Consider the following 55,967-nt stretch of genomic DNA (forward strand, 5'->3'; position numbering starts at 1 on the left):
CCTGCACGCCGTTGAGCTGGTGGTTGCGGCGGCCGGTGGCCAGCGGGCCGCGGGCCATGTCGTAGTTCTCCGCGGCGGCGGCGCCGGCGTGCAGCGCGGCGACCGAGAACGCGCAGGTGTAGGCGAAGAGGTTCAGCACCCGGCCGCCGGGGTGCGCCTGGGCCCAGCGTCGGACCCATCGGCGGCCCTCGGCCATGTCGAGGAAGAAGCCGTGGTTCTGGCCGTGCGGCAGGTTGACGAGGAAGCGCAGGCCGTCCTCCTCGACGATGTGCTCGTCGGGGATCGCGCCGGCCATCAGGCGGTTGGCGGGGCGGTTCTCGTCGCGGTGCTGGAAGAGCCAGTTCAGCGGCTCGCCCGGGGCGATGGCGGCCCAGCGCGCGGCGAGCGCGTCGCCGACGCGGACGAGGTCCTCGTCGGGCACCGGCGCGAAGCTGGTGAGCAGCCAGACCGGCGGGTAGAAGTCGAGCGCCCAGTGCTCGCAACCGGGGAAACGACCGCCCCGGCCGTGGAAGACACGACAGGCGTCGGTGGGCCGGGACAGGGTGGCGATGGCGTCGAGGAGGGCTTGCATGCGGGAGGCTCGGGGAGGGGCGCAAGTGTAGACAGCGCCTGACTCGCATGAGCCGGCTCCCTTTCGCTATTTTCGAGATCATGGTGATCGCGCTAAGCTGACGGCCATGAGTTCGTCCAAGCACATCGCCGCTGTTCCCGTGTCGCGACGCCGCCGCGGGACGGCCCTTCCGCCAGTCGCGATGGAGCCCGAGGCGCCGCGCCGCAGATCGAAGCCCATGCGTCTCACGCCTGGCGCGGACAGCGGCGCGCCGGAGTCCGTCAGCGCCGCCATCCAGCGTGCGCTGGCGATCTGCGCGCATCTCAGCGAAGGCGATGCCTATCCCGAGCCAGAGGCCCTGGCCGACGTGCACCGGATGCTGGAGAAGTCCTTGAATGAGCTGGAGGTGTTGGCGCAGTCGGTGATGCGCGTGCGAGACCAGGAGTTCGGCGATCGCCGCGTCCAGTTGGAGTACTTGGCCGATCCCCGGCGCCCGGGCGCGGTGCTGATCAGCCTGGTTCCGTTGTCGCCGCCCGCGGCGTCGGACCACGGGACCGACCGGATCCGGACTTCCGAAGCCGCGCGCATCCTTGGGCTGAGCCGCCCCCATGTCGCGATGCTCAGTGACCTGGGACTGCTGGGTCCCGTCGCGATGACCGAAGGCGGGCAACGGCGGCTCACGCGAGAAGGCGTGCTCGCCTATCAGGCGCAGCAGACACGGGAGCGCGCGGCCCTGGACGCGATCGAGGACGCGACGCAGGAGTTGCGCGCACGGGAACACGAGGAACTCCTGGGTCTCGCGCCGGCGGCGAAGGCACCTCGGCCCCCGGCCTCGAAGCGCGAGCGCCGAGCGCCAAAACGTGGTCAAGGCGGTCGATGAAGCGATCGGTGGTGTGCCCGGGCGGATCCTCATCCAGGTATTGAGCAACTCTGGCTGCCGAGGTACGGCGAAGGCGCTGGCCTCGCTGTGGCGTTTCAACTGACGCAACCCCTGCCGGAGGGATGTCCCAATTGTCACCGACTGCTTACAGTTCGCGCCGATCACAACAACGACGGTTTCAGGGAGGGCGCCATGGCAGTGTGGGCGCGAGCAAACAAGGGACGGAACGCCGTCCGGGCGGGTCTGCGGTCGGCCGCGATGGCGATCGTCCTGAGCGTGCCGGCGATGGCCGCGCAGGCGCAGCAGGTCTACAAGTGGGTCGACGCGGACGGCCGCGTCCAGTACTCCGAGCGCAAACCGACCGACGCCGGCACCCGCCACACCGAGATCAAGCCGCCTCCGCCGGCCCAGCCGGTCCCGCCGCCACCGCCGCCGAGACCGAAACCCACGCCCTCGAAACCGCTTCATCCGCCCGTCGCCACGCCTGAGGCCCCGAAAGGCCCGCCGGTGCTGTCCAAGGGCCTCAACCGCGAGACCGACGCCTACCGCTGCGCGCTCGCCCGCGACATCCTGAGCGGCTCGATGGTGCATTCGAACGGCAAGCCGACCGACGACTACGACCGCCGCACCGCGCAAGGCGATATCTCCTCGTTCTGCAAATAAAGCGGGCGACTGCGGCACCTGTCATGTCGCCAAAAGTCGCTTTTCGCGACACGTTCCGGCGACGTGTCGCTGGCGACGACATGACCGGTCTCTCATGTCGCCAAAACTCGATTTCTGCGACACGTTCCGGCGATATGTCGCCGGCGACGACATGAGCGATCTCTCATGTCGTCGAAAGTCGATTTCTGCGACACGTTCCAGCGATATGTCGCCGGCGACGACATGACGGGTCTCTCATGTCGCCAAAACTCGATTTCTGCGACACGTTCTGTCGACGTGTCGTCGGCAGCGACAGACCGCGAACGGTGGATGCCCCGTTGACGTAGCTTTACCCACGCCTCATCAACCCTGCGCATCCCGCTGCGACGCTGTGGGCTCCACTTCAGCGGAGTTCCCATGAAAGCAGTCCTGACCGCCATGGCCGGCGCCTTGATCGCCACCCTGGCCCTCATCGCCCTGCCCGCGCAGGCCCAGAGCGGCAAGGCCGCCCAGAAGCTCGAGGAACGCTTCGCCGCCGCGGACAAGGACCACGACGGCAAGCTGACCAAGGCCGAAGCCGAGGCCGGCATGCCCCGCCTGGCCAAGCACTTCGACGAAGTCGACACGCAGAAGACCGGCTCGGTCACCCTCGACCAGGTCCGCCAGTACGCCGCCAGCCAGCGCAAGGACCGCAAGAAGTAACTCGGCCATCGCTCGCGGCTCGCGGTTCGCGGGCATCCAGGCCCGAGTTCGCTCCCCCACGCGGCGCCCCGCCCTCCCCGGCGTGGGCGCCGCGCCACATTCAGACGCGATTCACCGACATCGCCTTCGATCCGAAGGGTTGCTCGCTGACAGACATCCATCAACCAGCTTGTGGAGTCTCGCGACACGCCGCGCCATTCCCTCCGCTCCAGCCCACCCGCATTGACTGTCGGGCTCCTCACATCGAATGCAACGCTGACTCGATGAGGGCGGCGGCGTTCACAAACGGGCGGGGCAGCACGATTCCCTGGCCGGATCAATCCTCATTCGGAGCCCCCTCCGCGCCCTCGCCGCGACCGCCGCCAACGGCAAAAGAATCCGCTCCATCGCAACCCAACAGCGCCGACGGCGACCAGCGGATCATGTTTCGAGCGGCAGTCACGCAATCCCAGCAAGCCTCCTGGATGGGCACCATCCGGGTCGCGCAACGGCCGGCCTTCGGTGTCGTCGCCGGCATCGCGCTGGTGCTGGCGCTCGCGCTGATCGCCTTCGCGCTGCTCGGGCAGGTGTCGCGCAAGTCCCGCGTGCCGGGCCTCTTGATGCCGGTCGGCGGCCTGCTGCAGGTCGCGTCGCCGTTGGCCGGACAGGTCCAGGCGGTGCTCGTCGGCGAAGGCGACGCGGTCCGCCGCGGACAGCCGCTGTTGCGGGTCCACAGCGAACGGCAGGTCGACGGCGGCGACATGACCGCGCTGACCCTGCGCGCGATCCAGGCCCGCCGGGACAGCCTCGCGACCGAACGCCGCCTGCAGGCCCGGCAATCGGAGGAGCGCCGCCAGACGATCGACGACCGGCTCGCCAGCCTGCGCGCGGAGACGTCCCAGGCGCGCGAGGAACTGGAGATGGTTCGCCAACGCGTCGAGCTCGCCCGGCGCAGCCGCCAGCGCTACGTGGAGCTGGCCTCGCGCGGCTTCGTGCCGGAGACGCAGGCGCAGCAACGGGACGAGGAGCTGCTCGACCTGCAGGCCCGCGAGCGGGGCGCGCAGCGATCGATCGAGACGCTGACGCGGGAGGCGAAGACGCTGGAGGCGGAGCTGGTCGCCCTGCCGACGACGCTGGCGACCACGATGGCGCAGCTCGACCGCGGGGTCGCGCAGCTCGAGCAGGAACGCGCGGAACTCGAGGCCCGCACCGGCGTCACCGTCACCGCGCCGCGCGACGGCCACGTCAGCGCGCTACCGCTGCACGCGGGGCAGGCGGTCCTCGCCGGACAGACGCTGGCGACGCTGACGCCCGGGGCCGAAACCCTCTTGCCCAGCGCCGGGCCGCGCCTCGTCGCCCAGCTCTACGCCCCCAGCCGCACGGTCGGTTTCATCCAGCCCGGCCAGCCGGTATGGCTGCGCTACGCCGCCTACCCGTACCAGAAGTTCGGCATGGCCAAGGGCGAGGTCGCCCATGTGAGCGCCACGCCGATCGCGCCGCAGGACCTGCCCGCCGGCCAGGGCCAGGCGCTGGTCAGCGCGGCGCAGGCCAACGAGCCGCTGTACCGGATCGACGTGCGGCTGGACCGCCAGGACATCGCCGCCTACGGGCGCCCGGTCCCGCTGCGCGCCGGCATGGCGCTGGACGCGGACGTGAGCCTGGAGCACCGGCGCATCTGGGAATGGCTGCTGGAGCCGCTGCTGGCGACGACCCAGCGGCTCTAGCGACGCAACCCCTTTTCCGGCGGCGAGCGATCGACGCCGGGGAAACGGCGGCCGACCGATTTCGGCCTTTCACCTGAGGATGTTTGACATGCAAGAACTGACCCAAGACGAGATCGACCAGGTCCACGGCGGCATCTCTCCCTTCTTCGGCTACCTGCTGTACTGCGTGGCCGCCTATGTCCTGGACAAGATGGGCGACTTCTTCGAGCCCGATCCGCGCGCCGAATGATCGGCAGACGCCGGCCGGGGCCCCCGCCCGGCACCCCTGGCGCGGCCCGGCGGCCGACGGACCGTGCCTTGATCCTTGATCCGCGGGCGCTTCACCTCTCGGTGCGGCGCCCGCCTCTTCCCACCGCCGTCCCGATGCCCTGCCTGCCGCCGCCCGGCTTCCCGCCGCCTCGCCTTTCCCCGCCACGACGTCCATGAAACGCACCCTGCTGACCGCCCTGCTGGCGCTCCTGTCGATCGCCGTCCTGCAGGCGTTCGCCACCTGGCCCGACCGATGAGCCGCCTCGCCCCCCTCCTCCAGGCGGAGGCCGCCGAATGCGGCCTGGCCTGCCTGGCGATGGTCGCCGCCGCGCACGGCACCTCGGCGACGCTGCCGGAGCTGCGGCGCCGCTTCCCCGCCGCGCTGAAGGGCATGCGGCTGCAGGATCTGCTCGACGTCGCCGCCGGGCTGGGTTTCTCCGGCCGGCCGTTGAAGCTGGAACTGACCCAGCTGCGCCAGCTGACGCTGCCCTGCATCCTCCACTGGGACATGAACCACTTCGTCGTGCTGACGAAGGTCCGCGGCGACACCGTCACCCTGCTCGACCCGGCCGTCGGCGAGCGCCGGCTGAGCCTGGACGAGGTCTCCCCGCATTTCACCGGCGTCGCCCTCGAGCTGACGCCGAATGCCGAGTTCAAGCCCGCCACCCCGCCGCCGCGCGTGTCGTTGCGCGCGCTGACCGGCCGGGTGCTCGGGCTGCGCGGCGCGCTGCTCCAGATCCTGCTGGTGGCGCTGGTGCTGGAGCTCTTCGCCATCGTCGCGCCGCTGTGCAACCAACTGATCGTCGACGACGTCCTCACCTCCGGCGACCGCGACCTGCTGAAGGTCCTGGTGATCGGCTTCGGCCTGCTGCTGCTCACGCAGACGGCGCTGGGCCTGGCGCGCTCCTGGATGCTGATCCTGCTGACACAGACCTTGTCGCTGCAGTGGCGGGGCAACGCCTTCGCCCACCTGCTGCGGCTGCCGGTGGCGTTCTTCGAGAAACGCCACCTCGGCGACATCACCTCGCGCTTCGGCGCCGTGGACGCGATCCAGAAGACGCTGACCACCGCCGCGATCGAGGCGGTGCTGGACGGCGTCATGGGCGTCGCCGCGCTGGTCATGATGCTGGTCTATGCGTGGCAACTGGCGCTGGTGGTGATCGTCGCCTGCGCGCTGTACGCGCTGCTGCGCTGGGCCGCCTACCGGCCGCTGCGCGACGCGTCGGCCGAGCGCCTGGTCGTCGCCGCGCGCGAAAGCACGCACTTCCTCGAGACGCTGCGCGCGATGACGCCGCTCAAGCTCTTCGGCCGCGACCAGGAGCGGCGCAGCCAATGGCAGAACCTGATCGTCGAGGTGCAGAACCGCGACGTCCGCACCGCGAAGCTGACGATGGCGATGGGGGTGGCCAACACCTTCGTCTTCGGCATCGAGAACCTGCTGGTGCTGTACCTGGGCGCGTCGCTGATCCTGGACGGCCAGCACGGCGGCGCCGGCGCGGCGGCGAGCGTCATGACGGTCGGCATGCTGTTCGCCTTCCTCAGCTACAAGACCCAGTTCACCGGCCGCGTGTCGGCGCTGATCAATTACGTGGTCGAGCTGCGGATGCTGGGCCTGCACGCCGAGCGCCTGGCCGACATCGCGCTGGAGCCGCCGGAGCCCGACGAGGCGGTGGCCTGCGACCTCGCGCACCTGGATGCCAGCCTGGAGCTGCGCGACGTCGGGTTCCGCCACGGCGACCGGGAGCCGTGGCTGCTGCGGCACGCGAATTTGGTGGTGCCGGCGGGCGAGAGCCTGGCGATCACCGGGCCGAGCGGCTCGGGCAAGACGACGTTGATGAAGCTGCTGCTGGGCCTGCTGGAGCCGGTCGAGGGCGAGGTGCTCTACGGCGGCATCCCGATGCGGCAACTCGGGCTGCGCAACGTGCGCCGGCGGATCGGCACGGTGATGCAGGAGGACGTGCTGCTGACGGGCTCGCTGGCGGACAACATCGCGTTCTTCGACGCGCGGCCGGATGCCGAGCGGGTGCAGGCCTGCGCGGCGCTGGCCGAGGTGCACGAGGACATCCGCCGGATGCCGATGGGCTACCAGACGCTGGTGGGGGACCTGGGGAGCGGGCTGTCGGGCGGCCAGAAGCAGCGGGTGCTGCTGGCGCGGGCGCTGTACTGCGGGCCGCGGATCCTGGCGCTGGACGAGGCGACCAGCCACCTGGACGTGCCCTGCGAGCGGGCGGTGACGGCGAACCTGGCGCGCTTGCCGGTGACGCGGCTGGTGATCGCGCACCGGCCGGACACGATCGCCGGCGCGGAGCGCGTGGTGACGCTGGCGGGCGGCCGGCTCGACGAGAGACCGCGGATCGCCGCGGGCTGAGGTCGGGCGGCCGGGCCGGCGCCGGGGCTTACTTGTTGTCGATCGGCTTGCTGACGTCGCGCTCGAACCACTTGGTCGAGATCTTGGCGTAGGTGCCGTCGGCCTGCAGGTCGGCCAGGGCCTTGTCGATGGCGGCCTGGAACTTCGGGCTGCCCTTGCGGAAGGGGATGGCGTTGGTGGCGGGGTCGCCGATGGCGGCGCCGGCCTTCACCGGGAGCTTGGTCTTCTCCTTGAGGTAGGGGATGAGCAGGCTGTCGTTGAGGGCGGCGTCGATGCGGCCGGTGGCCAGGTCCTGGAGGTACTCGGTGGCACCGGGATAGGTGCGCACTTCGACACCGTCCCAGCGCTTGGCGAGGTCGGCGAAGTTGCTGCCCTGGCCGACGCCGATCTTCTTGCCCTTGAGGTCGGCCGGCGTCTGGAGCTTGCGGGTCTCGTTGGCGCGGACGATCAGCTGGGGGTAGGAGGTGACGTAGGGGGCGGAGAAGTCGAAGGTCTTGCGGCGCTCGTCGGTGGCGGCGACCTGGTTGACGATGACGTCGTACTTGCCGGCCTGCAGCCCGGCGAGGATGCCGCTCCACTCGGTGGTGGTGAATTCGGGCTTGACGCCGAGCTTGGCGGCGATGGCCTTGGCGATGTCGACGTCGAAGCCGTCGAGCTGGCCCTTGGGGTCCTTGAAGTTGAACGGGGGATAGGTGCCCTCGACGGCGACGCGCAGGGTGCCGCGGGCCTTGATGTCGTCGAGCAGGTCGGCGGCGTGGGCCGCGAGGGAAGCGCCGGCGAGCAGCGCGGCTGCAATCAGGGAAATGCGGAGAGCTTTCATGGGACCCCTCGTTGTTCGTAGGAAGGGGCGATGTTGCCACCGTCCTTCAGAACTCTGGTGATATGCATATGCATCGGGCACAAAGGAAAACGGCCGCTTTCGCGGCCGCCTCCTCATTTGCGTCTTGGGACCTGACGTCCGTCCGAGGAGGGAACTGTCAGCTCATGAGGTCCAAGCGCGTACCGGCGGAGCGTAACACGCATGCTCGACACGGCAGCGAACATCCCTCTTGCGACCCATGCAGGCGCGCGGGTCCAAGCGCTGTCGCAAGCGCGCTTGAGCAACTACCGCACCTTCTTCGGGGCCGCTGACGACGACCAGGTCCTGGGGCTCTACCAATGGAACGAAGAACTCGGCGCCTGCCTGATGCGCGTCGTCGCCAAGGTCGAAGTGGTGTTGCGCAACCAGTTTCACGGCGCCTTCAGCAAGCGCCATGGCGCGACTGGAAGCTCGGGATCGAAGGACTGGTATGCACGCGTGGATCTGAGCGTCCTGTCCAAGGCAAAGATCAGGGACATCACCCATTTCCGCCAAGGGCAGCAACACCTGCCGCGTGCGCCGGCGCCATCTCCCGACGATGTCGTTTCCCGCCTCACGTTCGGGTTCTGGTCTCATCTGCTCGACCTGAAGCGTGACATCCGAGGAAGGCCCATCGATTGGGGTCAGATCCTGCTGGAGGTGCTTCCCGGGCACCGCCAGCGACAGGTGACGCATTGGTCCAAGCAGAAGCATCAGGACGCGCTGTTCGCGCGCCTGGACCTCTGCAATGAGCTGTGCAACCGGATCGCCCACCATGAGCCGATTTGGAAGCTGGGGCCGTTGCTGAGCGAAGACCGGGCACGCCATGGCAGTCCACGCCGGCAGATCGCGCCCGCGCCGGCCAGGCCCGACGAGGCATTGACTCGCTTGCGGCTGCTCTATGGGCGGCTCACGGAGCTCCTGGGCTGGCTCGCTCCGGACGTGGCGAGCCACCATGCAACGAGCGAATTGCACGTGCGTTGCCAGGCGCTGCTGCGACCCGACATGCTCAAGGCTTACCGGCATGGGCTTGGCCCCGCGACGATCGACATCGGCAAGGCTCCCAGCCTGCGGGTGCTTCGCAAGGCGTTGCGGCTTGCCGCGCGTCGCCAGCAGCCGATCCTGCTCAAGGATGGTCATCGCACGATCGGCCACCTCACGGCGCTGATCCCGTGAAGCGCGGACGGGCGACACCCCTTCGCCACGCGGAGGTCGACCAGGTGGAAACCGGGGGGAGCTGTCCTCAATTCATGGGATGACGCCGGACCGCGCAAGGTCTAACTTGTCCGCCGGACGGGCGGTCCAGGCCCTTCTGGAGCGGACATGAACGCAACGGTGGCGAGATGGCTCGGGCGCGGGGTCGCCTGCGGGATGGCGATCGCCTGCTCGGCAGCGATCGCGGGCATCCAGCCATCGGAAGACCGGCTGAAGGGGTACCCGTCGGCATCCGCATCGCCCCTCCCGTTTGCGCTGCCCGCCTCGTCCGTCGCGACGCCGGCGACCGAGCCGACGGCCCGCCGCCCGACGGCGGAGCTGCCGGACTTCGTCGTGAACGCGCGGATCGCGAGTGTCTCCCCGGCCCCCGCCGCCGGCAACGTGATCGTCGTGACGGCCGATGTCATCACCTCGACGCCGACCACGTTGCGCACCTTGGCGCAGCAGCTGCAGGTGACCGTCGACGGCGAGCTCGCCGAATCGGTGCTGCCGCCCTCGCCGGCACCGGCCACCAGCGCGGAAGGTTCCTACGCCGCGAAGGCGCAGTCGGCGGGACGCGCCCAGTCCTCCAGAAGCACGGATCAGGTCCTGCCGGTCTCCCAGGTGATGCTGTCGGTGCGGACGCCCAAGACCTTCGCCCCTCGCCTCGACGAGGCGACGGTGTCGCTTTACAGCCGCCTCGATGGCCGCATGGTCGCCAGCACCGCGGTCAAGATCGCCGCGCCCATCGCCCTGCCCATCGACGACACCTCTCCCTTTGAGGCCTGGACGAAGGACCCGAGAACCGTCGTGACCGCTCTCAGCGCCTTCGCAGCCATGGGCGCCGTCCTCTGGACGCTGCTGCGACGCAGGTCCGATGCGCAGGTGTTGCAGAACGCCACGCTCAGCAACCATCGAGCGCTCGAGGAAGCCAAGCGCACCGTCTCCGCCCTGCAGGGTTTCAAGCCGCCCCCCGAGGAACAGAAACCCGCCGCGCTGCTCCTGCCCAAGAGCCTCGAGGAAGCCGCCATCGAGGAACGGCTGGCCATCGTGCTCGGTTCCGGCGCCTCGGCGCAGGCGGGCCTGCCGACGACCTACAGCATCGCGGACCAGGTGCTGACCAAGCTCCAGCAGCGGGGTTTCATCAACGCCGACGACGCGGACGGCCTGCGCGTGCTGGCGACCCGCGCCGGCGCGCACGCGCTGTTCGACGCGCTGGTCGCCCGTGTCCCGCCGCCGCAGATCGTCGAGCTGATCGCGGCGGACCTCCCCTCGCCGCGCACGGTGAGCGTGCTGCACGAGCAGCTGATGCGCCTGCACGTGAACGTGTTCATCGACCTCACCTGGGACGACGCGGCCCCGGAGGCCCTGAGGCGCCTCGGCGCCCAGGTGTTCACGCCCAACGAGTCCGACAAGCTCACACAGGCCCTGCGCGAGCGCCGCGTATGCCTGCTCAAGCCCTTCGGCCGGATCGGCGACCCGGACTCGGTCTGCCTGACGATGACCGACCTGCGCCGGCGCCTGGACCGCAACCCGGAGTACGCGCGCCTGCTGTCCTCCTTCCTGTCGACGCACAGCGTGCTGTTCGTCGGCGCGGACATCCGCACCATCGGCGCCTTCCTGGGCGTGCTGCCGCCGGTGGAGGCGCCGTCGCGCCGCGAGAACATCGCGGTGGTGCCGCGGCATCCGGACGACCACCTGTGGGAGCTCAGCGTCGGCGCCGCCTACGGCATCAAGCTCGCCAGCTTCGTGCCCGACCCGACCTTCGCCGCGATCCCCGCGGCGGTGCACGCGCTCGCGAACACCGTCGACGCGGCGCTGCGCGAACGCAAGAAGGAGAGCTTCATCCAGCCGGTGCTCAAGCGCATCCACCTGGTCAACATCGGCGTGTACGAGAAGGTGTCCATCGAGGTGCACGAGGACTGGACGGTGTTCCTGGGCATGAACGGCGGCGGCAAGTCGACGATCCTGCGGGCGGTGGCGCTGGCGATGTCCGGCACCGACGACCGCGCCAACGCGCCCGCGCAGCGGCTGCTGAGGCGGTCGGCGCAGGCGGGCCAGGTCACGCTGGAGTTCAACGACAAGGACGTCGTCACCACGGAACTGGTCCGGACCTCGGACGGGGTGGAGGTGCGGGGGTCGCGGAACTCGCCGCTGCTGTTGCGGCGGATGCTGGTGCTGGGCTTCCCGGTGCTGCGCGGCGTGACGACGAAGAACCCCTCCGGGGCGCAGGCGCTGGCGATCTCCGACCCGTCGGTGAGCGACGTGGAGCCGCTGCTCGCCGGCGCGGCCGACAGCCGGCTGGACGACATGAAGCAATGGCTGGTCAACGTGACGGTCGCGGCCGAGCGCGGCGCGGCGCGCGAGAAGCGCATGCTCGCGACCGCCGAGCGCATCGTGCAGGCGATGCTGCCGGGCGAGGACGTGACGCTGGCCGGCTATGACTCGAAGAGCTACGCGGTGCTGGTGAAGACGCGGGACGGCGTGGTGGAGTTCGACGCGCTGAGCCAGGGGATGGGGTCGATCTTCAACTGGGTGGGCGTGCTGGTGCGCCGGCTCTACGACATCTATCCGAACTCCAAGCAGCCGGAGCGCGAGCATGCGCTGGTGCTGATCGACGAGCTGGACGCCCACCTGCATCCGCAATGGCAGCGGCAACTGGTCTCGCTGGCGCGGCAGGAGTTCCCGAACGTGCAGATCGTGGCGACGACGCATTCGGCGCTGCTGGTGGGCGCGCTGAAGCCGGACGAGATCCGGGTGGTGGAGCGGGACGAGGCGACCGGGCAGATGGTGGTGCGATGCCCGGACATCGACCTGCAGGGTGGGAGCGTCGAGCAGATCCTGACGAGCCCGTTGTTCGACCTGGGCTCCACGCGCGAGCCGGATGCGGAGGTCATCATCAAGCGCTACCTGGAGCTGTACGAGCGGGAACTGCTGCTCAACGAGACGGAGCGCGCCGAACTGGAGGCGCTGCGGCCGCAGTTCGAGCGGCTGAGGTTCGGCGTGGTCGCGAAGCCCGCGCCGATGCCGGTGCTGGAACCCGGCAACCCGGTGGCGGAGGCGCTCGCCCAACTGCTGTCCGGCAAGCCGTTGATGCCGGTCGCGGACAGCGGCGCGCGGCGCGGCGACGCGTCGGTCTCCGAAGCACCCTGAAGGGGGAAGGCATGACCTACCAGTGTCGGAACGAGACCCATCAGGCCCCCGGCTGGAGCGAATGGCGCGAGACCTGCGCCGCGGCGCTGAAGGTGCTGGCCAACACGCCGCCCGGTGAGCGCAGCGATCGGATCCGCCAGGACATCTACAAGGGCGGTATCGATTTCCTGATGTCGCTGACGGGCAACCACTGCGCGTATTGCGAAACGCTGATCTCGTCGTCGCCGCCGGAGCTGGAGCACTTCCGCCCGAAGGCACGCGTCGCGGACGCGAAGGCCCGCAAGGAGGGCGAGGTCCATCCTGGCTATTGGTGGCTGGCCTACACCTGGACCAACATGCTGCCGGCCTGCATCGACTGCAACCGGCAACGCCGTCATGGCGAGGAGAAGGAACTCGCGGGCAAGGGCGACCGGTTTCCGCTGGCGGACGAACGACACCGCGCCTGGGCGCCGGAGGACGACCTGCGCAGCGAGCATCCGCTGCTGCTGGACCCTTTGGCGCCTGGATTCGATTGGGACGATCACGTCGTCTGCAACGAGGACGGCTTCTTCCAGGCCCGCAGCGAGGAAGGTGCGCGGACCATCGCGCTGCTGGGGCTCAACCAGCGCGAACTCCTGCTGGAGCAGCGCGGCATCGCCCTCCACAACGCGAGGGTGTGGATGGAGAACTACGTGTTGGCGCTGGCGGGCGGCCGACGGATGTCGTCCTTCGAGATGAACCAGCTGACCCGGATGTGGTTCGGCACGTCCGATTTCGGCAGCTTCACGCAGCGCGTGTTGAAGCAGAAGCTTCAGGACTACGAACGCGTCGGCCTGAAGGTGGTGTTCCCGCCGCCGCCTCCCGTCGATGCCGCGCAGACCGCGGCGAACGACGCTTCGGCGCCCCCCTGACGGTGTCAGAAGGCGTCAGAAGGCGTGCCGCGAGCCCACCGCGAAGACGGTGGGCTTCTCCCCTGCCCCCACCCCAATCGGATTGATCGCGAAGTCGTACGCCGCGCGGGCCTGGTTGTCGATGCGCGAGACGTAGGCGTAGAGCCCGGTGCGCTTGGACAGCGTGTAGTCCGCGCCCAGCGTCCACTGCCTCGCGCCGGTGTCGTCGCCAGCGATGATGAAGCCGACGCGCGCGCCGGTGGGGCCCTTGCCGTCGCCGGCGTGGGTGAAGCTCGCGCGCAGGTTGACGGCGGGGAGCGCCTGCCAGGTCGCGGCGACGAAGAACGCGTCGCGCCGAAGCGCGCCTGTCGGCGTCTCGTAGCGCAGCCGTTCCGCGGCGGCGGCGAGTCGCCAGGCGCCGACGCGATACGCGACGCCGAGCTTGGTCGCGGCATCGGTGAGCCCCGGGCCCTGGTAGTCGCGATGGCGCTCATGCGCGAGCGCGACGTTCCACGGCCCGTCGTCCCAGCTGAGCGACGCGGACGCCAGGTCCGGGCGGGAGCCGTTGGGGCCGATGTCGCCGTCGTTGAAGGCGTAGGCGACGCGGCCGGTGAGGCCGTGGACGGTGGGGGTCCAGTACTGGACGACGTTCTGCTGCCGGCGGTCGAAGGAGGCGGTGTTGGCGGTGTGGCTCGTCGTCGGCGCGGAGCCGTTGGCCATCAGCGCCATGTAGCCGGCGGTGGTGGGATACCAGGGATCGAAGCCGCTGGTCGAAAGCAGGTACGGCGTGCCCCAGTGGCCGGCGAACACCAATCCCCAAGGCGTCTGCAGCCCGACGCGGGTGTCGCGGTTCGCGAGCGACGGCCCCACGCCGGTGTCGACGGCGAGCGAGCCTTCGATCTGGAACAGCGCCTGGAGGCCGGCGCCGAGCTCCTCGGTGCCGCGGAAGCCGATGACGGATCGGTTGTTGGACTCGCGGGAGACGGCGCGGTCGCGGGGCGAGTGGCCGGCATCGGCGCGCTCGAGCGAGACGTTGAGACGGCCGTAGACGGTGACGGTGGACTGGGCGCGCGCGGATGCGGCGGTCAGCGCCAGCGCGGCCAGCGCGAACGGGAGGAGGTCGCGGTACTGCATCGGATCGACGGAGGTGGAGTCGGGGTGATGTTGTCGCGCGGACGCGGATCGTGGCTCTCTCCTTCGGGGGATGGGTGGGGGTGGCGGAAGGTGCGGTGGAGCAGGTCGAACACAAGCGCGAGCATCAGCATCGAAGCGGCTTGAAGCAGCCCGACAGGCTCGGACGGCGTCCGTGGAATGAATGCCGCGTGTGTCAGCGTGGCACCGGTCAGCAGCTTGAGCGAAGCGGACATGGCGAAGCTCAGGGCGCTGGTGCAGACGATCGACTGCGTGCGGAGGAACACGAGCCCGAGCAGCAATGCCGTCGGCAAGGCAGACCAGAAATCGGCTTGTCCAAGAGCGACGAACAACGCGCATCCGATCCAGCCCAGCCAAGGCCCGAACAGCGACGCGCCCAGCGACTGCCAGACGGCGCGATGAAGCACCTCCGCTTGAATGGCGCCGAGCAGTAGCGGCAGCCATCCGCCGAACGCGTGCGCCGGAGTCGCCGCGGCCGGGTTGATGACCGCCAACGACGGACGAAGCGACGTCATGAGGCTGGCACCGAAGGCCCAGAGCGTCGTCACCACGATCGCACCGACGCAGAGCAATAGCGTGACCAGCGGGCGCGGGGCCAGCAACGTCGACGCGGGTGGCACGCGTTTCATTGCCGCCAGGAACGCCCAACCCGCGAGCGCTTGTGCAAGCAGATCGAACGAAACGGTCAGCGGTGCCATCGGTTCATGGTGGTCACCCCAGAGCGCCGCTCGCACTGCCCGGATCACGACCGACACCGAGAGCCCGAGCACGTTCACCACGAACAGCAGGCCGATGAGCAGGATCAACTTTTTGAGGATGGAGGGCATGGAGATGTCGCCGGAAGGCCGTGAGGGAACCCGCCGCAGGGTGCGCAACGGGGTCTCGGTCATGAAGTGACTTCGATGAGCTAGCAGCCGTCAGCGATTTGCCGCGTGCTGGCGGGCATCTCGGCGATGCCAATCTGGCGAGTTTTCGCCTTGACTGTCACTCGCCAACAACACTCGAACCCCACGACAAGCGCCAGGACCAGGACCCCGAGGAGCGGCTGGGCGGGAACGTAGTCCGCAAGCGGAATGAACACCTCGTGCGTGAACTGCGTTCCCGTGACCATCCGGACGGAGAGGTTCATCGCCACATGCAAGAGGGTCGTGCAGAGGATCGACCGCGTTCGCATGAAGACGATGGCGAAGAGCAGGCCACCCGGGAACACGAACACGGCGCCTTCGAACGGGTGGAAGACCGTGAAGAACAAGGCGCTCAGGATCGCTGCGGCCCATTGGCTGCGCAGCAACCGGCCGAGCAGGGACTGGACAAGCGCCCGGTGGAACACCTCCTCATGCAGCGCGGCGACGGCGAGCGGCAGCACGGCGCCGAGCCAGTACGACGCGCCGGCATTCAAGGGGTTGATCGGCGAGAAATGGCCGGGTCGGAATGCCTCCGGGATCGCGATCGCCGCGGCCAGGACCGGCAGGCACGCGCCCAAGGCCATCAGGCTCACGGTCGTCTTCGAGTGCAGGGCGAGGATCTCGCGCAATGACGGCGCGCGCGCCCACCAGGCCAGAGCGATCAGCGGCACCGCGGCTCGGACCAGGAGGTCCATCTGGGTCACCAGCATCGGCGTCATCCATTCGTTGGCGCCCATCAGCGCATCCCACAAGGGGGCACCCCACCTGCTGGTGACCTGATAAAGCCCATAGACAAGCGCGATAACCAACAGGTCCTTCGCAAAAGTCCTGATCGATTGAATCAGGCGCGGTGAGCGTCGATGCCACAGCTCGACGGCGACAGCCAATAGCAGCAGACCCAGGCACGTCCACGCCAGGACCGCCCAAAACTCCCGGGGCTCCAGGTAACTCGCGACCATGAACGTGCCGCCTTGCAGCACGCCGAGCCCCAGCTTCAGGACGAAGTGCAGCGCGGTCGTGCAGACCACGGAATGCGTGCGGATGAACACGACGCCGAGCAACACCGACGTGCAGAAGGCCTCGACGCGGTGGCCTGGCTGCGCGGCGGCAAGCAGCACCCCCGCGACGCCCAATGCGACCCACCTGTTCCCGAACATCCGCTTCAGGCAGGTTTGCAGGATCGCCCGGCCCCAGATCTCTTGCTGGAAAGCGCCCAGCGCGAGTGACGCCAATGAAATCGACCAGGCCTCCGGATGGGCGAACGGATCGAGCGGGCGGAATTGATGGAGCCTGGTTTCTGGAGGAAGCGCCCATATCGCACCGACAAGCAAGGCCGACAGCGCTGCAATCAATATCAGGCTGACCTGGAATCTGGGGAGCAGCAGAGTCGCCCAGCCAGGACTTATTCCCCGCCATACAAGAACACCTAGCAAGGCCAGTCCGGATAACGCCAATTCAATATTGAGGAACAGGCGATATTCGCCTCGATATCCAAAATCGAAGATCGTCCACAAATGCGGACCATCTATTGAATTTGGCCAATCCATCAATACCCACACCAAAACCGGCAAGGGGGCCCATCGTGCAATTCGGAACAGCTTTCGCCGGAGGAAGGAAACCTGAGGAAAACGGCTGAGGATGCCAAGCATGACTGTGAACAAGAGCCACTGGAACCAAGCATCCTAGGCACGACGAATGGGCGCCTTCATGTGCAACTTTGAGCCGGTGTCTATGAGGAATATGCAAGCACCGGGAAACTGGTCTACCTCTCCGACGTAGCCATTCCGGAACCACTCGCTCCAAGTAAAAGTCGGAAATTCAGGAGGCGCGTCGGCGCCCTTTTTCACGCCGCTCGCACCGCCGGCGAGCCCTTTCACCAAGCCTTCAACTCCGCCCCCTAGGCTGCGCAGCGCCGGTGAGCACCATCGGCCAAGAAGAAAGAGATTCGGGCCATGCAGCGCGTCGAGGCAGTCGGGGTGGAAGGGGACGTCCGGGAGGACGGGCATGGGCGTTCGCGCCTCATGGGTACGCATGCGAGTGCGGGGGCCGTTGCGACCGCCGGCATGCGCCGCCGCGCCGTCGTGCTCGCGCCGCTGCTGGGCCTCCTGACGCGCGCGAAAGCCGCGCCCTCCTCCTACCCGCTCGCCTTGCCCGAAGGCATCAACCTGCCGCGCATCAAGCCGGTGCTCGACCTGATCGGCAAGCAGGCGGAGCTCACCTGGGATTACCAGCTCGTCCCCGTGACCCGCATGCTGGCGATGGTCGAGAACGGCTGGACGCTCGGCTTCGGCGCGGGCCGCTCCTCCGTCCGCTCCTCGCGGCTGCTGTTCTCCGACGAGGTCTTCACCAGCGGCCTGTGGCCGATCGCCCGTACCGAGCTCGACCGCGAGTTGCGCTCGGTGGACGACCTCAAGGACCTGCGGGTGTGCCTGGTCCGCGGGCTCGACTACGGCCGCGTGCTCGAGGACGCCAAGGGCGCGGTCTACGCCGCGGAGTACGTCTCCGGCGACTTCCGCACCCGCGTGCGGCAGCTGATGGCCGGCCGCTGCGACGTGCTGCTCGCCAACCACTTCAACGCCGACGCCGGCGCGCTGCGCCAGCGGATCGCGGAATCGGGCGGCAGCCTGGACCGGCTCAAGGTCAGCGCCGCGCCGCTCGGCAACCTGGCCGAGCGCTTCGTGACGGCGAAGGCGAGCAGCTTCTCGACGCTGCTGCCGGTGATCGACCAGGTGCTCAAGGGCAGCCGCAAGGAGATCGCGCAGTTGCTTGCTTCGCGGGAGTGAGCGCTGGTCGCGCCACGCCCGCCTTTCGGCGCCACATCTGGTCGAAGCCGATGGCCGGCGCGAGCGGTTGATTGGGAGGTCATCAATGCCAGCTGGCATTGCAGACCTCCAATCACAAAAGTCCGAGAACGAGACGCTCAGACCGGCCCGATCACCCCGCGCGCCAACCCTTCCCTGGGGGGATCGCCCGCGTCCGAATCGATGTAGTCGACGACGTTCCTCTGCGCCTCGTCCAGCTTGTCGTATGCCTTGCCATAGAGCTTGTCGGCGATGTAGGGCTTGCCCATGCCGGTCTTGAGGTTCACGGTGTTCAGCCGCTTGGTATCGCGCGTGCGGATGTATTCGCACAGGATGTCGAGGTCGGGATCCTTGTTCTTCATGAGGTAGCCATGGAGATGCTCCGGCGCCCGGAAGTCGCGGCGCTTGGCCACGTCCCCTGCGGGGAACGGGTTGCCCGAGTCGCCACCGCCGTTGCGGTCGCAAAGGCAGTCCCACAAGCCGCGGCTGGCATCGGGCTGGCAGGCGACCAGCCCGGTGTCGGAGAACACGTCCGCCGGCGCGGCGACCACCTGGGCCTCGCAGATGCAGTACCACTGAATGCGGTGGGTGAGTTCGCCGTGCCCGCCGCCGACAGCGGGGTCCTTCCAGTGCCGCTTGAGCACCAGCTGGCGCCGGAACACCTCCGGGGCGACGAACTTGGCGTAGATCTGCGCCTGCGAGCGCTGGTTGATGGAGACGAGCTCGAACTCGTACATCGTCTCCACGTCCTCGAAGGCCTTGCTGATCGCGTGCTTGAGCGCCTCCGGCTTCGGCGGATGCTTCGGCGGGGGCTTGGCGGTGCCGCCGTACTTGGCCTTCTTCGCCACTTCGGCGCCGTGCCTGGCCACGGCCTGCCAGTGGCTCGCCATCGACCGGTAGTAGTCCAGCGCGTCAACGGCGCTCTCGCCCATCTTGAGCCGGGCTGCGGCATTCAAGCGAACCAGCATCGGGCGGACGCGGTCGAAGTCGGTCAGGAAATGCGCCACGGTGGCGAAGGCGTCCAGCCGGCCCAACATCGTGCCTGAGCCTGGGGCGAACTGGGTCGGAAACGCCGTGCGCATCTCCTGCTTGATGTCCTCGATCGGAATCATGTTGTCTCCCTGGGTGATCGTGGCACCCGGCCCCTCGACGGCGTCGCGTCGGGGCGGCCGGATGTGCCGACGACTCTTGCACCGACGGCCGCCGCCGGCCAGATGACCAAGGTCACCGATCGCGGGAACGCCGATGAACAGGGGACAGGCCCGCCGTCACGCCATCGCCGCGCGCTGGATCTCCGGCCGCAGCGCGGCGAGGAACTCGTCCATCGTCCGCTCGCGCAGGTCGACGGCCTTGGCGCCGCCGCCGGCGACGACCGCGACGTCGGTGATGCCGATCACCTCGAGCACCAGCCGCAGGTAGCGCGGCGCGATGTCACGCTCGCGGATCGGCGAGCCTTCGGTGTAGACGCCGCCCGAGGCGATCAGCACCGTCGCCTGCTTGCCGGTCGCCAGGCCCTGCCCGTCGACTCCCAGCGTCAGGCCCTTGCGCACGATGTGATCGACCCAGGCCTTGAGCGACGCCGGCACGTTGTAGTTGTAGACCGGGGTCGCGATGGCGACGTGGTCCGCGGCCAGCAGCTCCGCGACGAGCTCGTCGGACAGCCGCAAGGCGTCCCGCATCGCGGGCGTCTGCTGCGGGGGCGGCGTGAAGTAGGCCTGCAGCCATGGGGCGTCGACGAAGGGCAGCGTGATCGCGGCGAGGTCGCGGCGCGTGACCTCGCCGCCGGGATGGGCGGTGAGCCAGTCGTCGACGAACTGGCGGGTCATGCGGCGGGAGATGGAGTGGTCGCCGCGGGGGCTGGCTTCCACGACAAGGAGTCGGGTCATCGAGGGATTCCGGTGGATGGGGACGATCGGATTGGAGCGAACGCGATCCAGCGGCGGAAGAGATAATTTTTAGATCGAATCCATCGGCGGGACTGATAGAGATGATTGGCAGCTTCACCCTGGACCAACTGCGCGTGCTGGTCACGATCGCGGACGTGGGCAGTTTCTCGGCGGCGGGGCGCCGGCTGTTGCGGGCGCAATCGGCGATCAGCCAGGCGATCGCGACGCTGGAGGCGACGCAGGGCGTGGGCCTGTTCGACCGGAGCGGGCACCGGCCGGTGCTGACCGACGCGGGTCGGGTGCTGGTGGACCACGCGCGGCTGGTGCTGGCCAGCGCCGCGCGCTTCGAGGCGGTGGCGGCGAGCACGCGCGGCGGGGTGGAGCCGGAGCTGGCGCTGGCGATCGATCCGCTGGTGCCGACGGCGCCGCTGATCGACAGCCTGCAGGCGCTGCGCGAGCGCTTCCCGGACCTGCCGGTGAGCTTCTCGACCGAGGGCCTGGGCGGCGCGCTGAGGCGGCTGCGCGGGGGCTCGGCGGCGCTGGCGATCTGCCTGCTGCTGCCGGCGGTGCCGGAGGACGTGGTGGCGTACCCGCTGCTGAAGGTGGGAATGCGGCCGGTGGCGGCGCCGGGGCATCCGCTGGCGGGGCTCAAGCGCGCGGCCCGGCCGAGCGATCTCGAGCATCACGTGCAGCTGGTGCTGTCGGATCCGGTGGCGCCGGAGGGCGAGAACTTCGGGCTGGCGAGCGCGCGCTTGTGGCGCTTCGTGGACCTGGGGCGGCGGATGGATTTCCTGCTCGCGGGGATGGGGTGGTGCCGGATGCCGGAGCACCTGATCGCCGGGCCGATCGCCGAGGGGCGGCTGAAGGCGTTCCGGATCCATGAGGATCCGACGCCGCGGGACGGGATCACGATCTACGCGGCGCACGCGCGGGATCGGGAGCCGGGGGTGGCGGGGCGCTGGCTGCTGGAGGCGCTCAAGCAGCGCTTGAGCGCGTGAGCGGGGCGGGCGGGACGCTCGCCACGGCGTCCGTGTTCATCGGCCTTCGCTGCCCTTGCGCAGCATCTCGCCGAAGTCCTCGCCACGCTTGTCCATGAGGGCGTCGAACGCCTTGGCCCCGTCGACCATCTGCTGGCGCTGGGCGGAGATGCGCGCCAGATGGGCCTGGTAGGCGGCCTGAAGCCCCTTGTCGCGGAAGACCATCGAGAACGGCTCCCACTTCATGAGCGTGAAGGCTTTCGGGTTGGCGCTGACGAAGTCGATGAGCTCGCGGGCGAGCTTGTGTTGCTCGCGACGCTGGCGCGCGACGGAGAGGTAGTGGCCTCGCATCGGAGCGAGTCCCCGCGCGAAGTCGGCCTCCTTGGGCCGCGGCCCCGGGACACCCTTCATGGCGAGCACGGCCTGCTGGGGGTAGCCGTCGAAGAGCGCGGCGATGTCCTTCTCGAACTCGCCGTGGATCGCGACCGCTTCATCGAGCCAGCCGCCGGACTCGGCGCGGGATTTCGGATCGGCCAGCACCTCGGGGTCGAGCATGCTCTCGATGTCCAGGGCGTTCCACCCGCTGTCGTAGTCCTCGAGGACATCGTGGAACTGTCGGCGGAAGGCGTTGCCGACCAGCAGGGAGGGCTCCAAGGGGCCGACCTTGGCGGCGCGGATCTCGTCGTCGGAGGGGGACTCGCCGCGGCGAAAGGCTTCGAGGATCGGGGCGGCTTTCTGGATGGCCTCGGCGTCGCGCTTGCGCTCGGAGGCGCCGTTGAAGACGCCGAGGTTGAGCGCGAGCGCGAAGACCAACGCGGCGCGGACAGGCGCCTGGCTCGGGCGATGGCGGCGGCCGATCAGCCAGAAGACGGGCAAGGCGAGGAACGCGACGAGCAGCGCCTGGAAGGCCTTGCCGCTCACGAGGCCGGAGGTGGAGACCGGGTGGACGCGGTAGCACTGGAGGAAGGCCAGGGCGAAGGCGATCAGGGCGATGAGGGCGATGCGTTTGGCGCGCGGGCGGCCGGCGGACGCGCGGTCCGGCGACGCGAAGGTGGAAATCAGCATGGGGCCCCTCCCGAAGGGCGTGCGCGGTGGGCGCTGTTGTTTTGGAGGCGGGGCGGATTCTCGCAAAGGCGACGGCGGGGAAATGAGCAGTCGATAACGCTCCGCCAGGTCTCGCGCGAAAGCACGGTGGTCGGTGCGGGCGGCGATCGCGATACTCGCCGCTGACCTTCAGAGGGAGAGAGCCAAATGGCCAGAACAAGAAGGAAGTCTTCGGGAGAAGGCTTGTTGCGTGGATTGGCGGCGATGCCGTGGTGGCTTTGCCTGGCGCTGGCGGTGGCGGCGTACTTCGGGCTGCATGCGTTGGCGATTCAGCCGTTGCCGAAACCGAAGGTGGTTCATGGCGTGGCGCAGATCGATTGGCTGGCCATCGTTGCGATGGTGAAAGGCGTCGCGCCGATTGGGCAGTACGCACTGCCGCTGCTACTGGTCGCGGCTTCGCTGATTTCGGCGGTCCAAGGATCTCGACGGAAGCAGGCGCTCGATCAATCGGCACAGATGAAAGATGCCGCGGCGATCGATGGCATGACCTGGCATCAGTTCGAACTGCTGATCGGCGAGGCGTTTCGCCAGAAGGGATACACCGTCGCTGAGATTGGCGGAGACGGGCCGGATGGCGGCGTGGACCTGGTGCTGCGGAAGCCCTCGTCCAATGGGAGCGAGATGTTCCTCGTCCAGTGCAAACACTGGAAGGCCTACAAGGTCAGCGTCAACGTGGTGCGGGAGCTCTACGGCGTGATGGCGGCGCGCGGCGCGGCCGGCGGGTTCGTGGTGACGTCAGGGAGATTCACCAAAGAGGCTGAAGCGTTCGCCGAGGGGAGGAACGTGCAGTTGATCGATGGGGAGGGGTTGAAGGAGTTGCTGGCAACGCCTCGGCCGAAGGAGCGAGTTGAGCCGCACCTGGAGCGACAGCCCGATCCTCAAGACATCACGATGGTGGTGTGCCCGCTTTGTTCGCATCCGATGGTGCGGCGGGTGGCGAGGCGTGGGCCTAATCCTGGGGATGAGTTCTGGGGGTGTTCGACGTATCCGGCTTGCAAGGGGATTCGAAAGATCTGAGGAGTCGCCGCGTTTTATGTAGGCCGCGCGCGATACGTCGTCGGCGTCAGCTCCAACACGTTGGTGACATCGCCCTTGAGCACGTAGAACCCAACGCGTTCGGGGTCCTGACCTGCCCCAAAGATTCGATAGAGACGGAACGCATCGCCGTGGCGAATGGAGGCCCTCAGCTCATTCGCTGAGATGAAGAACGCCGACGTCTTCGGCCCTGCCGTCGTCTTCACCTCGATGAAGATCTCAGTGCCGTCGACTTCAAATGAGCGGATGTCGTAGCCGGCACGTGAATCGACGAGCGCGACGTGCTCGACCCGATCAGCGAGATCCTGACGCCCGGCCTTCGCGAGTCGATCTTTCTCGTGCCGAATGACGAGAGCCTCCCCGTACTCGCCCAACTCGCGATTCCGTTTGTCGCGCAAAGCCCAGTCGATCTCGTCCGCGCCTTGGGTATCGGAGAGCACCGCTTGGGTGCGCACGCCCTTCGGCGCTTGCAGCTTTGGCGGAGACGACTTCACCAGTTCAGCGTCGGTGCTTGGTAGCGCTGCATGCACAGCGACCGGCATCAGCGGAGGCTCGAATGGCAGACCCATTCGGGTGAGATCCGCGGCGGTCAGGCTCCAGCGCATCACGCGCCATACGAACTCGCAAGGGTTCTGCTGCTTCAGATCGTGTTCGACGTACTCGAGCAGGCCGAGGTAGGCGTACTCGCGCTGCTTGGACGAACGGATGAAGAGGCGAATGTTGTTGCGATCGGCGTCGTGGGCGATGAATCGCTGAATCGCTGGCATATCCAAGCGCTGCTGGTCTTGGGACTTCCAGCGAAGGTAGCCGTCCTCGTAGAGGACATCGTCGTAGCGTCCGCCATCTAGGGTGACAAGGAGAACGTAATCGCCGCTGCCCTTTGGCGTTTGAACGATGCCACTTTGCCAGGGTCCTCCCAAACTACCAGTTGCGCTAGGACTAAAGAGCTTTCTGATACTTATGCGGTCATAGCTCGCATTCAGCACAAGGGCCTTGGGATCAATTCCTATCACGTCGTCTTTCAACTCCCCCCCTACTGATCCAGATGTAGAAACAACTACGATCTCATTCGAATTTTCCGGCGAATCAGCGCCCCCCTGCACCACAGAATAAACACCTCTGGCGACTCGCTCGAACTTCTCGCCATGCCGCAATGGGTCAAATCCTTTCGCCTGCGGACAATAATCCTCGATCTTTCTCTGGACTGTCTGCCGAAATGTCCTCTCGCTTGCATAATTTTCAGGAACTGAACCGTGGCAATGGCTCAAGAGCACTCTATTCTGTATATCAAGAACGGCTGCCTGGCCGCCCAACTGAATCAACACGGAATAGATATCGTCAACATTTATTTTGTATTTCAAAGCCCCCCCCAATCGACTTTAATACCACCCAGAATAGCAAATAGCCATAAGTATCTCAACCCCGCTCGCATCGCAATTCGCACAACCTAGGGCGACCACCTATGACAGGGAGCCCAGACCTATTAGGGTGACGTGCTATGATTCAAGGCCCCTTCTCGGGGCCTTTCCGCTGGCTGCGTACCCCACGAGCGATCGCAAAGACTTTTAGGGAGAAACAATGACAAAACGTACCACGAAACCGCTGTTGCGAGTAAACCAGTGGTTGACTTCATGGAATCAGGCCCAATGGGGTGACGAACGGCCACGCCCGCCAACTCACTTCTTTGTCGGATCAATATCCCTGAAAGCCCTGCGACAATTGAGTGGAGTGCGAACGCGCACCGTAGAGGATAGGCGAGAAAATTCATCGGGAACAGGGTACCAACGATCACATGATCAGGAACGTCTGAACAAGATTGGACGTTACGTGGAATACGGATTCCCCCTTTCCACGCAAGTCCGCCTCAATCCTGAAGAGCATCGAGAGCTCATTAATCCGGGCTGGCTTCCAACAGCAATTCTAGTAAATGTAATTGGACACGGAGAATCTCGCCCTCGGAGGGGTAAGGATCGCTTTGTCGATGCAAAACATCTCGTCACCATCGCGGAGGCCAACAATCAATTTTCGTTGGAATTTCCGGAAAGTCTCGAGATCGATCAGGACAATGATCTCGCGCCGCTAGAAATTATCGACGGCCAGCATCGCCTACTGGCATCGGATGAGGTTCAAGCACTTCCAGCAGATTATGAGGTTCCAATTGTTATTTTCAATAGATTACCGCTAAATTGGCAAGCATATCTCTTTTGGGTTATAAATGTAGAGCCTAAACGCATCAATACTAGCCTCGCTTTCGACCTATATCCCGATCTTCGGGATCAAGAATGGCTTCAGCGAGGAGAGTCCGTAAAGATCTATCAAGAACATCGCTCTCAAGAACTCGCAGAGATCTTGTGGAAGCATCCGCAGAGTCCTTGGCGAGACCGCGTGGAGCTGTTTGGCAAACGCGTAGACGGGCATGTTTCAAATGCAGCCGTGATCCGCTCATTGATGGCGACATTCGTTCGTCCGTTTGCTAAAACAGACTCCGAAACGGATGAAGTAACAAAAGTCGGAGGTCTGTTTGGATCCATTGATCGGCTCGGAAAATCATATGTAATCAAATGGCGCCGCCCCGAGCAAGCCGCATTCTTAATCTTGGCATGGACTGCCGTGAAGGAGGCCGTCGGTGTGACCTCCGCGGCGTGGAAGAAGGCGCTTGCGGATGAACTATCTAAGCGCGATGGTGGGACCTCGGGGGATTTTGCCTTCTCCGGAACGTATACGCTACTAGGCACGGATCAAGGTTTTAGGGCCATTTGTTTCGCCTTTAATTCTCTAGCTCAAATGCAGTTAGAGCACACCGGCCTTCTCGACATTGAATCTCAGCATGGCGAATCCGAACCATCGGAGGAAAATATCGCCCGAGCGATCTCAGATCTATCAAAGAATCGTCCCTTGGCGGCATTTCTGCGCGATATTGCGAAAGCGTTGGTGGACGGTGTTGACTGGCGAACAAGCGCAGCCCCAGGTTTATTGGAAGTCAATCGAGTTCAGCAAGCGCAGTACCGAGGTAGCAGCGGGTACACCGCCTTGAATCGGGCCGCTATCAATGCAGCCGCCCAATCAAAATCAGACGTTGTGCGCGCCGCTGCAAATGACGTCCGCCGCCTACAAGGTTGGCAGTCATGAGTAGTCATCGCAATTCCGCAAGTCGGCGAGGCAAACGATCCGGCTCAAGCTCCACTCCACGTCGCCCCCCAATCACTCCACTTTCCCCTAACGCTTCGTGGATCCCGACGGATCTCTGCCGGCCTTATGTCATACAGCAGGGCTTCATGGATTTCAGCTCAACTCGAGCGCGCAACGAAGCTCTGATCACGATGGCGGAGGCCAATACAGCCTCCCCCAAGACGCTTGCTGCGGAGTCACTGGTGCACGCCGTCGAGGGATGGCGCTTTCTTGCCGCCGCGATCTCGTCTCTGATATCACACGGACAAAAGCAGTCCATCCATTTCGCATATTACGCAGAACTTAGAGCAGCGGTATCGATTCTGGCTGGAAATGGATTGCGAGTTAAATACCCGACGTCAAGCTATGTCGAACAAGGTGGAAGCGAACAAGCTCCAACTTGGAAAAGGGAGGGAACTCACAAGCTGGTATGGCGGCTCTGGAAGGATTGGACCGCGGGGACAGATGCGGATTCTCTGTTTTTGGATGGCTTAAAAGTTCACCCGGCTATTCCGCTACGCTTGTTCAAGGACGCAATTGCACATGTATCGGCAGCATCGAATCTCGCTGCCTGGGGACGTGATCTTCAGCTTGAACACGAACATAACGCGCGAAACGCGGCAAGCTATGAGGCAATCGACGCATGGACGAATCTTTCCCCCATGGTTGATGCAGACTTTAGTTTCCCGCAAGAGCTTTGGGCTCTAGCTGAACCGACCACAGCTGGTCTCCAATTCGAGGCGCAATTAGTTCACTGGCTCTTGAAAACGGAGGCAGCGAAACTTGACGCCTTACAAGCAGATTCTGGCAAGCCCTGGTTGATTCGAGTACTTGGCGAAGTTGAACGTCTATCTGGTGTTTCAGAAAATGAGATCCGCTTGGCGCTTTCATTGGATTCTGACCCCTCGCCGGTATTTGATCATGCGTTCTCTCCGGCCGTAGAAGCAAAGAATGTAATCGCACGCGCATTCTTCCTTCTAAGAATTGCGTGTTTACCGCTTAGAGCATCTCTCTCACCCGCAGGAGCAGCACCAGCTCAGGCTTGGCTGCACGACTGGCTTCACGAGGCCGGCGTATTACCCAATCCTTCTCAGATGAACATCTCCGATGCATGGGCAGATTATGAGCCGCTCATTTCCGTTGATTCGCCTGCACATCCCTTGGCTTCCAACACTTTGAACGATCGCACTATTTCCTCTGAGATTCTTCGTCTTGCCCGGCCGGAGGCCATACTGGTCTGGAGTGTGTGCCAATGAAGTATATGGGCTCCAAGCGGGCTATGCTTGGAAACGGATTGGGGGAAATAATCTCCGCTGAAGCGCCACGACACGCTCGATTCATTGACCTATTCTCCGGGTCCGGCGCCGTGGCGTCACATGTAGCGCAGCGCTTCTCTATCGAAACACTGGCATACGATCTTCAGGAGTATGCTGCAGCCGTCGCTCGCGCAACTTTAAAGCGCACAGCTCCAATTGATGCGAGCAGTTGTTGGAAGCTATGGAAGGCACGAGCCAGGCGGCGATTTGATGCAATCAGTCCGCCGACATATGACACGGTGACACCTGAGGTCGTCGCCAATTCGCGAGCTTGGGCTGCTAACGCTAATGGCTCATTAATTCAGGCGTATGGTGGCCACTATTTTAGCCCGACCCAGGCCACCTGGATCGAATCATTTCGCGCCACCCTGCCTGCGACCTCAGAAGAACGAGACGTTTGCCTCGCCGCATTATTGAGCGCTTGCAGCAAATGCGCCGCAGCTCCGGGACATACAGCACAGCCGTTCCAGCCAACGCCTACTGCAACCAAGTTTCTTCAGGGAAGTTGGCAATTAGATATCTCGAATCAGATCTATTTTGCACTTGCTACGCTAGCGGGCCAGCATTCGCTAGTCCCTGGAGACGCTCAGGTCGGCGATGCCAATGTAGTCTCGCACGGTTTGGCCGAGGGAGATTTGGCTTTCATTGATCCGCCATACTCAGCCGTGCAATATAGTCGCTTTTATCACGTACTTGAAGCAGTAGCTGTGGGATCAATTGGTCCGGTGGAGGGCATCGGCCGTTACCCTCCTCCTGCAGACCGTCCTCGTTCAGCATATAGCTTTAAGCGTCATTCATTGACAGCGCTCTCCGATTTACTCCACACGCTTTCAGAGAACGGAGTCACTGCAATTTTGACTTTCCCCGATCATCTTTGCTCCAACGGCATATCTGGGGATGACGTCCGGGACATTGCCGCTACGCATTTTAATGTAGTGGAGAGCAGGGTTAGCTCGATTTTTAGCACCTTAGGCGGAACGTCAAGCAAAGGCAAAAACAGAGCCGCTCGCAAGGAAGCCAAGGAGCTAATATTACTAATGAAAGCAAAATGAATAAATGGTAGGCCGTACAGGACTTGAACCTGTGACCAAAGGATTATGAGTCCTCTGCTCTAACCAACTGAGCTAACGGCCCCCGGGGGGTAATGCGTATATAGGAATCCTGGCGGATTCCCCGGTTCCGGCGTTGCACCGGAGCGGCGGATTGTAAGCACGCTTGGCGCGGCTCTCGCCCCACCTACTTCTGCGACAGCGCGTTGCTCACCATCCTCGACGTGATGTCGACGATCTCGATCATCCGGTCGTAGGCCATCCGCGTCGGCCCGATGACGCCGAGCGTGCCCACCACCTCGCCGTCCACCTCGTACGGCGCCGACACGATGGAGAGCTCCTCCACCGGCACCACCTGGCTCTCCCCGCCGATGTAGATCCGGACCCCCTCCGCCCGCTCCGACACGTCCAGCAGCCGCATCAACTGCGTCTTCTGCTCGAAGAGGTCGAACATCCTTCGCAGGCTGCCCATGTCGTGGCTGAAGTCCTGCACCGTCAGCAGGTTCCGCTCCCCGGAGATGACCATCGGCTCATGCTCCTGGATCCCCAGCTGCCCCACATCCACCGCCGCGCTCATCAGCCGCGCGATCTCCCCGCGCAGCTGGTCCACCTCCGACCTCAACCGATCCCGCACCACATCCAGGCTCAGCCCCGAGTAATGCGCGTTCAGCCGGTTGCTCGCCTCCGTCAGGTCGGACTGCGACAGGTCCTGCGCCGTGAACACCAGCCGGTTCTGCACATCCCCGTCCGGCGACACCATGATCACCAGCACCCGCCGCTCCCCCAACCGGAGGAACTCGATGTGGTGGAACACCGCCGTCTTGCGCGGCGACGTCACCACACCCACGAAACTCGACAGGCTGCTCAGCAGCTGCGCCGCGTTCGCGATCACCCGTTGCGGTTGATCGGGCAGCAACTGGCTCTCGAACGTGCCGTGCGGCATCCCCGGCTTGGCCGTCAGCAAGGTGTCCACGAACAGCCGGTACCCCCGCGCCGTCGGGATCCGCCCCGCGCTGGTGTGCGGGCTCGCGATCAGACCCAGCTCCTCCAGGTCCGCCATCACGTTGCGGATCGTCGCCGGGCTCAGCTCCAGCCCCGACGCCTTCGACAGCGTGCGCGAGCCCACCGGCTGGCCGTCGGCGATATACCGCTCCACCAGAGCCTTCAGCAGTGTTTTCGCGCGGTCGTCGAGCATGTTTTTCATTCTAGTGAACCCGGTGCCGGCCCCTCGCCACACCCCCGGTCCCGTCACATCGCTGTGATCTAATTCCCGGCTATGTCCAAGCGCTTCCGTCACGTGGCGATCGTCGGGAAACCCCAGTCCCGGGGCATCCGCCCCATCCTGGAAGAGATTGCCGATTTTGTCGCCTCCCAGGGATTGGATGTTTCCCTCGAACAGGAAACCGCCGACTCCACCGGAATCACCGCCCTCCCCGCCCTCACCCACGCCGAACTCGGCACCCAGTGCGACCTGGCCATCGTCGTCGGCGGCGACGGCACCATGCTCGGCTTCGCCCGCCAGGTCGCCCGCTACGGCCTCCCCCTCGTGGGCATCAACCAGGGCCGCCTGGGCTTCATCACCGACATCTCCGCCGACCAGTTCAAGGACGCCCTCGCGCCCATCCTGAACGGCGACTTCGAGATCGAACACCGCGCCCTGCTCGAAGGCGCCGTCATCCGCGACGGCGAACGCATCTTCACCGGCGTCGCCCTCAACGACGTCGTCGTCTCCCGCGGCGCCACCGCCGGCATGGTCGAGCTGCGCGTCGACGTCGGCGACGAGTTCGTCGCCAACATGCGCGCCGACGGCGTCATCGTCGGCACCCCCACCGGCTCCACCGCCTACGCGCTGTCCGCCGGCGGCCCCATCCTCCACCCCGGCATCGCCGGCTGGGTCCTGCTGCCCATCGCGCCGCACGCCCTGTCCAACCGCCCCATCGTGCTGCCCGACTCCGGCGAGGTCCGCCTCACCATCGTCGCCGGCCGCGACGCGTCGGTGAACTTCGACATGCAAGCCCTCGCCTCCCTCCTGCACGGCGACTGCATCACCGTGCGCCGCTCCCAGCACCGCGCCCCCTTCCTCCACCCCCGCGGCTGGAGCTACTACGCCACCCTGCGCCGCAAGCTCCGCTGGAACGAGGGCACCACCTGATGCTGCGCCGCCTGTCGCTCAAGGACTTCGTCATCGTCCCGGCGCTCGAACTCGACTTCGCCGCCGGCTTCTCCGCCCTCACCGGTGAAACCGGCGCCGGCAAGTCCATCCTCATCGACGCCCTCCAACTCGCCCTCGGCTCCCGCGGCGACGCCGCCGTCGTGCGCGAAGGCGCCGCCCGCGCCGAGATCTCCGCCGAGTTCGACCGCCCCGCCGCCCTCGCCGCCTGGCTCGAGGAAGCCGGCTTCGAATCGGCCGAGGACGCGCTCCTGCTTCGCCGCGTCATCGACGCGCAAGGTAAGAGCCGCGCATGGATCAACGGCGGCACCGCCACCGTCGCCCAGCTGCGCGAACTGGCCGAACACCTGCTCGACATCCACGGCCAGCACGCCTGGCAAGGCCTGACCCGCCCGGCCAGCGTGCGCGAGCTGCTCGACAACTTCGCCCAGATCGAGACCCGCGCGATGGCCGCCGCCTTCGCCGACTGGCGCCAGGCCACCGAGGCGCTGGCCTCCGCCCAGTCGAAGCAGGCCGACCTCGCCCGCGAGCACGAACGCCTGAGCTGGCAGATCGGCGAGCTCGACCGCCTCGCGCCCGCCGCCGACGAGTGGGACGAGCTCAACGCCGAACACCAGCGGCTGTCGCATGCGCAGTCGCTGATGGACGCCGCCCGCGGCGCGCTCGAGCGCATCGCCGAGGCCGAGATCAACGCCGAGTCGCTGACCGACGACGCGCTGTCCGCGCTGCAGGACGTGCTCGAGTACGACACCCGGCTCCAGGACACCGTCAACGCGCTGCTCGGCGCGCAGGCGCAGCTGCAGGACGCGGCGCACAGCCTGGGCTCCTACCTGAACGCCGCCGACCTCGACCCCGACCGGCTGCAGCAGCTCGACGAACGCGTCTCCGCCTGGGTCACGCTCGCGCGCCGCTATCGCCGCCAGCCGGCCGAGCTGCCGGCGCTGCTCGGCGAATGGAAGGCGGAACTCGCCCAGCTCGACGCCGCCAGCGACCTCGACGCGTTGCAGGCCACGCAGGCCGCGGCGCTCAAGCGCTACCAGAAGGAAGCCAAGGCCGTCGGCACGGCGCGCGCGAAGGCGGCGCCGTCGCTGTCCAACGCGGTGTCGCAGGCGATGCAGCAGCTGGGCATGACCGGCGGCCGCTTCGAGGTCGCGCTGCAGCCGCAGGACGAGCCGCAGAGCTTCGGCCTGGAGTCCGCCGAATTCCTCGTCGCCGGCCACGCCGGCAGCACGCCGCGTCCGCTGGCCAAGGTCGCCTCCGGCGGCGAGCTGTCGCGCATCGCGCTGGCCATCGCCGTCACGACCAGCCAGCAGAACAGCGGCGCCGGCACGCTGATCTTCGATGAGATCGACGCCGGCGTCGGCGGCGCGGTCGCCGAGACCGTCGGCCGCCTGATGAAGCAGCTCGGTCAGCGCGCCCAGGTGCTCGCGGTCACGCACCTGCCGCAGGTCGCCGCCTGCGCCGATCACCACTTCCTCGTGGCCAAGGCGCTCAAGGACGGCAAGACCAACTCCGACGTCCGCCCGATCGCCGGCGAGGCCCGCACCGCCGAGATCGCCCGCATGCTCGGCGGCGAACGGCTGTCGTCGACCTCGCTCGCGCATGCGCAGGAGATGCTGGAGCTGTCGGCCCGCGCCGTCCCCGCCACGCCGTCGGCGCCGTCCGGCAAGAAGGTGAAGCCATGAGCGCCGCGCCTTGCCGCCCCAAGCAAGCTCGCGTCCCCTCGGGGGACCGGCCGCGGCTGGCCGCGGACGAGGGGCACCGATGAGCGCGCCGAATACCGCCCCGGTGCCCGCGCCGCAGGCCACGCCCACCGCCACCTCGCCGCGCGGCGAGGTCGTGCTGGTCACCGGCATGTCCGGCGGCGGCAAGTCGATCGCGATGCATGCGCTCGAGGACGCCGGCTTCTTCTGCGTCGACAACCTGCCGCCCGAACTGCTGCCGCAGTTCCTCGAACTCGAACGCCAGCGCGGCTGGCGCAAGGTCGCGATCGCGGTGGACGTGCGCAGCGCCGGTTCGCTGCCGCAGCTGCTGCAGCACATCAAGACGATGCGCCAGGAAGGCGTCTCGCTGCGCGCCATCTTCCTGGACGCCGACGACGACACGCTGCTGCGCCGCTTCTCCGAGACCCGCCGCCCGCACCCGCTGCGCGCCGGCGGCATCGACGACGGCGACACGCATCGCGCGCTGCAGGAGGCGATCGCGCTGGAGCGCGAGCTGCTGACGCCGCTGCGCATGGAATCCACCGTCATCGACAGCAGCCAGCTGCGCCCGGCGCAACTGCGCGGCTGGTTGCGCGACCTGGTGCATGTCAGCGGGTCGTCGCTGACGCTGGTGTTCGAGTCCTTCGCCTTCAAGCACGGCGTGCCCAGCGACGCGGATTTCGTCTTCGACGTGCGCGTGCTGCCCAACCCGTACTACGACCGCGAACTGCGTCCGCTCACCGGCCGCGACGAGGCGGTCGCGACCTACCTGGAAGTCCAGCCCGAGGTGCGGCTGATGCTCAGCCAGATCGGCGCCTTCATCGCGCAATGGCTGCCGAACTTCGCGCAGGACCAGCGCAGCTACCTCACCGTGGCCATCGGCTGCACCGGCGGGCAGCACCGCTCGGTCTACCTGGTCGAGACGCTGGCCAGGCAGTTCGCCTTCCATGGCCAGGTGCTGAAGCGGCATCGGGAACTCGACGCGCGCTGAGCGCGGCCGGCTCCGCTGAAACGACGACGCCCGCTGATCGCGGGCGTCTTGCCTTGTGGAGCGAACTCCGGGTGGGTCGCTCAGGCGGCGGGACGGGCGTCGCCCTGTTCGCGCGCCTGCTGCTCCATCTCCTGCACCTGGTTGAACAGCAGGATCCCCAGCACGACCGAGGCGAACGGCAGCAGGCAGATCAACGCGATCATCCAGATCACCACGCCGCGTCCCGCGCGCTTGAGCGCGATGCCCAGATACACGAGGTGCGCGCACAGCCCGATGGCCAGCCCGATGGAGAACATCGTCAGCCGGGCCGGGTCGCCCTCGCCGGGCACCTGCGATTCGCTGATCAGGAACCACAGGCAGACGCCGCTGGCCAGCACGGCGATGAAGGCGGATTCCAAGGCGCTCTTGATGGCCGCGGCGCGGCCCGGCGTGACGACGTTCGACATGGTGTCCCTGACGGCGGTGGAGGTGCTGGAGGGGCTCTGAACGACCCCGTGCGGCGATCGCGCGAGCATACCGGAGGGCGCCCCGTTCGCGATGCTCCGGATGCGAACCCGGCCTCCCGCGCGGGGGCGGAAGAACCCGGATCGACAGCGGGCGACTGATCCGGCCTTGCCACCCGACCCCCGAGGTTTCCTTGCCGACCGAACCCACGACCAACGCCCGATTCGCGAGCCTCTGCACCTTCGCGCCATCCTTCAAGGAGATCACCGACCAGGATCTCGCCGCGTACGACCCCGTGCGCCATCCCGACCTCAAGGCCACCCTGCGCGACCAGGCCTCGCGCCTGCATGCCGTCGCGGCCCGCTGGAACGGCGGCACGCCGGTCGAGCGCCGCGACACGCGCGATGGCACGCGCCAGCTCCTTGCCTGGGCCAATCAGCTGTCCCTGGATCCCCAGGCGCGCGCGTCGCACCTCGCCCAGCTCGACCACGCCCTCTCGCGACAGCGCGACGACCTGCGCCAGATGGCCGACCATCAGCGGGACTGCGAAATCGAACGGCGCGAATGCGACCGGCTGGACCCGTTGCTCGCCGCGCTGCCTGTCACCGGCGGCCGTCGCCCCGACGGCTACACGCTGGACGCGATGCGCCAGAAACTCGACGCGGCGCGAGACCGACTCGACGTCGCCGACCAGGATGTCGCGGAGTGCCGGCTGCACGGCATGCCCGACCACCTGGCCACGGTCCGCGGTCGCCTCGGCGACGTGCGCGAGTTCCTGATCCGCGAGGGCGCGCTGGCGCGCACCGAAGCGAACGCGCAGGAGGCGCCCGCCCGGCCCCTGTACCGCCCGCCGGCGCCGTTGCCCGCGCGCCGGCCGCGCGCCGCCAAGCCCGCGCCGCTCGCCGCCCTGCGCCGGCAGATCGCCCGCGCCGTCAACACCTGCGCGGCGCGGCTCGACAGCGCCACCCGCTCGCTGAAGCGCCGCCTCACCCCGACCGGGCTCCAGCAAGCCAAGGGACCGCAGTCGCCCCCCGGGCCCGCGGCGCTCGCGCCGCAGCCGGCCCCGAGCAAGGTGATCGCCCCACCGCCATCGCCTCGGAACGACGAGGCGCTCGCGCCGGTGCGCCAGGAGGTGGCCGCCTTGCGCGAGGACATGAACCGGGCGGAGTGGCGGCAGCTCTCCCTCCTGGGCGGCACCCAGCAGCGCCCGGGCGGCGCCCACGCGGTGGTCAAGCACACCGCGGGACCGCTGCTCGACGCCGCGCGCGGCGCGCTCGCCAGCGCCGAGAACCTCATCGCGCGTCACCGCCCGGCCGCCGACATCGAGCGCGAGATCGCCACGATCAGGAGCAAGCTCCGGACCTACCAGGAGGTGCTGTCCGTGGCGGACCTGCCGACGGCCGCCCTCCGTTTCGAGCAGCGCGCCTGGGCGCCGGGCGCGGCGCCGGCCCGCTAGTCGAGGAACCGCGCAGATGACCCGCGGACTGAGCGCGCCTGCTTCACCCGACCTCCGGTCCGCATGTCCCTGCTTTCCCGACTTCTCTCTCCCTGCCTGCCCATGGCGCTCCCCGCCGAGCCGCCTCCCTGCGACGCCCCCGGGCCGCAGGGCGCGGTGACGCGCGCCCGGCGCGAATGGATCGACGCGCTGCAGCGCACCGTGCGGCGCGACCTGCCGGACCTGCCGCGCAACAGCCGGCTCTGGCAGTCGCTGCAGGCGCTCTTCGACGGCAAGGACCACTTCCGTCCGACCTCGATGGCGGACCTCGGACGCCCCTATGGCGACATCGTCGACCTGGTCCGGCGCGTGGACGACTGCCATCGCCGGCGCCAGCACTGGGAGGGCCAACGCGAGACCGCGCTCGCGCACGCGGACCGGCAGGCCTTTCCCCGGCATGTCATCGAGGAACTGAAGCTGCGCTTCGGCGAGGGCGACCTCGCGCTCCGCCACGAGTGGCCCGACCGCCTCGAGCCGGTGATGGCCTCGATCCGCCGCACGCTCGGCACCATCGGCGAGGGCGACTGGGCCCGCGCGCTCCGCGCGACGCCGCATCCGCCGGACCCGGCTTACCTGCGCCAGGTGACCGGCCGCCTGCGCGACGTGGCGGCGTTGGCGGAAGCCATGACCCCGGACGATGGGGATGTGCTGCTGGCCAGGCTCGAGCGGATCCACGACGTGGTCACGATGCTCGACCGGCTCCAGCCGCCGGACTACGAGCGCCGCATCGAGGAGCTGTCGATGGATGTCCGCGAAACCGGCCTGGAGGCCATCGAGCGGTCCCCGATCCAGATGCGACCCCGCCGCAGCCCCGCTGGTTTCCCGCCGTGCCCGGACACGGGCGCGCCGGCCGAGCCACGCACCTCGATCCGCGCCGGCTGACCTGCGCCGGCTGACCTGCGCGGGCTGACCCGCGCGGCCCGATCCGCCTCAGTCCAGCAGCTTCTTCAGCGGCGCCGGCAGCGCATAGGCGGCGAGCCGCTCGCGCGCCACCCACACGCCGTCGCCGGCCGGGCGGACCTCCGCCGCCAGCACCGCGCGGCGCGGATGCAGCAGCCAGTCGAAATGCGTCAGCACGTGCTTCACGCGCGGCAGCGTCTCCGGCGCCGCCACGCCCAGCGCGGCGCTCTGCGCCGTCAACGCGGCCTCGTCGTCGAACAGCGGCAGCGTCCACAAGCCGCCCCACACGCCCTCGGCCGGCCGCTGCTGCAGCCAGACGCGGCCCTCGTGCTCGAGCCACAGCCACCAGCTCTCGCGCTGGCCGCGCTTGAGCTTCTTCGTCTTGACGGGGTAGCGCGCGGGGTCGCCCTCGGCCAGGCCGGCGCACAGCGCGCTCACCGGGCACAGCAGGCATTGCGGGCCGCGCGTCGCGCACAGGCTCGCCCCCAGGTCCATCAGCCCCTGCGTGTAGGCCGGCATGTCGTCCGGCGATGTGGGCAGCAGCGCCTCGGCCTGGCGCCACAGGCGTTTCTCCTGCGCCGCGGAGGCCAGGTCGCCGTCGAAGGCCAGCAGCCGGCCGAGCACGCGCTTCACGTTGCCGTCCAGGATCGCCACCCGCTCGCCGAAGCAGAACGACGCGATCGCCGCCGCCGTCGAGCGGCCGATGCCGGGCAGCTCCGCCAGTTCGGCCGCGCTGCGCGGGAAGGCGCCGCCGTGGCGCTCGACCACCGCCTGCGCGCACTTGTGCAGGTTGCGCGCGCGGCTGTAGTAACCCAGCCCGGCCCAGGCGGCCATCACCTCGTCGTTGGGCGCCGCGGCCAGCGCCGCCACGTCGGGGAAGCGCTCCAGGAAGCGCTTGTAGTAGCCCAGCACCGTGGTCACCTGCGTCTGCTGCAGCATGATCTCCGACAGCCACACGCGGTACGGGTCGCGGGTGTTCTGCCACGGCAGGTCGTGCCGCCCCTCGCGGCGCTGCCACGCCAGCAGCCGCGGCGCGAAATCGCCGCGCACCGCGTCCACGCGGTCTCTCAGATCGTCGTCGGTCATCGGAAGGATCGGTCGGTGGGGCGGGCCTGGCTCGCGGACGCGCTCATCGTTTCTGGCATGTCGGGCAGAAGAAGGTCGAGCGCTGCCCCTGCACGATGCGGCGGATCTTGGTGCCGCACTGCCGGCAGGGTTCGCCCTCGCGGCCATAGACCCGCGCCTGCATCTGGAAGCTGCCGGCCACGCCGTGCGCGTCCTTGAAGTCGCGCAACGTGCTGCCGCCGGCCTCCAGCGCCTCGCCCAGCACGCGCCGCAGCGCCGCCGCCAGCTTCTCGGCCCGCGGCCGGCTCAGCTTGCCCGCGGCCACGCGCGGATTGACGCCGGCGAGGAACAGCGCCTCGCACGCATAGATGTTGCCCGCGCCGACGACCACGTCGCCGGCCAGGATCGCCTGCTTCACCGCGACGCGCCGGCCGCGGAAGCCCTCGTGCAGGTAGGGGCCGTGGAATTCGATGTCGAACGGCTCCAGCCCGATGCGCGCCAGCAGCTTGGCCGCGGGTTCCACCGCCAGCCCGTCCGACCACACCACCGCGCCGAAGCGCCGCGGATCGGTCAGCCGCAGCACGCCGCGGTCGGTCACCAGGTCGAAGTGGTCGTGCGGGCCGGCCATCGGCGGCGACTCCCGGAACGCCAGCGACCCCGACATGCCCAGGTGCAGCAGCAGGCCGCCCTCGTCCTCGCCGGCATGGCCGGGGGCCTCGGCGGTCGGCGCCAGCGGCAGCCACAGGTATTTGCCGCGCCGGGTCGCCTCGCCCACCCGCCGGCCGATCAGCCGTTCCGCGGCGACGCCCAGCGGCCATCGCAGCGGCTTTCCCAGCCGCACGTCGAGCACGCGAGCCCCCGCGATCGCCGGGGCAAAACTTCGTCGTGTAACTTCAACTTCCGGTAACTCGGGCATCCTCGAATCATAGGCGCGACGCTTTTCAAGCGTCCCTAGAATGGTCCGCGGCTTGCCCGGCAAGCCTTCCCGCCCAGTTCAGGAGTTCCTCCATGCCCGCCCTCGTGCGCCACCCCCGGTGGCTCGTTGCCGCCCTCGCCCTGAGCTGCGCCGCCCACGCCCAGTCTCCCGCTCCCACCCCCGCCCAGGCCCCCGCCGAGGCCGCCTCCGCGCCGGCGTCCGCCGCTTCCGAGCCGGTGGTCAATTCCGACCTCGACGCGCCGATGTTCTATCAGCTGCTGATCGGCGAGATGGAGCTGCAGGGCGGCCAACCCGGCACCGCGTACCAGGTGCTGCTCGACGCCGCGCGCCGCAGCGGCGACGAGGAGCTGTTCCGCCGCGTCGTCCAGATCGCGCTGCAGGCGCGCGCGGGCGACCAGGCCGTCATCGCCGCCCGCGCCTGGCGCGACGCGGTGCCCACCTCGCTCGAGGCGCACCGCACGCTGATCCAGCTGCTGGCGCTGCTGAACCGCCCGGCCGAGGTGCCGCCGATCCTGCGCTCGCTGCTGGCGCTGACGCCGGCCGACGGCCGCGGCCCGGTGATCGCGTCGCTGCCGGGGCTGTTCCAGCGCAATCCGGAACCGGCGCGCATCCAGGAGGCCTTCGAGCCGCTGCTGCGCGAGACCGCCGCCCGGCCCGAGACCCGGTTCGCCTCGCTGCTGGTGCTGGCGCAGTTCGCCAAGAACGCCGACCACGCGGAGACCGCGCTGATCCACGTCCGCGCCGCGGCCAAGGACTTCCCGGACCGCGAGGAACCGCTGCTGATGGCGCTGGAGCTGCTGCCGCGCCGCCCCGAGGCCGAGGCGCTGATCACCGCCGAGCTGCAGGCCAAGCCCGACAAGCAGGCGCTGCGGCTGGCGTACGCCCGGGCGCTCGCCCGCGCCCAGCGGCCCGGCGACGCGGCGCGCGAGTTCCGCATCCTGACCCAGGAGTCGCCCGACGAACCCGGCCACTGGCTGGCGCTGGGCTCGCTGGAACTGGACCTGCAGCATCCCGACGCCGCCGAGGACGCGCTGCAGCGCTACCTGAAGCTGGTGGACAAGCCGGCCTCGTCGTCGCTGGCCGAGCGCGCGATCGCCGCCGCCGGCCTGGACCGCGCCGACAAGGAAGCCAAGCTGCAGGGCCAGCTGCTGCTGGCGCAGGCGGCCGAGATGCGCGGCGACTACAAGACCGCCGAGAAGCGCCTGAGCGGCCTGGAGGCCACGCCGGGCAACCTGGACATCACCTTCCGCCGCGCGTCGCTGCTGGCCCGCCAGGGCAAGCTCGACGAAGGCCGCAAGCTGCTGCAGCAACTGCCCGAGACCCGCGAGCAGGACCGCCGCGCCCGCGTGCTGGCCGAGTCGCAGCTGCTGCGCGAGAACAAGCAGTGGCAGGCCGCCTACGACCTGCTGGGCACCGCGATCAAGCAGTCGCCCGAGGACGCCGACCTGATCTACGAGCAATCGATGATGGCCGAGAAGCTGGGCCGCGCGACCGAGATGGAAGCGCTGCTGCAGAAGGTGATCCAGCTCAAGCCGCAGCATTACCACGCGTACAACGCCCTGGGTTACTCGCTGGCCGATCGCAACGAGCGGCTGCAGGAGGCGCGCGACCTGATCTCCAAGGCGCTGAGCTTCGCCCCGGGCGAGCCCTTCATCGTCGACAGCATGGGCTGGGTGGAGTTCCGCCTGGGCCGGCTGGGCGAGGCGGAGCGGCTGCTGCGCCAGGCCTACGGCTCGCGCCCGGATCCGGAGATCGCCGCCCACCTGGGCGAGGTGCTCTGGGCCGCCGGCCAGCAGGACGAGGCGCGCCGCATCCTCGCCGACGCGGCCCGGCGCGATCCGCGCAACGAGGCGCTGCAGGCCGCGATGCAACGCCTGCAGGTCCGCCCCTGATGCGGCGGCGGCGATTCGGCGCCGGCGCGCTCGCGCTGGCGGTGCTGGGGCCGGCGGTGCTCGCCGGATGCAGTTCGGTGCCGAAGGCGGACGGCGCGGCAGCGGCGGCGCTCAAGGACGCGCCGCGGCTGACCGGCAAGTTCGGGTTGATCGTCCCGCCGTCCGGCAGCCAGCGCGGCCAGAACGTCACCGCCAGCTTCGAGCTGGTCGGCGACCCGCGCCGCGGCCAGCTGGAGATGAGCGGCCCGACGGGCAGCCTGGTCGCGCGCGTGTCCTGGCAACCGGGGTCGGCCTGGCTCAAGACGCCCGACGGCGACCGCGCCTACGACGACATCGACGCGCTGACGCAGGAGCTGCTCGGCGAGGCGCTGCCGCTGCAGGCGCTGTTCGACTGGCTGCGCGGCCGCCCCTGGCCGCAGGCGCCCTCGCGTGCCGCCGGCGACCAGGCCTTCCAGCAGCTCGGCTGGCAGGTCGACCTGCGCCGCTTCGGCGACCAGTTGATCTCCGCCCAGCGGCTCAATCCGAACGGCCCGGAACCGTTGGCGACGCTGCGGCTGAAACTCGATTCGCCCGCCGCGCCCTGATATCCCCAAACTGCCCTCAGGTATTTTTCGAGCAGTTTTCACGGGGGAAACACGGGCCGCTCGTTAATCGCACGGGCGGCGCTCCCAAATTCCAGGGAAGGCGGCGGCATACTGCGCCGCCATGTCGACGTCCATGACCTCCACCCCCACTCCCGCGGCGCCGCTGAAGGCGCTGTACGACGTGCCGGCGCCGGCCAAGCTCAACCTGTTCCTGCACGTCGTGGGCAAGCGGCCGGACGGCTATCACCTGCTGCAGTCGCTGTTCGTGCTGATCGACTGGGCGGACACGCTGCACTTCGAGCGCCGCGAGGACGGGGCGCTGCATCGCCATGACCGCGGCGACGCGCTGCCGCCGGACGACCTCTGCCTGCGCGCCGCGCGCGCGCTGCGCCAGGCCAGCGGCTGCGCCTTCGGGGCGGACATCCATGTCGAGAAGCGCCTGCCCTCGGGCGCGGGGATGGGCGGGGGCTCGTCGGACGCGGCCAGCACGCTGCTGGCGCTGAACCGGCTGTGGGGGCTGAACTGGTCGCGCCGGCGGCTGCTGCCGATCGCGCTCCAGCTGGGCGCGGACGTGCCGTTCTTCGTCGGCGGGCGCAATGCCTTCGTCGAGGGCATCGGCGAGGTGCTGACCCCGCTGGAGGTGCCGGAACTGCGCCTGGCGGTCGTGAAACCGGCGGCCAGCATCGGCACCAAGGAAATTTTTTCCAGCCCCCTGTTGCAAAGGTCAAAAAGCGTGGCTATAGTAGCGGGCTTTCCTGCAGCGAACGGCCGACGCAGCGAAGACAACCTGGGAACCCTTTCGGGGGCAGGTTTTCAGAGCGACGAAGCCAATAGCTCGGGTGAACGCGAAGACAGTATGTCGAGCGATCACCAAACGCCGGAAATACTCGTGCAGCAGTTGTACGAAGGTTGGGGCAGAAATGATCTGCAACCACCCGCGGAAGCTGCGAGTCGCGAAGTATCTTCAGCGCTTGAATGGTTGCAAGCCCGCTACGAAAATTCTCGGATGACGGGTTCAGGCAGTGCGGTTTTTGCTATAGTTCAGCCCTCGCGAATTGCTCTGCAAAACGCGACGCAGGAAATAGACAAGGTCACCGGCCTGGAGAGCAATCTCAAGGCGACACCGGAAGGCGGGTTCCAGGAACTCCCGGACGGTTGGGTCGGAAGGATGTGTCGCAGTCTGTCGGTTCACCCCTTGCGGGGCTGGGCGGAAGATTGAAAGTTGTAGGGTGTTGTTCTACGAACAATGTCCTGTGTAGGGGAGTCGCCAAGTTGGTCAAGGCATCGGATTTTGATTCCGACATGCGAGGGTTCGAGTCCTTCCTCCCCTGCCAAATTCTCAGTTAGTTCAATCCGGGACCCGCTGGGTTGGCCACCGGGCCATAAATCTAAGGATGGCCCGTCGTGCTGCTCAATACCGTCCTCTTCACGGGTAACGCTAACCCGTCCCTCTCCAAAGAAATCGCCACGCACCTGGGCCTCGAGCTCGGCAAGGCCGTGGTCGGTCGGTTTTCCGACGGCGAGGTGGCTGTCGAGATCCAGCAGAACGTCCGCGCCCGCGACGTCTTCGTGATCCAGCCCACCTGCGCGCCGACGAACGAGAACCTGATGGAGCTGCTCATCATGGCCGATGCGTTGAAGCGCGCCAGCGCGCGCCGCATCACCGCCGTGATCCCCTACTTCGGTTACGCGCGCCAGGACCGCCGTCCGCGTTCGACGCGGGTGCCGATCTCGGCCAAGGTCGTGGCCAACCTGCTGGAGACCGTCGGCGTCGAGCGCGTGCTGACGATGGACCTGCACGCGGACCAGATCCAGGGCTTCTTCGACATCCCGGTGGACAACATCTACGCGTCGCCGGTGCTGCTGTCGGACCTGAAGGCCCGCAACTATTCGGACCTGGTGGTGGTGAGCCCGGACGTCGGCGGCGTGGTGCGCGCCCGCGCGCTGGCCAAGCAGCTGGGCTGCGACCTGGCGATCATCGACAAGCGCCGTCCGGCCGCGAACGTCTCCGAAGTGATGCACGTGATCGGCGAGATCGACGGCCGCAACTGCGTGATCATGGACGACATGATCGACACCGCCGGCACGCTGGTGAAGGCGGCGGAAGTGCTGAAGGACCGGGGCGCCAAGAGCGTCTTCGCCTACTGCACGCACCCGATCCTGTCGGGCCCGGCGATCGAGCGCATCGCCGGTTCGCACCTGGACGAAGTCGTCATCAGCAACACGATCCCGCTGTCGGAAGCGGCCAAGGCCTGCGGCAAGATCCGCCAGCTGTCGGTGGCCTTCCTGTTCGCCGAGACGATCCGCCGCATTTCGGACGGTGAATCGGTGACCTCGTTGTTCTCGGAGCAGAACAACAACTTCTGATCGCTACAGAGTACCGGCCGCTGTTCGCGAGGACAGCGGCCGTTTCGCGAAGGTGCCTGGTCGCGGGGCCTTCACCCGGAACGTCAATGGTGGCGTTCCGTCCATCTTGGAGATTGATATGAAATTCGTCGCTTTCGAGCGCAAGCTGCAGGGGACCGGAGCGAGCCGCCGCCTGCGCCACGCCGGCAAGGTTCCGGGCATCGTTTACGGCGCTGGCGAGCCGGCCGTCATCGAGCTGGATCACAACGCGCTGTTCCACGCCATGAAGAAGGAAGCTTTCCACAGCTCCATCCTCGACATGGAAGTGGACGGCAAGACCACGCAAGTGCTGCTGCGTGACTTCCAGATGCACCCGTACAAGCAGCAAGTGCTGCACGTGGACTTCCAGCGCGTCGACGCCACGACCAAGATCACCAAGAAGGTGCCGCTGCACTTCGTCGGTGAAGCCGAGTCGCCGGCCGTCAAGACCGACAAGGGCACCGTGAACCACGTGCTGACCCAGCTGGAAATCACCTGCCTGGCGCAACAGCTGCCCGAGTTCATCGAAGTCGACCTGAGCGGCCTGACGATGGGTCACTCGATCCACGTGAACGACCTGAAGCTGGCCGACCACATCAAGATCGTCACCCACGGCAAGCCGAACCCGGTCGTCGCGACCCCGGTCCCGGCGGTGGTGGAAGAGATCGTCGTGGCTGCCGCTCCGGCCGCCGACGACAAGAAAAAGAAGAAGAAGTAATTGCTTCTTCGCCGGCCGCGCGCCTGACGAGGCGTGTCTGCCGGCCCCGGGGTCTGCCCTCCTTCGAGGGGGCACCCCTCCAAGGAAGGCCCCGCTCGCGGGGCCTTCTGCTTTTGAGCTCGCCACTGATAATCGCGCCCCATGATTCGTCTCTTTGTCGGCCTGGGCAATCCTGGCCCGGAATATGAGGACACCCGGCACAACGCCGGGTTCTGGTGGATCGATGCGCTGGCGCGGGGGCTGAAGGCCACGCCGCAGCTGGACACGAAGTACCACGGCCTGGTGGCGCGGGTGAACGACGCGCCGGGCGCGTCGGGCCCGATCTGGCTGCTGCAGCCGATGACCTACATGAATCTGTCGGGCAAGTCGGTGGCGGCGCTGGCGCGCTTCTTCAAGATCGCGCCCGAGGAGATCCTGGCGATCCACGACGAGCTCGAGATCGCGCCCGGGGAGCTCAAGCTCAAGCAGGGTGGCGGCAATGCCGGCCACAACGGGCTCAAGGACATGCAGGCGCAGCTGGGCAGCGGCAATTTCTGGCGGCTGCGGCTGGGCATCGGGCATCCGGGCCACAAGGACGAGGTGGCGGGCTACGTGCTGCGCAAGCCGCCGCTGGCGGAGCGCCAGGCGGTGGAGGACTGCATCGGCAAGTCCTTCGAGGCCTTCAAGCTGATGACCGGCGGCGACATGGCCAAGGCGGTGGCGCTGCTGCACGCGAAGCCGCCGCGGCCCAAGCCGCCGAGACCTGCGAACCTGCCACCCAAGCCGGGCGCGCCCGCCGCGGCTGCCGCCACCTCCACCACCGTGGCGGCGAGCGCCCCGGGCGCCTCGCCCGCTGCCCCCGCCGCATCCGCCGCGCCCACGGCCGCCGCACCCACGGCCGTCCCCGCGCCGCCGCCTTCCGGAGACTGACATGCCCCGCCGCGCCGCCCCGATCCTGACGACTGTTGTTCTGGTCCTCCTGCTCGGCGCGGCGCACGCGCAGGGCGACGGCGACGCCAAGGCTGCGCCCACACCGGCGCAGGAGCGCACGCTGGGCTACTACCGCTGCGGTCCGCAGGGTCAGGAGTTGCGCGACAGCCCCTGCCCCGACGGCCAGAGCCGCGCGCTGGCGCTGCCCAAGGACGAGGTCGATCCAAAGGAAGCGGCGGCCGCGCGCCAGCGCGTGACGGCCGAGACACGCGAGCACGCCGCCCGCCAACGAGACCGCGATCGCGAGCGCGCGCGGCAGGCCAGCAAGTCGCCGCCGATCGCCGCGGGCATCGATGGCCGCGTCGGCCCGCGGACCTCGACGCGCCCGTCGAAGCCGGCCGATCCGAAGAAGCCCAAGCCCAAGGATCCGAAGCCGCCGAAGAAGAAACCCAAGGCGCCGAAGAAACCGGAGCCGGTCCTGCCGCCGACGCCGACCGTCTCCGCCGCGCGCGGCTCGCTGGGCGCCGCGGGCGCGATGCCGGCTCACGACGCGCCCTCCCCTCGCTAGAATGCGCGCCGTTGGTGCTCGCGCGGACATTGCGTCCGTGCAGTTAAACGGGAATCAGGGAGCCCGCGTGTCCACGACGCGCTCGCCAACCTGAGCTGTCCCCGCAACGGTAAGTGGCCGCCGGCCGCGCGACCGGGATCCTGAACCAGGACCTCCGGGCCGCCGCCGGCACTGCCTGTCCCCATGTCCACTGGCGCGTTCGTGCTGGGAAGGATGCAGGCAGCGGCCACCAGCCCGGATACCGGCCAACAGGTGGTGCCGTCCGGCCGATCGCGATCCGTCCTCCCTGAGGGGTGGCGACGCGGCCGGCGGTGCCTGTCCTCAGACGTCCTGCGGGTGAGCAGGACCCTGAACCGTCGTTGGTCCGTTCCTCATGATCCCGTTCGTTTCGCGCGCGCGCGCCGTTGCCCGCTCGCTGCTCGTCCTCACGCCGGTCGCCGTGGCGTCGGCCGCCTTCGCGCAATCCGCGCCCCTCCCCGCCTCCGCCAGCCGGCTCGACGAAGTCACCGTCACCGGCACCCGCACGCCGATGAAGCTGTCGGATGTCGTCGCCGACCTGACCGTCATCAACCGCGACGCGATCGAGCGCCAGGGCTTCGGCAACATCGCCGCGTTGCTGCGCAACGTCGCGGGCATCCAGATGACCAGCAACGGCGGTCCGGCGAGCAACACCTCGGTGCTGCTGCGCGGCGCCGAGACGCGGCACACCGTCGTGCTGATCGACGGCGTGCGCGTGGACAGCCAGTCCACCGGCGGCGCGGGCTGGCAGAACCTGCCGGTCTCGCAGATCGAGCGCATCGAGGTCCTCAAGGGGCCGGCCAGCGCGCTGTACGGCTCCGACGCCATCGGCGGCGTGGTGCAGATCTTCACCCGCAAGGGCAGCGGCCGCACCCAGCTCGACCTGGGCGTGGGCGGCGGCAACCTCGGCCAGGCGAAGGCCGACATCGGCGTCAGCGGCAGCACGGCCGCGTTCGACTACGCCGCCTCGCTGGCGATGGACCGCGGCACCGGCTTCAACGTCTACAGCCGCACCGACAACAAGAGCTTCAATCCCGACCGCGACGGCTGGCGCGGCTACAGCGGCAGCCTGCGCCTGGGCGGCCGCGTCGCCGAAGGCCAGCGCCTGGCGTTCACCGGCCTGAAGAGCCGCAGCAACGCCGGCTACGACGCCGGCAAGAACGCCGACGACCGCACCATCACCGACACCCTGGCGGCCCGCCTGAGCCTGGACTCGACCTGGTCCGAGGCGCTCTCGACGCAGCTGTCGGCCGGCCAGTCCGAGGAGGACTACGAGACCAAGCCGACCTCGCCCTACCTGACGAAGACGCGCATCCGCAGCGCCTCGCTGCAGGGCTTCTACCGCTTCAACGAACAGCACCAGCTCAATGGCGTGCTGGAGCGCCGCGAGGACCGGCTCGTCAACACCGACCTGCGCGGTGGCGGCCGGAGCACCCGCAGCCAGAACGCGGCGGGCGTGGGTTACCTCGGCCGCTTCGGCGCGCTGAGCCTGCAGGCGCACGGCCGCCATGACGACGACAGCGACTTCGGCGGTGTCGACACCGGCAACCTCGCCGCGGGCTACCAGCTCGGCGGCGGCTGGCGCGTCACGGCCTCGGCCGGCAGCGCCTTCCGCGCGCCGACGCTGTACCAGCGCGGCAGCGTCTATGGCCCGGACACGACCCGGCCCGGCGTCGAGGAACTGCGTCCGGAGCGGGCGCACAACCGCGAGGCCGGCCTGGCGTGGGCGCAAGGCGGCTTCGACGTCGCCGTCACCACCTTCCACAACCGCGTCACCGACCTCATCGCCTTCGGCGCGGCGGGCACCTGCCCGGCCACGGCGGGCTGCTACGGCAACATCGCGCGCGCCCTGCTCAAGGGCACCAGCCTGAAGGGCGGCGCGGCGATCGGCCCGGTGAACCTCAGCGCCACCGCGGACTTCCTGGACCCGACCGACGCCAGCACCGGCCGCCAGCTGCAACGGCGCGCCAAGCGCTTCGGCACGCTGCGCGCGGACACGACGTTCCAGGCCTGGACCCTGGGTGCGACGGTGGTGGGTTCCGGCGCGCGCTGGGACGACGCGGCCAACAAGACGCGGCTGGGCGGCTACGGCCTGCTCAACCTCGACGCGCAGGTCGCGGTCGCCAAGGACTGGCGCGTGCAGCTCAACGTCGACAACGCCTTCAACCGCGCGTACCAGACGGCGAACTACTACCAGCAGGCGCCGCGCACCTGGTTCGTCTCGCTGCGCTACACGCCGACGCTGTAAGGTCGCGGCTTCCCCACGCACGAAGGACCCCGATGCCTGCCCACCACCTGATCGTCGGCGGCCAGCGCAGTGGCAAGTCGCGCCATGCGGAGCGACTGGCGCTGCGCTGGGCGCGCGCGCCGGGACACCAGGTGACGGTCGTCGCCACGGCCGAGGCGCACGACGACGAGATGCGTGAGCGCATCGCCCGCCACCGGGCCGACCGACCGGCGGGCTTCGACACCGTCGAGGCGCCGCTGCGACTGTGCGACGCGCTCAGCGCGCTCTCGTCGCCGCGGCGGCTGGTGGTCGTCGACTGCCTGACGCTGTGGCTCACCAACTGGCTGATGCCGATGGACGGCGCGCCGCGCCTGGACGACTGGCGCGCCGAATGCGCGGGCCTGCAGCGGCTGCTGCCGCAGCTCGCCTCGCCGGTGGTCTTCGTGTCCAACGAGGTCGGCTGGGGCGTGATGCCGATGGGACGCGAGGTGCGCGCCTATGTCGACGAGCTCGGACGGCTCAACCAGCTCGTCGCGCGGCAATGCGGCGAGCTGACGCTGATGGTGGCCGGGCAGCCGTGGACGCGGCCCGTGGAGAACCTGGAGAACGACGAATGACCCCGATGGGAAGCCCACGGCGCGCGATGCGCGCGCTGTTGATCGCCACCGCCACCCTCGCCGCCACGGCGCTGCTCGCCACGGGCACCGTCGCGACCGCGACCGCGGCGCCGATCACGCTGAAGGACGACCGGGGCCACACGGTCAGCTTGCCGGACGTGCCGCGGCGCATCGTCAGCCTGCTGCCCTCGCTGACCGAGACCGTGTGCGAGCTGGGCGACTGCGCCAAGCTGGTCGGCGTCGACCGCTTCTCCAACCATCCGGCGGCGGTGCAGAAGCTGCCCAAGTTCGGCGGCCTGGACGACACCAGCATCGAGGCGCTGGTCGCGGCCAAGCCCGACGTGGTGCTGCTGGGCGTCTCGGCGCGGGTGATCGACCGGCTCGAGGGCTTGGGGCTGAAGGTCGTCGCGCTCGAGCCCAAGAGCATGAACGACGTCCAGCGCGTGCTGGGCAAGGTCGGGCAGATCCTGGGCAAGGACAACGACGCGCGGCGCATCTGGAACCGCATCGACGGCCACATCGCGCAGGCCGCGGCGACGCTGCCGCCGGCCGCGCGCGGGCTGAGCGTCTATTACGAGGTCGATGCCGGCCCCTACGGCGCGGGCACCGTGTCCTTCATCGGCGAGATCCTCGCGCGGCTGGGCGCGAAGAACATCATCCCGGCCGAGCTCGGCCCCTTCCCCAAGCTCAATCCCGAGTTCATCGTCCGGGCCGACCCGCAGGTGATCATGGTCGGCCAGCGCAACGCGCCGGGTCTCCCGGAGCGGCCGGGCTGGCAGGGCATCCGCGCGGTCAAGAACCAGCGCCTGTGCGTCTGGACCCCCGCGGAGTCCGATGTCCTCGTGCGGCCGGGACCGCGCATGTCGGAGGCGGCGTCGCTGATGGCGCGCTGCCTGCGCGACGCGTCCATCGGCCCGGTGCCGCTGCCGACGGTCCCCTTCAACGCGCCGCCGGGGGGCATGCGCTGATGCGCCCGATCACGGCGGCCATGTCCGCGCGGACCCTGGCGCAGACCGTCGCGTTGCTGGCGCTGGGCGTGGCGCTGCTCGCGCTGGGCCTGGCCATCGGCAGCCTGGGCTGGAGCCCCTGGACCAGCGGCGACGACACGATGCGGATGATCCTGTGGGAGATCCGGGCGCCGCGCTCGATCGGCGCGTGGCTCGCGGGCGCGCTGTTGGCGCTGGCCGGGGCCATCGCGCAGGGCCTCTTCCGCAACCCGCTGGCCGACCCCTACCTGCTGGGCTGCTCGGCGGGCGCCTCGCTGGGCGTGGCGGCGCTGCTCTTCGTCATGGGCATCTCGCCGGCGGCGGCGGCGCTGGCGCTGCGCGTCGGCATGACCGGCGCGGCCTTCGTCGGCGCCATCGGCGCGGTGCTGCTCACGCTGGTGCTGGCGCGCGGCGTCACGCAGAGCCTGCGGCTGCTGCTGGCGGGCGTGGTCGTCGGCGTGGTGCTGGGCTCCGGCTCGGCGCTGCTGACGCTGATGAACCCCGACATCCTGCGCGCGATGCAGGCCTTCATGCTGGGCAGCACCGGCTACGTCGGCTGGAGCGCGGTCCACATCATGGCGGTGGCGATGGTCCTGTGCCTGCTGGTCGCGCTCGGGTCCAGCCGCACGCTGGACGCGCTGACGCTGGGCGAGGACACGGCCCGTTCGCTCGGCCAGCGGCTGACGCTCATCCGGCTGCTGCTCATCGCAGCGCTGTCGCTGGCGACCGGCGCGGCGGTCGCGCAATGCGGCCTCATCGCCTTCGTCGGTCTGGTCGCGCCGCACCTGGTGCGCAGCTGGGGCCCCACGACGCATGGCGCGCTGCTGCTGCTCTCGCCGCTGACCGGCGGGGCGTTGCTGCTCGCGGCGGACATCGCCGCGCGCTGGGTCATCGCGCCGCAGGAACTGCCGGTGGGCATCATCACCGCGCTGCTGGGCGGCAGCTACCTGCTGTGGCTGATGCACCGGCGCAAGGCGCATTTCGGCGGAGGCGCGCGATGAGCGATGCCGCCCTCGACCTCGGCGCCGTGCCCGCGCTGCGCATCGACCTGCGCGCGCTGTCCCTCGGCCATCGGCCGGTCCTGCAGCCGCTGACCTTCGCGCCCGCGCCGGCGGCATGGACGGCGATCGTCGGCCCGAACGGCGCCGGCAAGTCGACGCTGCTGCGCGCCATCGCGGGACTGCTGCCGTTCGACGGCGCGCTGACGCTGGACGGCAAGCCGTGGGCGTCGGTGCCCGCGAAGGCGCGCGCGCGGCAGGTCGCCTGGCTGGGCCAGAACGAGAGCGCTTCCGACGACCTCACGGCCTACGACGTCGCGATGCTGGGCCGGCTGCCGCACCAGCCGTGGCTGGCGCCGGCGAGCGCCGCCGACCACGCGGCGGTCGAGCAGGCGATGCGCCAGACGCAGAGCTGGGAGTGGAAGGAACGCGCGCTGGGCAGCCTGTCCGGCGGCGAACGGCAGCGGGTGCTGCTGGCGCGCGCGTTGGCCGTTCGATCGGGCGTGCTGCTGATGGACGAGCCGCTGGCTCACCTCGATCCGCCGCATCAGAGCGACTGGGCACGGCTGGTGCGCGAGCGTGTCGCCCACGGCGGCGCGGTGGTGAGCGTGCTGCATGAACTCAACGTGGCGCTGCAGGCGGACACGCTGGTCGTGATGGACGGCGGCCGCATCGTGCATGAAGGCGCGCCGGACGAGCCGGCGACGCATGACGCGCTGCAGCGAGTGTTCCACCACCGCTTGCTGATCCTGCAGGTGCAGGGTCGATGGGTGGCCCTGAATGCGTGATGGCGCCTGGCCTGTCGCGGACGCTTGGTGCGCCGGGCACCTTGCGGTGCCCGCGCGTGGCGCCGGTGCCGCAAGTGCCGCAAGTGCGGATGACTGCTTCTTGATGTGTGTTTCCCGATGACGACCTGTCCTGCATATCTCATCAGCGCGCCGGCCTCGGGCCAGGGCAAGACCAGCGTGACGGCGGCGATGGCGCGATCGGCGCGCCGACGTGGGCTGCGGGTGCGTGTCTTCAAGACGGGGCCGGACTATCTGGATCCGATGGTGCTGGCGCGCGCGAGCGGCCACACGGTGTATCAGCTCGACCTGTTCATGGGCGGCGAGGCGCATTGCCGCCAGCTGCTGGAGGATGCGGCGCGGGAGGCCGACCTGATCCTGGTCGAGGGCGTGATGGGTTTGTTCGATGGCAAGCCGAGCAGCGCGGACCTGGCGGCGACCTTTGGGTTGCCGGTGATCGTGGTCTTGGATGCGTCGGCGATGGCGCAGACCTTCGCGGCGTTGGCGACGGGTCTGGCGCGATTCCGGGACGACATCCGAGTGGCTGGCGTGATCGCGAACCGGGTGGGCAGCGATGTGCACGCGACGATGGTCGCGGAGGGTTTGCCGGACGACTTGCCGCTGATTGCTGCGCTGAAGCGCGATGGTGCCCTCTCCCTCCCTGAGCGTCATCTGGGGCTGGTTCAAGCGCTGGAGTTGCCCGAGATCGATGCACAGCTGGATGCCTGGGCGGATGCCTGGGATGCGGGCGCACGGCTCGATGTGGGGCTCGAAGCAGGTCTCGATGCGGGCCTCGATGTGGGGCTCGATGTGGGGCTGGGTGTATCGGAGACAGGCGACCGGGGTTCCCTTTTCGGAAGTCAAGGAGGGAAATCAGTTGCCGGTAGGCAACTGAAGGAGGGACATGGAGAAAAGGGAACCCCGGTTGACTGTCTCGTGCTCGGTCGAGCGTTGGACGGGAGGCGCATCGCAGTCGCGAATGACGCGTGTTTCTCTTTCATCTACCCGGCCAATCTTGATCTGCTGCGTGGTCTTGGCGCTGAAGTGATCGAGTTCAGCCCGATTGCGGGCGAGCGTCTTCCGGGATGCGATGCGTTGTGGCTGCCTGGTGGCTACCCGGAGCTCCACGCCGAAGTGCTGGGCGCTCATCCGACGTTCTTCGCGGACGTGAAGGCGCATTTGGAAGCCGAGAAGCCGTTGCTGGCCGAGTGTGGCGGGATGTTGGTGCTGCTCGATGAGCTGAGCGACGGCGACGGCGCACCGCATCCGATGGCGGCGCTGATGCCGGGCCGAGCCGCGATACAGAAGCGCCTGGCCGCGCTGGGCTTGCAATCTATCGACTGGCCTGAAGGCGAGTTGCGCGGCCACACCTTCCATTACTCGACGATGGAAACACCGCTCGCGCCGATCGCCACGGCGCGCAACCCGAATGCTGGCCGCGCGGCCGAGCGCCTGTACGCGCGGGGTTCGCTGCGCGCGAGCTACGTCCACCACTACTTCCCGTCGAACCCCGCCGCCGTCGCCGCGTTCTTCGGCGGAGCGCCGCGTCCCGCGCCCGCCGCGACGCCGATCTCCTCCCCCGAATCCAACTCCACGAACTGACCTTCACCATGTTGCTCGAATCCGGTTTCTCCCACATCGCCCAGGCCCTGCTGTGGCCGGTGCTGATCCTTGTCGCCCTGGGTTTCGTCTACGCGCTATGGACGGCGGGCGCCACGCTGATGGAGGCGGTGCAGCGCCGCCGTCCCGGCTTCCGGCTGCTGGCCGTGCCGGAGGGCAGCAACCTGGAATCGCTGGAGCTGCAGATCGTGCGCCGCCTCGAGGCGCCGCGGCTGCTGGGCCGTGTCGCCCCGCTGCTGGGCCTGATCGCGACGATGGTCCCGCTGGGCCCGGCGCTGCAGAGCGTCGCGGCCGGCCAGGGCCAGCAGGCGCTGGCGGTGTTCAGCTCGGCGTTCTCGGGTGTCGTGCTCGCGCTGGCCGCGGCGGCGATCGCGCTGGTCGTCTACTCGATCCGCCGCCGCTGGCTGCTGGCCGAGCTGCTGGCCGTCAAGGCCGAGAAGGGTTGGGCATGAGCACCGGCCGCCGGCTGTCGATCCTGGCCGAGGAGGACGACGATCCGATGCTGTCCGCGGTCAACCTGGTGGACGTGTTCCTGGTGCTGGTCGTCGCGCTGCTGACGGCGGTGGCGCTGCAGCAGCAGTCGCAGGACGAGACGGTCATCCGCAACCCGGGCCAGCCTGGCATGGAGATCGTCGTGCGCAAGGACGGCCAGGAGATCAAGTACCGCGGCAACGGCGGCAGCGCCGAGGGCCAGGGCGAGCGCGCGGGCGTCGCCTACAAGATGAAGGACGGTTCGATCATCTACGTGCCCGAGGCCGGGGAAGCCGCCAAGCCATGAGGATCGCGTCCGTCATCGCGCGCGGTCTCGCGGCGGCCGCGCTGTGCGTGCCGCTGGTCGCGGGCGCGGCGTCGCGGCTGCTGTTCCTGAGCGTCGACATCACGCCGGCGGCCAAGCATGCGCTGATCGAGCGCGAGGGCCAGGCGGCCGGCTTCGAGGTGCGGCAGCTCGAGTACCCGTTGCGCGGCGCGCCGGCCGACCAGGATCCGGCGCTGGCGCGCGCGCTGCGCGAGGCGGACCTCGTCTGGATCGATGCGCCGCATGCGACGGCGGAGGCGCGGCTGCACCAGATCGTCGATGGCGCGTTGCAGCGCCTCGCCGTGCCGGCGTCCCGCGTGCTGTGGATCTCCGCCGGGGAACCGGCCGCGAGCGATCGCAGCCTGCGCGGCTACCTGCAGGCCGGCGGCCCGGCCAACACGCGGACCGCGTTCGCGCTGGCCCGCGCGCAGTTGCAGGGGCAGCCGGCACCGGACCTCGGTCCGCCGCAGTTGGTCCCGCAACGCGGCATCCACTACCCCGGCGCGCCCCGGCTCTTCGCCGATGCCGCCGAGTTTCGCGCCTGGGCCGCCTCGCAGGGCCTGAAGGGCGAGCCGGTCGCGGTCCTGCTGCACCGCTATCACTTCGTGCAGGGCAACACCGCCTGGCTCGATCGCTGGCTGGCGATGTTCCGCCAGCGCGGCCTGCTCGCCTACGCGGCCTTCAGCGGCCAGTTCAGCGACAAGCCCCTGTCCGAGCTGCTCGAGCGCGACGGCCAGGTGCAGGCGCGCGTCGTCGTCAACCACAGCCTGCTGCCGCAGGGCGCGAGTTTGCAGCCCACCTTCGAGCGCTGGGGCGTCCCGGTGCTGCAGACCCAGCCCTACCGCCAGGACGCGGCCGCCGCGTGGGAAGGCAGCGAGACCGGCCTCGCCCAATCCGATATCCCGTTCTACTTCGCGCAGCCGGAAGCGGCCGGGCTGATCGACCCGGTGGTCGTCGTCGCGCATCCGAAGCGCGGCGAGCCCGAGTTGATCGACCGCCAGGCCGCCAGCGTCGCGGGCAAGGCGGCGCGCTGGATCGCGCTGCAGACCAAGGCCAACGCGGACAAGCAGCTGGTCGCCTTCGTCTACAACTATCCGCCCGGCGGCAGCAACTTCGGCGCGTCCTTCCTGAACGTGCCGCGCAGCCTGGCGCGCGTCAGCACCGGCCTGCGCGACGCCGGCTACGCGGTCACGCCGATGGCCGAAGCCGACTGGATCTCCGGCCTCAAGCCGCTGTTGTCCGCGTACTACCCCGACGCCGACCTGCCGGGCCTGCTCGAAGCCGGCCAGGCCGAGGCCCTGCCGCTGGCGCGCTACACCGCGTGGTTCGACGCCCTGCCCAAGGCGGTGCGCGATCCCATCGTCGCCCGCTGGGGCACGCCGGCGAGCAGCCGCTACGTCGTGCGCTGGCATGGCGAGCCGGTCGTCGTCATCCCGCGCCTGAAGCTCGGCGCGCTGACCGTGCTGCCGCAGCCGCCGCGCGAGGAGACGCTGCGCAACGGCCAGGATCCGTTCATGCATCGCTGCAAGACGCCGCTGTCGCATCACTACCTGGCCACCTACCTGTGGGCGCGGCAGGCCGACGCGGTGATCCACTTCGGCACGCACGGCACGCAGGAATGGGCGCCGGGCAAGGTCCGCGGGCCCGACGTGATGGACCCGGTCTGGCTGCCGCTGGGCGACGTGCCGGTGATCTATCCCTACATCGTCGACAACCTCGGCGAGGCGCTGACCGCCAAGCGCCGCGGGCGGGCGCTGATGGTGAGCCATCGGACGCCGAGTTTCGCGCCCGCCGGCTTCAACGCCAGGATGGCCCACATGCATGAGCTGATGCACGAGTGGGAGACCGTCGATCCGGGGCCGACGCGGCAGGGGCTGGAGCGCCAGATGATCCAGCAGTTCGTCGAGCACAACCTGCATCGCGATCTGGGCTGGACTGCCGAGCAGATCGCGGCGAACTTCAGCGGCTATCTCGAGTTGCTGCATCCCTACCTGGACCGGCTGGCGCAGAGTTCGCAGCCCAAGGGGCTCGCGGTCTTCGGCGTCGTGCCGGACGAGGACCAGCGCCGCGGCTCCATCCTGCAGCTGCTGCGCGTGCCGTTGATCGAGGCGCTCGGCGAGGACATCGACGAGGCCTTCCTCATCGATCACGAGGGCGTGGCCAAGGCGCGTCCGGCGCGCTGGCTCGATGTCGCGCTGAAGGACGCGGACGCGGCGAGTCGGCTCGACCTTCGGCCGTCGTCGGACACCGCGGCCATCGTGCCCAACCGCGCGGCCCGCAAGCCGATCGACCAGGCGGCGCTGCATCAGCTCGCGCTGCGGGCGCAGGAGATGTCGGCGCGTTTGTCCACCGAGGGCGAGATGCCCGGCCTGCTGCGCGCGCTCGACGGGCGCTTCATTCCCGCGGCCTATGGCGGCGACCTGCTCCGCAATCCGGAGAGCCTGCCGACCGGGCGCAACCTGACCGGCCTCGACCCGAACCGGCTGCCGACGAAGCAGGCCTTCGAGGCGGCGCAGGCGCTGTTCAAGCGCTGGTACGAGGAACAGCGCCAAGCCGGCAGCGCGCCGCGGCGGCTGGCCTTGTCGCTGTGGGCCGGCGAGACGCTGCGCCACCAGGGC

At 68.4% G+C, this 55,967-nt stretch carries 48 protein-coding genes, 2 tRNA genes, 2 pseudogenes and 1 riboswitch (2 of these 53 only partly in view); of the genes and pseudogenes, 38 read left to right on the plus strand and 14 right to left on the minus strand.

Features of this window, described 5'->3' with window-relative positions; translation table 11 throughout:
* Positions 1-571, minus strand: the 5' portion of a protein-coding gene (locus N5D62_RS02980; RefSeq protein ID WP_279756004.1) for a class I SAM-dependent methyltransferase. Its footprint begins 350 nt before the window's first position; only the first 571 of its 921 coding nucleotides appear in the window; the start codon lies at positions 569-571; its stop codon lies beyond the left edge, outside the window.
* A gap of 106 nt (positions 572-677) precedes the next feature.
* Between N5D62_RS02980 and N5D62_RS02985 the strand changes: the two genes are divergently transcribed.
* From N5D62_RS02985 to N5D62_RS03010, 6 genes are all read left to right on the plus strand, one after another.
* Positions 678-1,430, plus strand: a complete 753-nt coding sequence (locus tag N5D62_RS02985) for a hypothetical protein (RefSeq protein ID WP_279756005.1) — start codon at positions 678-680, stop codon at positions 1,428-1,430.
* A gap of 258 nt (positions 1,431-1,688) precedes the next feature.
* On the plus strand, positions 1,689-2,093 hold the full coding sequence (locus N5D62_RS02990; RefSeq protein WP_279756006.1) for a DUF4124 domain-containing protein: 405 nt from the start codon (positions 1,689-1,691) through the stop codon (positions 2,091-2,093).
* Positions 2,094-2,489: 396 nt separating this feature from the next.
* The gene (locus N5D62_RS02995) at positions 2,490-2,774 is read left to right on the plus strand and encodes an EF-hand domain-containing protein (RefSeq protein WP_279756007.1); all 285 of its coding nucleotides are present in this window, start codon (positions 2,490-2,492) and stop codon (positions 2,772-2,774) included.
* Positions 2,775-3,238: 464 nt separating this feature from the next.
* Positions 3,239-4,477, plus strand: a complete 1,239-nt coding sequence (locus N5D62_RS03000) for an HlyD family efflux transporter periplasmic adaptor subunit (protein WP_279756008.1) — start codon at positions 3,239-3,241, stop codon at positions 4,475-4,477.
* 88 nt (positions 4,478-4,565) lie between these two features.
* Positions 4,566-4,706 (plus strand): hypothetical protein, encoded by a 141-nt coding sequence (locus N5D62_RS03005; RefSeq protein ID WP_279756009.1) that lies wholly within the window; start codon positions 4,566-4,568, stop codon positions 4,704-4,706.
* A gap of 273 nt (positions 4,707-4,979) precedes the next feature.
* On the plus strand, positions 4,980-7,094 hold the full coding sequence (locus N5D62_RS03010; RefSeq protein WP_279756010.1) for a peptidase domain-containing ABC transporter: 2,115 nt from the start codon (positions 4,980-4,982) through the stop codon (positions 7,092-7,094).
* Between the two features lie 28 nt (positions 7,095-7,122).
* On the opposite strand, the gene N5D62_RS03015 is transcribed toward N5D62_RS03010, so the two are convergent.
* A complete protein-coding gene (locus tag N5D62_RS03015) occupies positions 7,123-7,914 on the minus strand; it encodes a transporter substrate-binding domain-containing protein (protein ID WP_279756012.1) in 792 nt (263 codons plus the stop codon).
* A 201-nt stretch (positions 7,915-8,115) separates the two neighbouring features.
* On the opposite strand from N5D62_RS03015, the gene N5D62_RS03020 reads away from it, so the two are divergent.
* The 3 genes from N5D62_RS03020 to N5D62_RS03030 all read left to right on the plus strand — a co-directional run bounded on the left by N5D62_RS03020 (position 8,116) and on the right by N5D62_RS03030 (position 13,169).
* Positions 8,116-9,108, plus strand: a complete 993-nt coding sequence (locus N5D62_RS03020) for an Abi family protein (RefSeq protein ID WP_279756013.1) — start codon at positions 8,116-8,118, stop codon at positions 9,106-9,108.
* Positions 9,109-9,255: 147 nt separating this feature from the next.
* Positions 9,256-12,279 carry an AAA family ATPase gene (locus N5D62_RS03025; RefSeq protein ID WP_279756014.1) on the plus strand — a complete coding sequence of 1,008 codons (3,024 nt, stop codon included), beginning with the start codon at positions 9,256-9,258 and terminating at the stop codon, positions 12,277-12,279.
* An 11-nt stretch (positions 12,280-12,290) separates the two neighbouring features.
* Complete coding sequence (locus tag N5D62_RS03030; RefSeq protein ID WP_279756015.1) at positions 12,291-13,169, plus strand: hypothetical protein; 879 nt, start codon at positions 12,291-12,293, stop codon at positions 13,167-13,169.
* Positions 13,170-13,184: 15 nt separating this feature from the next.
* Here the strand turns inward: N5D62_RS03030 and N5D62_RS03035 are convergent, their stop codons facing one another.
* The 3 genes from N5D62_RS03035 to N5D62_RS03045 are packed head-to-tail and all read right to left on the minus strand — an operon-like array spanning position 13,185 to position 16,854.
* A complete protein-coding gene (locus tag N5D62_RS03035) occupies positions 13,185-14,282 on the minus strand; it encodes a porin (RefSeq protein ID WP_279756017.1) in 1,098 nt (365 codons plus the stop codon).
* Positions 14,234-15,190 carry a hypothetical protein gene (locus N5D62_RS03040; protein WP_279756019.1) on the minus strand — a complete coding sequence of 319 codons (957 nt, stop codon included), beginning with the start codon at positions 15,188-15,190 and terminating at the stop codon, positions 14,234-14,236. The genes N5D62_RS03035 and N5D62_RS03040 overlap by 49 nt, the downstream gene beginning before the upstream one ends.
* Before the next feature lie 17 nt (positions 15,191-15,207).
* Positions 15,208-16,854: a type II CAAX endopeptidase family protein gene (locus N5D62_RS03045; protein ID WP_279756021.1), complete on the minus strand. Its 1,647-nt coding sequence runs from the start codon at positions 16,852-16,854 to the stop codon at positions 15,208-15,210.
* Positions 16,855-17,268: 414 nt separating this feature from the next.
* Here N5D62_RS03045 and N5D62_RS03050 point away from each other — a divergent pair, with 414 nt between their 5' ends.
* Positions 17,269-17,988: a transporter substrate-binding domain-containing protein gene (locus N5D62_RS03050; RefSeq protein ID WP_279756023.1), complete on the plus strand. Its 720-nt coding sequence runs from the start codon at positions 17,269-17,271 to the stop codon at positions 17,986-17,988.
* A 137-nt stretch (positions 17,989-18,125) separates the two neighbouring features.
* On the opposite strand, the gene N5D62_RS03055 is transcribed toward N5D62_RS03050, so the two are convergent.
* The gene (locus N5D62_RS03055; RefSeq protein WP_279756025.1) at positions 18,126-19,118 is read right to left on the minus strand and encodes a LirA/MavJ family T4SS effector; all 993 of its coding nucleotides are present in this window, start codon (positions 19,116-19,118) and stop codon (positions 18,126-18,128) included.
* Positions 19,119-19,274: 156 nt separating this feature from the next.
* Positions 19,275-19,892 (minus strand): NAD(P)H-dependent oxidoreductase, encoded by a 618-nt coding sequence (locus N5D62_RS03060; protein ID WP_279756027.1) that lies wholly within the window; start codon positions 19,890-19,892, stop codon positions 19,275-19,277.
* A 101-nt stretch (positions 19,893-19,993) separates the two neighbouring features.
* Here N5D62_RS03060 and N5D62_RS03065 point away from each other — a divergent pair, with 101 nt between their 5' ends.
* Positions 19,994-20,890: a LysR family transcriptional regulator gene (locus N5D62_RS03065; protein ID WP_279756029.1), complete on the plus strand. Its 897-nt coding sequence runs from the start codon at positions 19,994-19,996 to the stop codon at positions 20,888-20,890.
* 36 nt (positions 20,891-20,926) lie between these two features.
* Here N5D62_RS03065 and N5D62_RS03070 read toward each other — a convergent pair whose 3' ends face one another.
* Positions 20,927-21,934 (minus strand): hypothetical protein, encoded by a 1,008-nt coding sequence (locus N5D62_RS03070; protein ID WP_279756032.1) that lies wholly within the window; start codon positions 21,932-21,934, stop codon positions 20,927-20,929.
* A gap of 186 nt (positions 21,935-22,120) precedes the next feature.
* Here N5D62_RS03070 and N5D62_RS03075 point away from each other — a divergent pair, with 186 nt between their 5' ends.
* Positions 22,121-22,990 carry a restriction endonuclease gene (locus N5D62_RS03075; RefSeq protein ID WP_279756034.1) on the plus strand — a complete coding sequence of 290 codons (870 nt, stop codon included), beginning with the start codon at positions 22,121-22,123 and terminating at the stop codon, positions 22,988-22,990.
* A gap of 14 nt (positions 22,991-23,004) precedes the next feature.
* On the opposite strand, the gene N5D62_RS03080 is transcribed toward N5D62_RS03075, so the two are convergent.
* The gene (locus tag N5D62_RS03080; RefSeq protein WP_279756035.1) at positions 23,005-24,369 is read right to left on the minus strand and encodes a DUF3427 domain-containing protein; all 1,365 of its coding nucleotides are present in this window, start codon (positions 24,367-24,369) and stop codon (positions 23,005-23,007) included.
* A gap of 217 nt (positions 24,370-24,586) precedes the next feature.
* On the opposite strand from N5D62_RS03080, the gene N5D62_RS03085 reads away from it, so the two are divergent.
* The 3 genes from N5D62_RS03085 to N5D62_RS03095 all read left to right on the plus strand — a co-directional run bounded on the left by N5D62_RS03085 (position 24,587) and on the right by N5D62_RS03095 (position 28,544).
* Positions 24,587-26,137, plus strand: coding sequence for a DGQHR domain-containing protein (locus tag N5D62_RS03085; protein ID WP_279756036.1), 1,551 nt, complete (start codon positions 24,587-24,589; stop codon positions 26,135-26,137).
* A 146-nt stretch (positions 26,138-26,283) separates the two neighbouring features.
* A complete protein-coding gene (locus N5D62_RS03090; RefSeq protein ID WP_279756037.1) occupies positions 26,284-27,432 on the plus strand; it encodes a hypothetical protein in 1,149 nt (382 codons plus the stop codon).
* Positions 27,429-28,544: a DNA adenine methylase gene (locus tag N5D62_RS03095; protein WP_279756038.1), complete on the plus strand. Its 1,116-nt coding sequence runs from the start codon at positions 27,429-27,431 to the stop codon at positions 28,542-28,544. The genes N5D62_RS03090 and N5D62_RS03095 overlap by 4 nt, the downstream gene beginning before the upstream one ends.
* Before the next feature lie 5 nt (positions 28,545-28,549).
* Here the strand turns inward: N5D62_RS03095 and N5D62_RS03100 are convergent.
* Both N5D62_RS03100 and hrcA read right to left on the minus strand, forming a co-directional pair.
* Positions 28,550-28,626, minus strand: a tRNA-Ile gene (locus N5D62_RS03100).
* A gap of 102 nt (positions 28,627-28,728) precedes the next feature.
* Positions 28,729-29,736, minus strand: a complete 1,008-nt coding sequence (gene hrcA / locus N5D62_RS03105) for a heat-inducible transcriptional repressor HrcA (protein WP_279756040.1) — start codon at positions 29,734-29,736, stop codon at positions 28,729-28,731.
* Positions 29,737-29,817: 81 nt separating this feature from the next.
* Between hrcA and N5D62_RS03110 the strand changes: the two genes are divergently transcribed.
* From N5D62_RS03110 to rapZ, 3 genes are all read left to right on the plus strand, one after another.
* Positions 29,818-30,693 carry an NAD kinase gene (locus N5D62_RS03110; protein ID WP_279756041.1) on the plus strand — a complete coding sequence of 292 codons (876 nt, stop codon included), beginning with the start codon at positions 29,818-29,820 and terminating at the stop codon, positions 30,691-30,693.
* Entirely contained in the window at positions 30,693-32,396 is a 1,704-nt protein-coding gene (recN, locus tag N5D62_RS03115) for a DNA repair protein RecN (RefSeq protein ID WP_279756042.1), read from the plus strand. Before N5D62_RS03110 ends, recN begins: the two co-directional genes overlap by 1 nt.
* A 79-nt stretch (positions 32,397-32,475) precedes the next feature.
* A complete protein-coding gene (gene rapZ / locus N5D62_RS03120) occupies positions 32,476-33,405 on the plus strand; it encodes an RNase adapter RapZ (protein WP_279756044.1) in 930 nt (309 codons plus the stop codon).
* A gap of 80 nt (positions 33,406-33,485) precedes the next feature.
* Here rapZ and N5D62_RS03125 read toward each other — a convergent pair whose 3' ends face one another.
* Entirely contained in the window at positions 33,486-33,851 is a 366-nt protein-coding gene (locus tag N5D62_RS03125; protein WP_279756046.1) for a hypothetical protein, read from the minus strand.
* A gap of 191 nt (positions 33,852-34,042) precedes the next feature.
* Here N5D62_RS03125 and N5D62_RS03130 point away from each other — a divergent pair, with 191 nt between their 5' ends.
* Both N5D62_RS03130 and N5D62_RS03135 read left to right on the plus strand, forming a co-directional pair.
* The gene (locus N5D62_RS03130) at positions 34,043-35,305 is read left to right on the plus strand and encodes a hypothetical protein (RefSeq protein ID WP_279756047.1); all 1,263 of its coding nucleotides are present in this window, start codon (positions 34,043-34,045) and stop codon (positions 35,303-35,305) included.
* Between the two features lie 63 nt (positions 35,306-35,368).
* Positions 35,369-36,226 carry a hypothetical protein gene (locus N5D62_RS03135; RefSeq protein WP_279756048.1) on the plus strand — a complete coding sequence of 286 codons (858 nt, stop codon included), beginning with the start codon at positions 35,369-35,371 and terminating at the stop codon, positions 36,224-36,226.
* Positions 36,227-36,274: 48 nt separating this feature from the next.
* On the opposite strand, the gene mutY is transcribed toward N5D62_RS03135, so the two are convergent.
* Both mutY and mutM read right to left on the minus strand, forming a co-directional pair.
* Entirely contained in the window at positions 36,275-37,330 is a 1,056-nt protein-coding gene (gene mutY / locus N5D62_RS03140; RefSeq protein WP_279756049.1) for an A/G-specific adenine glycosylase, read from the minus strand.
* A gap of 43 nt (positions 37,331-37,373) precedes the next feature.
* Complete coding sequence (gene mutM, locus N5D62_RS03145) at positions 37,374-38,225, minus strand: bifunctional DNA-formamidopyrimidine glycosylase/DNA-(apurinic or apyrimidinic site) lyase (protein WP_279756050.1); 852 nt, start codon at positions 38,223-38,225, stop codon at positions 37,374-37,376.
* A 92-nt stretch (positions 38,226-38,317) separates the two neighbouring features.
* Between mutM and N5D62_RS03150 the strand changes: the two genes are divergently transcribed.
* The 18 genes and pseudogenes from N5D62_RS03150 to cobN all read left to right on the plus strand — a co-directional run.
* The gene (locus N5D62_RS03150) at positions 38,318-40,138 is read left to right on the plus strand and encodes a tetratricopeptide repeat protein (protein ID WP_279756053.1); all 1,821 of its coding nucleotides are present in this window, start codon (positions 38,318-38,320) and stop codon (positions 40,136-40,138) included.
* Positions 40,138-40,722: an outer membrane lipoprotein LolB gene (locus N5D62_RS03155; RefSeq protein WP_279756054.1), complete on the plus strand. Its 585-nt coding sequence runs from the start codon at positions 40,138-40,140 to the stop codon at positions 40,720-40,722. Before N5D62_RS03150 ends, N5D62_RS03155 begins: the two co-directional genes overlap by 1 nt.
* 163 nt (positions 40,723-40,885) lie before the next feature.
* Positions 40,886-41,482, plus strand: a pseudogene (ispE, locus tag N5D62_RS03160) (4-(cytidine 5'-diphospho)-2-C-methyl-D-erythritol kinase); the annotation flags it as partial.
* Between the two features lie 96 nt (positions 41,483-41,578).
* Complete coding sequence (locus N5D62_RS03165) at positions 41,579-41,941, plus strand: hypothetical protein (RefSeq protein WP_279756194.1); 363 nt, start codon at positions 41,579-41,581, stop codon at positions 41,939-41,941.
* A 38-nt stretch (positions 41,942-41,979) separates the two neighbouring features.
* Positions 41,980-42,056 (plus strand) — tRNA-Gln (locus N5D62_RS03170).
* Between the two features lie 70 nt (positions 42,057-42,126).
* Entirely contained in the window at positions 42,127-43,089 is a 963-nt protein-coding gene (locus N5D62_RS03175) for a ribose-phosphate pyrophosphokinase (protein WP_279756055.1), read from the plus strand.
* 118 nt (positions 43,090-43,207) lie between these two features.
* Positions 43,208-43,825: a 50S ribosomal protein L25/general stress protein Ctc gene (locus N5D62_RS03180; RefSeq protein WP_279756056.1), complete on the plus strand. Its 618-nt coding sequence runs from the start codon at positions 43,208-43,210 to the stop codon at positions 43,823-43,825.
* A 141-nt stretch (positions 43,826-43,966) separates the two neighbouring features.
* Positions 43,967-44,572, plus strand: a pseudogene (pth, locus tag N5D62_RS03185) (aminoacyl-tRNA hydrolase); the annotation flags it as partial.
* A gap of 163 nt (positions 44,573-44,735) precedes the next feature.
* Entirely contained in the window at positions 44,736-45,302 is a 567-nt protein-coding gene (locus N5D62_RS03190; protein ID WP_279756057.1) for a hypothetical protein, read from the plus strand.
* A riboswitch (cobalamin riboswitch) is annotated at positions 45,298-45,567 on the plus strand. Its footprint overlaps the gene before it by 5 nt.
* A 108-nt stretch (positions 45,568-45,675) precedes the next feature.
* The gene (locus N5D62_RS03195; protein WP_279756058.1) at positions 45,676-47,568 is read left to right on the plus strand and encodes a TonB-dependent receptor; all 1,893 of its coding nucleotides are present in this window, start codon (positions 45,676-45,678) and stop codon (positions 47,566-47,568) included.
* Between the two features lie 32 nt (positions 47,569-47,600).
* Positions 47,601-48,164 (plus strand): bifunctional adenosylcobinamide kinase/adenosylcobinamide-phosphate guanylyltransferase, encoded by a 564-nt coding sequence (gene cobU, locus N5D62_RS03200; protein ID WP_279756059.1) that lies wholly within the window; start codon positions 47,601-47,603, stop codon positions 48,162-48,164.
* The gene (locus N5D62_RS03205) at positions 48,161-49,132 is read left to right on the plus strand and encodes an ABC transporter substrate-binding protein (RefSeq protein WP_279756060.1); all 972 of its coding nucleotides are present in this window, start codon (positions 48,161-48,163) and stop codon (positions 49,130-49,132) included. The genes cobU and N5D62_RS03205 overlap by 4 nt, the downstream gene beginning before the upstream one ends.
* A gap of 20 nt (positions 49,133-49,152) precedes the next feature.
* Positions 49,153-50,151, plus strand: coding sequence for an iron ABC transporter permease (locus N5D62_RS03210; RefSeq protein WP_279756061.1), 999 nt, complete (start codon positions 49,153-49,155; stop codon positions 50,149-50,151).
* Positions 50,148-50,936, plus strand: a complete 789-nt coding sequence (locus N5D62_RS03215) for an ABC transporter ATP-binding protein (RefSeq protein ID WP_279756062.1) — start codon at positions 50,148-50,150, stop codon at positions 50,934-50,936. Before N5D62_RS03210 ends, N5D62_RS03215 begins: the two co-directional genes overlap by 4 nt.
* 117 nt (positions 50,937-51,053) lie before the next feature.
* Entirely contained in the window at positions 51,054-52,535 is a 1,482-nt protein-coding gene (locus tag N5D62_RS03220) for a cobyrinate a,c-diamide synthase (protein ID WP_279756063.1), read from the plus strand.
* 8 nt (positions 52,536-52,543) lie between these two features.
* The gene (locus tag N5D62_RS03225) at positions 52,544-53,005 is read left to right on the plus strand and encodes a hypothetical protein (protein WP_279756064.1); all 462 of its coding nucleotides are present in this window, start codon (positions 52,544-52,546) and stop codon (positions 53,003-53,005) included.
* The gene (locus N5D62_RS03230) at positions 53,002-53,331 is read left to right on the plus strand and encodes a DUF2149 domain-containing protein (RefSeq protein ID WP_279756065.1); all 330 of its coding nucleotides are present in this window, start codon (positions 53,002-53,004) and stop codon (positions 53,329-53,331) included. Before N5D62_RS03225 ends, N5D62_RS03230 begins: the two co-directional genes overlap by 4 nt.
* Positions 53,328-55,967, plus strand: the 5' portion of a protein-coding gene (cobN, locus tag N5D62_RS03235; protein WP_279756066.1) for a cobaltochelatase subunit CobN. It continues 1,404 nt past the right edge of the window; the window shows 2,640 of its 4,044 coding nt (coding positions 1-2,640); the start codon lies at positions 53,328-53,330; its stop codon lies off the right edge, out of view. The genes N5D62_RS03230 and cobN overlap by 4 nt, the downstream gene beginning before the upstream one ends.

Origin of the sequence: Mitsuaria sp. GD03876, from assembly GCF_029840635.1 — a bacterium.
Lineage (GTDB): Bacteria > Pseudomonadota > Gammaproteobacteria > Burkholderiales > Burkholderiaceae_C > Roseateles.

Excerpts from the sequence above, each read along its gene's own strand:
- N5D62_RS03215 (WP_279756062.1), top strand. The coding sequence starts at position 50,148 with ATGAGCGATGCCGCCCTCGACCTCGGCGCCGTGCCCGCGCTGCGCATC.
- N5D62_RS03065 (WP_279756029.1), top strand. The coding sequence starts at position 19,994 with ATGATTGGCAGCTTCACCCTGGACCAACTGCGCGTGCTGGTCACGATC.
- N5D62_RS03015 (WP_279756012.1), bottom strand. The coding sequence starts at position 7,914 with ATGAAAGCTCTCCGCATTTCCCTGATTGCAGCCGCGCTGCTCGCCGGC.
- N5D62_RS03075 (WP_279756034.1), top strand. The coding sequence starts at position 22,121 with ATGGCCAGAACAAGAAGGAAGTCTTCGGGAGAAGGCTTGTTGCGTGGA.
- N5D62_RS03035 (WP_279756017.1), bottom strand. The coding sequence starts at position 14,282 with ATGCAGTACCGCGACCTCCTCCCGTTCGCGCTGGCCGCGCTGGCGCTG.
- N5D62_RS03055 (WP_279756025.1), bottom strand. The coding sequence starts at position 19,118 with ATGATTCCGATCGAGGACATCAAGCAGGAGATGCGCACGGCGTTTCCG.
- N5D62_RS03225 (WP_279756064.1), top strand. The coding sequence starts at position 52,544 with ATGTTGCTCGAATCCGGTTTCTCCCACATCGCCCAGGCCCTGCTGTGG.
- N5D62_RS03205 (WP_279756060.1), top strand. The coding sequence starts at position 48,161 with ATGACCCCGATGGGAAGCCCACGGCGCGCGATGCGCGCGCTGTTGATC.
- cobU (WP_279756059.1), top strand. The coding sequence starts at position 47,601 with ATGCCTGCCCACCACCTGATCGTCGGCGGCCAGCGCAGTGGCAAGTCG.
- rapZ (WP_279756044.1), top strand. The coding sequence starts at position 32,476 with ATGAGCGCGCCGAATACCGCCCCGGTGCCCGCGCCGCAGGCCACGCCC.
- N5D62_RS03060 (WP_279756027.1), bottom strand. The coding sequence starts at position 19,892 with ATGACCCGACTCCTTGTCGTGGAAGCCAGCCCCCGCGGCGACCACTCC.
- N5D62_RS03180 (WP_279756056.1), top strand. The coding sequence starts at position 43,208 with ATGAAATTCGTCGCTTTCGAGCGCAAGCTGCAGGGGACCGGAGCGAGC.
- N5D62_RS03045 (WP_279756021.1), bottom strand. The coding sequence starts at position 16,854 with ATGCTTGGCATCCTCAGCCGTTTTCCTCAGGTTTCCTTCCTCCGGCGA.
- N5D62_RS03005 (WP_279756009.1), top strand. The coding sequence starts at position 4,566 with ATGCAAGAACTGACCCAAGACGAGATCGACCAGGTCCACGGCGGCATC.
- N5D62_RS03000 (WP_279756008.1), top strand. The coding sequence starts at position 3,239 with ATGGGCACCATCCGGGTCGCGCAACGGCCGGCCTTCGGTGTCGTCGCC.
- hrcA (WP_279756040.1), bottom strand. The coding sequence starts at position 29,736 with ATGCTCGACGACCGCGCGAAAACACTGCTGAAGGCTCTGGTGGAGCGG.
- N5D62_RS03125 (WP_279756046.1), bottom strand. The coding sequence starts at position 33,851 with ATGTCGAACGTCGTCACGCCGGGCCGCGCCGCGGCCATCAAGAGCGCC.
- N5D62_RS03220 (WP_279756063.1), top strand. The coding sequence starts at position 51,054 with ATGACGACCTGTCCTGCATATCTCATCAGCGCGCCGGCCTCGGGCCAG.
- N5D62_RS03050 (WP_279756023.1), top strand. The coding sequence starts at position 17,269 with ATGCGCCGCCGCGCCGTCGTGCTCGCGCCGCTGCTGGGCCTCCTGACG.
- N5D62_RS03155 (WP_279756054.1), top strand. The coding sequence starts at position 40,138 with ATGCGGCGGCGGCGATTCGGCGCCGGCGCGCTCGCGCTGGCGGTGCTG.
- N5D62_RS03110 (WP_279756041.1), top strand. The coding sequence starts at position 29,818 with ATGTCCAAGCGCTTCCGTCACGTGGCGATCGTCGGGAAACCCCAGTCC.
- N5D62_RS02985 (WP_279756005.1), top strand. The coding sequence starts at position 678 with ATGAGTTCGTCCAAGCACATCGCCGCTGTTCCCGTGTCGCGACGCCGC.
- N5D62_RS03040 (WP_279756019.1), bottom strand. The coding sequence starts at position 15,190 with ATGACCGAGACCCCGTTGCGCACCCTGCGGCGGGTTCCCTCACGGCCT.
- N5D62_RS02995 (WP_279756007.1), top strand. The coding sequence starts at position 2,490 with ATGAAAGCAGTCCTGACCGCCATGGCCGGCGCCTTGATCGCCACCCTG.
- N5D62_RS03085 (WP_279756036.1), top strand. The coding sequence starts at position 24,587 with ATGACAAAACGTACCACGAAACCGCTGTTGCGAGTAAACCAGTGGTTG.
- N5D62_RS03150 (WP_279756053.1), top strand. The coding sequence starts at position 38,318 with ATGCCCGCCCTCGTGCGCCACCCCCGGTGGCTCGTTGCCGCCCTCGCC.
- N5D62_RS03095 (WP_279756038.1), top strand. The coding sequence starts at position 27,429 with ATGAAGTATATGGGCTCCAAGCGGGCTATGCTTGGAAACGGATTGGGG.
- N5D62_RS03195 (WP_279756058.1), top strand. The coding sequence starts at position 45,676 with ATGATCCCGTTCGTTTCGCGCGCGCGCGCCGTTGCCCGCTCGCTGCTC.
- N5D62_RS03190 (WP_279756057.1), top strand. The coding sequence starts at position 44,736 with ATGCCCCGCCGCGCCGCCCCGATCCTGACGACTGTTGTTCTGGTCCTC.
- N5D62_RS03010 (WP_279756010.1), top strand. The coding sequence starts at position 4,980 with ATGAGCCGCCTCGCCCCCCTCCTCCAGGCGGAGGCCGCCGAATGCGGC.
- N5D62_RS03230 (WP_279756065.1), top strand. The coding sequence starts at position 53,002 with ATGAGCACCGGCCGCCGGCTGTCGATCCTGGCCGAGGAGGACGACGAT.
- N5D62_RS02990 (WP_279756006.1), top strand. The coding sequence starts at position 1,689 with ATGGCGATCGTCCTGAGCGTGCCGGCGATGGCCGCGCAGGCGCAGCAG.
- N5D62_RS03090 (WP_279756037.1), top strand. The coding sequence starts at position 26,284 with ATGGATTTCAGCTCAACTCGAGCGCGCAACGAAGCTCTGATCACGATG.
- mutY (WP_279756049.1), bottom strand. The coding sequence starts at position 37,330 with ATGACCGACGACGATCTGAGAGACCGCGTGGACGCGGTGCGCGGCGAT.
- N5D62_RS03030 (WP_279756015.1), top strand. The coding sequence starts at position 12,291 with ATGACCTACCAGTGTCGGAACGAGACCCATCAGGCCCCCGGCTGGAGC.
- mutM (WP_279756050.1), bottom strand. The coding sequence starts at position 38,225 with ATGCCCGAGTTACCGGAAGTTGAAGTTACACGACGAAGTTTTGCCCCG.
- N5D62_RS03210 (WP_279756061.1), top strand. The coding sequence starts at position 49,153 with ATGTCCGCGCGGACCCTGGCGCAGACCGTCGCGTTGCTGGCGCTGGGC.
- N5D62_RS03025 (WP_279756014.1), top strand. The coding sequence starts at position 9,256 with ATGAACGCAACGGTGGCGAGATGGCTCGGGCGCGGGGTCGCCTGCGGG.
- N5D62_RS03020 (WP_279756013.1), top strand. The coding sequence starts at position 8,116 with ATGCTCGACACGGCAGCGAACATCCCTCTTGCGACCCATGCAGGCGCG.
- recN (WP_279756042.1), top strand. The coding sequence starts at position 30,693 with ATGCTGCGCCGCCTGTCGCTCAAGGACTTCGTCATCGTCCCGGCGCTC.
- N5D62_RS03070 (WP_279756032.1), bottom strand. The coding sequence starts at position 21,934 with ATGCTGATTTCCACCTTCGCGTCGCCGGACCGCGCGTCCGCCGGCCGC.
- N5D62_RS03165 (WP_279756194.1), top strand. The coding sequence starts at position 41,579 with ATGTCGAGCGATCACCAAACGCCGGAAATACTCGTGCAGCAGTTGTAC.
- N5D62_RS03135 (WP_279756048.1), top strand. The coding sequence starts at position 35,369 with ATGTCCCTGCTTTCCCGACTTCTCTCTCCCTGCCTGCCCATGGCGCTC.